This is a genomic window from Neobacillus notoginsengisoli, assembly GCF_003515685.1.
Lineage (GTDB): Bacteria > Bacillota > Bacilli > Bacillales > Cytobacillaceae > Bacillus_D > Bacillus_D notoginsengisoli.
Map to the genome: position 1 here is coordinate 1 of NZ_QWEG01000019.1, position 57,671 is coordinate 57,671.

Here is a 57,671-nt window from a genome sequence, read left to right on the forward strand (position 1 = left end):
GGTTACGTTGTCACAGGGCTTCAACCTTAGGATTTCTCCACCAGTTGCCTGTCAGCTAATGAGCGTCTTGGTACTTACTCAGATTGGACTTTCACCAATTAGCAATTAACGGCTTGCCTGGGCACGCGGCAAAAAAAAGACCGAAATCGTAAAAACGACATCGGGGTCTACTCTTTCTTTTCATGGTGAACCTTTGTTGATTTGCGCTCCAGGCACTTCGCTTTCCGCGGGGCGTCAGTGGAGCCTCCTCGGCGCCATGGCGCCTGTGGGGTCTCCACCTTGCCGCCGCATCCCGCAGGAGTCTTCGTGCCTTCCGCTCCAATCAACTTACTTCCTCGGCTTATTTGTGTAAAAATTAATTCAACCTATATAGCAATCATGTTTAAAACTAGTTCACTTTACTCCTTCATACCACTTTTCATCTTTTCATTAGAATCACCATGCAGATGGATATGCCCCATCCCATACTACTTTTCTAAAGTTCTCCGGATCTGTGTCACCTTCTGTACTAATAATTAAAATTTTCGAATCCTGATTTAGCCTCAAGCTTGTTTTCATTTCATTGAGCATTTTATTTTCAGCCAATAGACTAACCAAGCCCAGACCAACTGCGCCCGATTCACCTGAAATAACCTGCGGGTCACTGCCCAATGGGCTTGCAAGAATTCGCATACCACGTGAGGCAACATAGTCTGGACAAGAAACAAAGACCTCAGCGTAATCCTTTAAAACTTCCCAAGAAGTTGTACTTGGTTCCCCACAGGCTAAGCCAGCCATTACTGTATTCAAATCTCCTGTTACTGCATGAGGGTTCCCATCGCCCACTAGCATAGATTGGTATAAACAATCAGCTTTGTCCGGTTCAACAATCACTGTGATAGGGCGTTCATCTCCGTATTTCCCTACTAGATACCCAAGCATACTGCCGGCAAACGACCCAACTCCAGCTTGTAAAAATACATGCGTCGGCCGCTCAACACCAGCTTCGGCAATCTGCTCCATTGCTTCATCCAAAATTGTTCCATACCCCTGCATAATCCAGGTTGGAATCTTTTCATATCCACTCCAGGCCGTATCCTGTACCAATACCCAGCCATTTTCTTCAGCCTTCTGGCTCGCCAGTCTAACTGTATCATCATAATTAAGATCTGTTATGTAGGCTTCTGCCCCTTCATTTCTTATGTTATTTAATCTAATTTCTGAAGATCCTTTTGGCATATATACGACTGATTTTTGTCCTAGCTGTTCTGCTGCCCAGGCAATTCCTCTCCCATGATTTCCATCAGTAGCTGTGACAAAGGTAATACTCCCGAGTTGCTCTTTTACTTCCTTACTTCTTAGTTTTTCAAAAGAAAGCTCTGAAATATCGAGGTTCAATTGTTCCGCCAAATATTTCCCAACCGCATACGAGCCGCCTAATACCTTAAAAGCATTAAGCCCAAATCTATAAGATTCATCCTTCACCCAAATAGCGCCGACTCTTAATCGTTTAGACAACTCATCTAAGCTATGAAGTGGAGTTACTTTATATTCTGGAAAACTTTTATGAAAACCTCTTACCTTTTCAGCCGATTTCCTATTCATAAATTCTACAGACGCTTTCTCGGCATTTGTTCTTGCAATTTTATTTACTATATATTTAATGTCTGTAACATCCCTCATTTTTCCCATCTCCTAAATAATATTTTTTTATTCTAAAAGTGTAATTATAATCTATAATAATTGAGTATTCAGAAGAATGGTACTACTCTCGAGGAAAAGTATAAATATATCGAAATATTAAATATGCAAATGAAAAAAGCAACTCCCATAAGGGTTAGTTGCTTTCCTTTTAATAATCTCGTCCTAATCAATTTCAAACCATTTCTTTATTTTAAGAGAATTAGTTGTCTTATGGTTAATATAAGGGCTGTGTCGTGATGATAGTGCAACATAATCCTTGATAAAACCGCCAGCACAACCTATTTGAATCCAGTTGTTCATAAAGGATTCAAATGATTTTCCCAGCCTCCAACCGTGAAAATCTTTTTCATTTGTTAAATAGATAACTTCCCCTATATTGTATTTTCGGTCTATTCCAAAGTAATTTCCCATCCCATCCCCGGAAAAAATAAATGAGTTAGACCAAAAGTGAAATTCTTCATTCTCTTCATCAAGGTAATCATGGTCTATCCTAATGTCATTTAAATGGATTAGCTTATCGAGGTTCCATAGCCCTAAATCAAATAGGCCCCCATTTAATATATTCCTGTTCCTATATGGTTCGCCTTGCGTTGAATAGATATTTGGATCATCCAATACACATGTTGAATTTTCTTGTGTATTCCAATAAAAATCACATTGACGCGAATAATCAATTACTACCCTTTTAAAAGACTCTGGGAGTTCAAACCCAATAGTGCTTTCAATCTGCAGCACGTCACTTTCTGATGCAGGTTGATCAATAAATAGATCCCCTATGCCGCCCTTATTTTTAATGGAATTAAGTGTTGAATGTAGAACTTCACTCCAATGAAAATATTCGATAGTTTCTGGTTCGTACCTATTCTGTTCCGGCTCTGTTTTTTTGTTTTTTGGTGTATATACTTCCCCTTCGAACCGGACCCATTGAGGTAGCTCTTTAGGATCAACTGGAATCTCCCTATTAAATTGCATATTAGACTTCAGGAATTCTAATCCTTTTTTTGTTAGAACATATGTATTTTCAATACGACCCTTTAGGACAGAAATATAATCCCTCTTTATAGCCATATTCAGAAAATCCCGAAACTCTGATTCATTAATATTGTATGTTTTGTGTGAAAAAGACTTTTTCTCCATTATTTTTCTTAATACACTAAATAGTAATCTCAATTTTAAACACCTCTTTTTACTTTCCTTTAATCTACATTTTTGAAAATGTTTGTTCTTACTGAGAAGTGTTTACTGTTCGGTTACAATTTCAAGACCAATTTCGCAGCCGCTTCACAGTGTGTTGAGTGTATATGGCAACACAAAAGATGTCTGGTGAGTTTATTTTTTTTCCACGGGGAGTTCAACAGCAATCGGTTGTAATTCCTTAGCTGGGACAAAGCTTGAAAAGTCGAACTGTAAGATTGTATTATTCAGCTTAAAGTTCTTTATTTTCTCTTCCCCTTTTAAATCGAATGTAGATTGAAAATGTGCCATCTTTTTATCAATCGTTTTAACCTTATTCAGACTGATGCTATGATTTTCAGGCGGTACTGGATTCTTAGGATCAATTTCCCCAATATAATCCTTATCCACCAACAGCAACTCATACTGCAAGTTATTTTCAAACAAATCAAGCTGGTGCTTGCTTAATCCCTTTGGTAGCCCGGTGAATTGATAATCGATTATGAGATTATTTCCTTTTTGGGTGATATCATTTACTTGCAGGCTTAAGCCAAGTCGTTTGCTGCTTAATGTAAAAGATTTTTTATCCAATAACTGTTCTGCTTTTGGATCAGCAACATTTATCGTCTGATAAAAAGTAAGTGAAGTTATAGTTGAATTTAGGTGGGTCATATCAGTACGAATCGTTCTATGATATCCATCTTCTAGTTTGGATTCCTCTAATGTTGTTCCATTCCCAAACCTGTATACTTTTCCTTTTTCATCAATTGCTTTAAAGATATGAATATCATCATTCTCATATTTCTGCACCGTCTCATAAATAAGCGAAGAGGATGCTTTTGCGGTAACAATTTCCTTAATACGAATTTTCACCTCATCGTCCGGGTATTCTTGCTCATGATTAATCACAAGCGTACGATTTTTTTCTTGTTTAATTGGAATATTAAATTTCCATTCACCTTTTATCCCGTTTATATTATGAATTGTTATAGGAAGAGTAGAATTCTCTTTAAATGATTTATATGGATATTGTATTTTCCATTGAAAGTTATATCCTTCTTCCACTTTCTGAATGTTATTTGACTTTCCTTGAAGCCAAGGGTCTTGATCGCCTTTATAGTGTTCGAAGTTCACATCAAAGCTTACTTCCCCTTTTTCGTTACCACCCTTTTCTACATCTTTATCTACGAATCCTGTAATGGATACCATACTGCCATCAAAGTAAGCGCTGGTTAGCTTTACAGTGACTCCATTCTTTGTAAGCGATTGGTTTAATTCTGTAACTGCATTCTGGTTAGCTAATTCCATCCCTGTTGAATCATTAAATTGTTGAAAAATCCCGCCTATCAAAGGGGTATTCGCCAATACTTTATTCATTGTAGGATGTACAAATCCCGAAGCAATGGTGATTCCAAGAAGTGCAGCAGCAGTCGCCACACCTGCAAGGACCTTCTTTTTCCTAACCTTTGCGCCATGTTCAGTTTTATTTAGACCTTTATTAATTGCATCAAATACTTTATCTTTTGGTACTGCTATTTGATCAATTGCTGTTCTTATTTGCTTGTTATCCATGGCATTTGTCCTCCTCATTTTCATAGAATTTTTTTAACTCCGCTTTGCCTCTGCTTAAATAAGTTTTGACCGTACCCTCCGGAATTTCCATGACACTGCTTATTGTTTTAATCGTGTAATCGTAATAGTAAAAAAGAATAATGGCTGTACGGTAGTTCTCTTTCAGCTGCTGAATTGCAGTTAGGAGCTGTATAGAATCCTCAATGTTCGGATTTGTATGACCCGGCAGGTTTGAAATAATTTCATCGCTCAAAGGAACGACCTTGCTTTTCCTCTTTAGGACATCCGCTGAACATCGTATGACAATCCTGGTGAGCCACGTCATGAAATACTCCGGGTTTTTCAACGAATGGATAGATTTAAACGCTTGATAGGTTGCCTCCTGCACAACATCCAACGCATCTTCTTCGTTATGTACATATAGATAAGCAGTCCGGTAGACTCTCTCGTAATGCTGTTTAACTAACTTTTCAAAAGCGCTCTTATTGCCTTTGATCGCTTTTTTAACTAACCGCTGGCTCTCATCTTCCATCTTTTTTTTGCCCCCTTTACACATTAGTGGCATCTATACTGAAGAAAAGTTTCAAAAAGTTGTTTTTAAAAGCATAACACGCCAAAAAGTCCTCAGTTCAAAAAAGTAAACAGAAACCTTTTCGGTCCCTGTTTATTTTAAAACCAAATTTGTAGTAAATGGCTTCACAGAAAAAAGACCCCGAAATCGCATAGTATTTCACGAAATCGGGGCCGGACTGGAAAATGTTTAGTTTAACCATCGATTGTTTCTTCTAATTCTTCGTCAATTTACCTTTGGGCTAATACGCAATAATGCGCCATTAGGCTTTGGTAACTCTTCTTCTGTTATCTGATTCATTTTACAAAAATGTTCAAAAAATTGTTGTGCCAGCTCTCGTTCCTCTGGATCACTTTTCAATGAAACGATATCAAGCAAAATTTGAGCCATCCATGAATTGTTAAAATAACGGTATTTACCTGTATTCCATGTCATTCTGTGGGGGGATTTTTCATTAACATAATATTCCCAGAAAAGCATCTGATCCGATTCTTGTTCTGTAAGTTGGAGTCTGTATTTTGAATGAGCAGGAATATTTCCATCTTCACAAAGCTTACCGATAAAATCTTCATTCACCATATAGACACCTAAGATACGTCTGTCTTTTTCAGGCCTCCTGGAATCTAGTGCTGTTAACAGGACAGCGCTATTTTGGTGCAAGCGGATTGGTTTGTTTGGTTTCCCCTTGTTATTACCACTTTTTATTACGCCTGAAAAAACCTTCCACTCTGAAAAAGAACTATTCTGTTCTTCTGTGTCACACCAAAAAACCATTTGTGATTCGGGATGAAGTTTATGATTTTTCATAAGTTTTTCATGTTCCAAGCGAAGTTCCTGTTTTTTTTGTTGTAGTTTTTTTTCCTCTTCCTTCTTTAATTCTTCCTCTTTTCGTTCCATTTCCATTTTTTGTATAATTTTCTCAAGTGAATTAGCAACAATTCTATCATGCAGTTTTAGGTGCTTTCCAAATACATCGGGGAAAACAAACTTTTTATTTTCCGATGCGAAATTTATTTCAATAACAGAATCATTATGTTTAACTATACTACCCGTGCCAAAACGCTTGTGTGTAACTTTCTTATTGATTAGATTCATTCATCTAGTCCTCCTTGTGGAATAAAAACCCGATTACTATTAGATAGTAAATTGATAATTTTATTCAACCAACTTCCAAATAAAGCTCACACAACTGTTTGTTTTTTTCTTGATTTAAAAACGGTTATAAAAAAACGCATCCATCATTCTATCTGCAAAAAAATACAGCAGAATTCGGGAAGCGATTAAAAAAACAATTGTAACACTATTATAACATTTTTTTGTAAATACCGCAAATTTATCATTGACAGCGTATATTGCCATGAGGTAAAATAAAGATTTTGCAAAAAAAACGCCTGTCACTTTCCGAACTTTGTCGATAAAGGATTCGACATATACGGGACTTTTATCTTTACAGACTTATGCCTCTCCTTAACCATTTCGCTGTTAATGTCTCAGCGGTTAGCATCTCTTCTGGCGTGCCTTCAAAGATAATTTGCCCGCCTTGTTTTCCTCCTCCCGGACCCATTTCAATGATCCAGTCGCTCGCGGCTAAAAAGTCCAGATTGTGTTCGATTATGATGACAGAGTTGCCTCTGTTTACAATCTTTTGAAAGACATTCAGAAGTTTTTCATCATCTTCTGCGTGCAATCCTAAGGATGGTTCGTCTATCAAGTAGATTTGCCCCTCCTTTTGTAAATGGCTCGCGAGTTTTAGGCGTTGGATTTCTCCTCCACTTAAAGAACTTGTCGTCTGGCCTAAGGTCAGATACCCCAATCCTACCTCTTTTAACGTATGCACCCTTTTTAGAATTTTTGGCGCTTTAAAATAGTGAATCACTTCATCTATTGTGAGATTTAAAATCTCTACGATATTTTTGTCTTGATAGCGATACGAAAGTGCTTCGTCTGAGTACCTCGTACCTCCACACGCTTCACAAGGAATTGTTACGGGATCTGCAAAAGCTATCTCCGGCGTTAGGACTCCTTTTCCTTTGCAGACAGGACAGGCCCCCAAGGAGTTAAAACTGAACAATCCTGCCGGTTGGCCCGTTGCTTTTGAAAAAATTGCGCGAATATCATCCATGATTCCCATATATGTAGCCATGGTCGAACGGTTGGAGACTCCAATGCCCCCTTGCCCTACTGTAATGGATTCTGGATACTTTTGCGTGAACGCTTCCAATAGTAAGGAGCTTTTGCCTGAACCAGATACTCCGCACACAGAGACTAAAACATTTTTAGGAATATCTACATTCACATTTTTCAAGTTATTGTTACTTGCCCTTCTAATTGTAAAGTAACCTTTTATATCCCTAGGACTTTTGTTTATCTTAAGCTTGTGATTTAAGGCTTTTGCAGTTGGAGAGTTTTTTAGTCCTTCCACTTTCCCTTGATAGACCACTTCCCCTCCATTTACCCCTGCTCCCGGCCCCATTTCTATGATTTCGTCGGCTACTTTCATGACGGATAGATTGTGTTCAATGACAATGACAGTGTTATGTTGCTCCTTTATCCTTTTCAGCATCTGTATTAACAGATCTACTTCTTCGGAATGGAGCCCCGCACTTGGTTCGTCGAAAATGTAGGTAATGTTGTTTAGGCTACTCCCTAAATGACGGGCGATTTTCACCCTTTGGGCTTCACCGCCGGAGAGGGTGCCCATTTTCCTGGACAGGCTCAAATAACTCAGACCCATGTCGACTAATTGTTTTACATATGGGATTGCTTGTCTAGCTATCGACTCTCCCATAGGGTCTTTTATGTTCTCCAGTTCTTCCAGTAATTCCGGAAACTCTAAATAATCGTATTCAGCGATATTCAAACCATTTATTTTACATTCCAAAACCTTTGGGTTTAAGCCTGAACCTTGGCAGGTCGGGCATAGCGAATGTGTAGAAACGGCTAAAACGTCATCCTGGGATACTTCTTTTAGCTTTGATACATCCCGATTGATATATAGGCGTTTAAATCGAGGCAACAACCCATCCCACTCATGAGGCTGAGGCCCATTTTTTGTGTGGAATGGCGCAAAAACTTTTTCACCTTCCGGGGGACCGTATATCAGCAATTCGCGTTTTTCTTCAGGGTAGTCCTTAATCGGCAGATCGGGATCAAATAATCCGCCGGTTATCATCCATCTCCCTTGCCAACCTGCAGGGGATAATGGCTTAAATCTAACAGCATACTCTCGTAGGGATTTATTGAAATCGATGATCTTGTTTAAGTCTGGCGCAATGACCTCCCCAAACCCACCACATTCCGGACATCTGCCAAAGGAACTCTGGCTCGAAAAATCAGTCGCGGAACCTATGGGCGGACTTCCGATTCTCGAAAACAAAAGCCTGATTAATGGATCAATATCCATATAGGTGCCGACTGTTGAACGCGAATTGCCGCCTATCGGTCGTTGCTCTACTACTATAACCGGGCTTAAATTTTGCATAAGGTCGGCATGGGGCCTTTCATACCTTGGCATTTGATTTCTTACATAAGCAGGATAGTTTAACGTCATCTGTCTTCTGCTCTCTGTTGCTAATGTATCAAAAACCACTGAGCTCTTACCTGAGCCCGAAATACCCGTAAAGACGATCATTTTTCCTTTTGGTATGTTTAAATCGATATTTTTTAAATTATTTTCTTTCAGCCCTCTTAAGATGATTTCATCTTTCATTTCGGACATTTTATTCTCCTTTCTATGGGTTTCTACATTTTGCAAAATTGTTCAATGGTACGGCCGGAACTTCAATTTCCGTTTACTTAAAAGATACGAAGAAAGGCAGCCCCATAAGGAGTTGCCCTGTTTTCGGTGAGTTTTTATCATTAAAAATAAAATCGATTTTTTCACACTGTTCCTGCCCCTGAAGCATTCAATTATTGATGTCCTAGGGACAGGAACCTTTCTACTACAAAAGGTCTCTTCTCAAATCCTCTGCGGATTTTGGAGACAGATAACCGGGTGCAACGTCAAAAACAGTCTTTGCACCAGCCTGTCCTTCTTTATTTAAACGATAAGCCGCTCTTGCATATGCCACTAGTACACTAGCTGTAAATTCAGGGTTGCTCTCTAAGTTAAGCGAGAATTCAATAATTTGTTTATTGTCATTCCCTGTTTTTCCGCTTCGAATGACAAAACCACCGTGTGGCAATTTTGAGTGGTTATCTTTTAATTCTTCTGCTGTAATAAAGTGTACTTCTGTCTCATAGTCAGCAAAGTAGTTCGGCATTGTTTTAATTTCATGCTCAATTTTTGCTTGATCATAACCTTCTTCAGCGACCACATAACAGACACGGCGATGTTTTTCACCTGTTGAAAGCTCAGGGTTGACTCCGCTTTTCACCTTTTCAATCGCTTCATCAATCGGAACCGTATACTGAACACCGCCAACTACACCCTCTACGCGACGAACCGCATCTGAATGCCCTTGGCTAAGCCCTTCCCCCCAGAAAGAATAAGTAGCACCATTTGGTAGGATCGCTTCTGTCATTAAGCGATTAATAGAGAACAAACCAGGATCCCAGCCGACTGAGATAATGCTCGTCTTGCCGCTTTCTTTCGCCGCTTCATCAACCGCACTGAAATATTCAGGAATCTTTGCGTGTGTATCATAACTATCGATCGTGTTAAACATTTTTGCAAAATGAGGACCTTGTTCTGGAAGATCTGTTGCAGAACCTCCACACAAAATCATGACATCTATTTTATTTTTATATTCCTCCGCACTTGAGATATGCAAAACCTCTACATTCGGTTCATTGATGGAAAGACTTTCAGGTGCCCTTCTTGTAAAAACAGCCACAAGCTCCATATCTGAACATTGCTTGATTGCTTCAATCGTTCCTCTGCCAAGGTTACCATAGCCTACAATTCCTACTTTAATTTGATTATTCAATACTTTTTCTCCATTTCTATATTTTGTTTATTTTTCATTATAAATTAAAGAAAAGTGCCTGTCACTTCCCGAACTTTGTTGATAAGATCCGGGGATCATACGGGTAGTGACAGGCACACTCTTAAGCATTGCCATACATCAGGCTTCAAATTCTAATTTGCTTAACTCCTGTCCTTGCTATCTTTTTCCCCATTTCGTATTTTCTGCAAAGCTTTCTTCATATCAGCCAGTTCAAGTTTTGATAGCGTATCGGCATCGGCTGAAGCAATATCTTCCATCAAGGAGAGCCTCAATGACTGGGCCTGGATCGCCTCTTCGATAAGATTCGCAGCAAACCTGCCATTCCCCGAGACCTGCCTGCTCTCGAGAGACTCAAGGATATAGGCCTCCGCGTCCCTGGAAAGCCTGTATTGATAAGTTTCTGCATAGTTGATCATAATATCAAGGAGTTCCTCTGTATTGTAATCAGGAAAATGGAAGAATTTTTTAAATCGGGACCTTAACCCAGGGTTAAATTCCAGAAGGGCTTCCATTTGTTTCGGGTATCCTGCAAGGACAATAACGAGATTTTCATTATGCCTCGTCATTTCATCGACTAGTGTTTCAATAGCCTCCTTGCCGAAATCCCCTCCAGATGCGCTAAGCAGTGAATATGCTTCATCAATGAACAGGACCCCTCCGAGTGCATCACGGACTTTCTTTCTCGTTTTCTCGGCTGTTTGGCCGACATAACCGGCGACAAGGTCCGCTCTGCTGGCAATCACCAAATGGCCTCGTTTTAGAAAGCCATTTTCTTTTAAAATTTCCGCATATATTTTTGCTACCGTTGTCTTTCCTGTACCGGGGTTTCCGGTAAATACTGAATGTAGCTGTATGGGGACCGTGGGCATACCGCTGTCCCTTCTCATTTGCTGGAGCTTGACGAAGGCCGCCAAGGTTTTCATTTCACCCTTTAAGGAATGCAACCCGATCAGGTGGTCCAGTTTTTCAAGAGGCCGGTTGCGATTTCCCTGGACTGGCAGCTTGAAATCATTTCCGTCTAGAATAGAGAAACGAAGAATGTCTAACACACTGTCATCTTTCGCTGCTCCCTTTCGAAAAATCGCCTCAAGTACGAGGTTATGAACAGTTCTAGCGTTCCCAAATGTTTCGTCTACCCTTTCACGTTCAAGCCGTTCCTCTAGCGCGCTCTTTGCCGTTCTTGTTAATAGATAGTCATTGTCCTCGGCAATTTTCTCACCAATTGTAACAAGTTCCTTATTTGTATAGTCACGAAGGAAAATGTGGTTGGATTGGGGGAATCGGCTTCGAAGGCCCGGATTCGCATCTAGGAAAATTCTCATTTCTTCTGGATAACCAGCCAGGATAACTGCGAACTTCCCGCCAAATTCCTCTCCGGTCATCAATGAAACGAGTGTATCAATTGCGGCTTGTCCATAATCATTGCCTGTTTGGCCTTCCCGTTTAAGGCTATAGGCTTCATCAATGAACAGGACTCCTCCAACAGCCTTACTGACAATTGCGCGAACATTTTCCTCCGTTTGGCCAACATAGGATCCTACCAGCTGAGATCTATTTGTTTCTATGACCTCTTCCCTTGGCAAAAATCCAAGCTCATGAAAAATTCTTGCCAAAAGCCTGGACAGGGTTGTTTTTCCCGTACCCGGGTTCCCGGTAAGGACAAAATTCAAGCTCAGCTCATCTTTCATCTGGAAGCCCATGTCCTTACGCTTTTTTTGAAACTTAAGGTACTGATAATAATCCTTGACGCGGCCTTTGACCGTTTCAAGGCCGATCATCTGATTTAGTTCATCAATTGGATCCACGGCTGTTTCTTTTTCCCGCTCTGTCAATTCAGCGAATTGGCTGGCCCATTCTTTTTTTATTGCCTCTACCTGATCAAGCCTGGTGGACAATTCATCCATATAGGCCGCTGTGTGAAAAACTCCTGTAATCGATTGTTCGTATTCCTCGGCAGCTTTTAAAAGCTCGCTCGTTGATTTGATTGCATCCAGCAACAAGTTATAAAGTTTTGTCTGTATTGGGTCCACAGCACTCTGATACGAGTTGTCCAGTTGATCAAGCTGATCATCAGCCTGTTCAAGGAAGTTTCGGCAGATCATTATATATTCATCAGCGATTTTCTTCTTTGTCGTCCGATTATCCGTTTCCCTGATAGGCGGAAAATCCAATGAGTCTAAAAATGGCTCTGCCATCTGCAAGGCAGATTTGTCCCGGAATCCCTGTGCGTCACGATTCGCTGGGTCGAGCTCAGCAGCCCGCTTCATCCAGACTATCCCAAGCCGGTCCCTTTCGTCTTTGTGGAAGCGGGATTTCGCAGCCATCACAAGCAGTCGGGCAATTTCTTCGGCGCCAAGTGTCTGGTCATGCTCCATGATATAAGCAAGGATTTCTGCCTCATCATCGATATACCCTCTTTGTTCCAGTTCATTGTTCCATTTTGTTAACTGCTGCATAGTTCCTCACTTCTGTTTACTGTTTTTTACTATCGTATCATATTGGGTACGTTGCTAGGAAAGGGTGTGCTTAAGAGGAAAAAAGACCTATCAGAGTGCCTGTCACTTTCCGGACTTTCTCGTTTCATAGAATGTTCCACAAACATAAAAAATGCATGACAAACAGTGTAGGAACCACTGTTCTCATGCACAAATCAGTTTATATACCTATAAAACTTAACCATGAAACGCACTCGACATGCGTCGTCTGCGGAAACATATCAACCGGCTGGACTTCAATTGTCTTGTACCCGCCATCTTCGAGAATACGTAGGTCTCGGGCCAATGTTCCCGGGTTGCACGATACATAGACTACCTTTTTCGGTTTCATGTTAATAATCGTTTGAAGCAGCGCTTCATCACAGCCTTTTCGGGGCGGGTCGACGACGAGGACGTCGGCCTTGTTTCCCTCTTTATACCACTTTGGAATGACAACTTCCGCTTCTCCTGCTTCGAATTCGGCGTTCATGATTCCGTTCAGCTCGGCATTCCTTTTTGCGTCCTCAATTGCCTGTGGAACGACTTCCACCCCGAATACCAGTCCCGCCTTTTGTGCTAGGAAGAGGGAGATTGTGCCGATGCCGCAGTAAGCGTCAATGACTGTCTCGCCGCCGGTCAGCCCGGTATATTCGAGCGCTTTATCGTACAGCACTTTCGTCTGGTCGGGATTGACCTGGTAAAATGACAATGCCGAAATCGCGAATTTTACGTCGCCGATCGTATCGTAAATAAATTCATTACCCCAAATAACCGTCGTCTCCGGCCCCATGATGACATTCGTCCTCATCGAGTTAACGTTATGGACAATCGATTTCACCTTAGGAAGCCGGACGGTAATTTCCTCAATCAGCTCATTTTTATGAGGAAGCTCAAGAGTCCGGGTAATCAGGACAACCATTAGCTCACCGGTTTCCTTTCCATACCGGGCCATAATATGGCGAAGGACGCCTTTATGGGTTTCCTCGTTATAAGGAGCAATGCCTAGCTCGCTGCATATATCCTTTACAGCTTTAATCGCTTCGTTCACCTCGGGAAGCTGAATCAGACTCTCATCCGTATCAACAATTTCATGGCTTCTTTGCTTGAAAAAGCCAGCGATTAGCTTACCATCCTTCTCGCCGACAGGAACCTGGGCTTTGTTCCGGTAATGCCACGGCTCTTCCATACCGAGAACCGGGTAAACAACGACATCCTCAAGCTTACCGATTCGCGTTAGAACCTGGCGTACCTGGTTTTCCTTGTACTTCAGCTGGCCTTCATATGTCATATGCTCAAGTTGGCAGCCGCCGTATTTATGGCTGTCCTCACGTGGAATTTCAACCCGGTAAGGACTTTTATCGTTCAGTTCGACCAACTTGCCAATCGCATAATTCTTTTGCGTTTTGATGATTTTTATTTTGCCCGTTTCCCCTGGCAGTGCACGTCGAACGAACACCGGAAAGCCATCAATCTTCGCAACACCGGCGCCGTCATGGGTCAGGTCTTCAAAACGGACAGTAATCTCTTCATTTTTTCTGACTGGAATAGATTTTTTCATCTTTAACCTCGCACTTTTGTGATAACAGGATTTTATCATATCCAAAAGGCGATTGCGAAAAGCTGGTATTATGGCTCGTTCGGGTCAATGGTGCCTAAATTAGCAGAGGCCAGCTTTAGCATCTTCCTGACTTGGATGAAAAGATAAATATATAGTGCCAATAAACCAAAAACGAGGAAGAATCCTTCTCCACCTAATTGGTAGGTAACTGTATTTTTTGTCAACAGGGTTGCTCCTATAAAAACAACTGCTCCGATTACTTGGAATACCGTATATAATTTATACGTTTTTTCTGCTGTCTCCTGTAGATTGGCATTCCCTAATTTCCCTGCTTCCTCCCCGATCCCTTTTGCAAGATGAAAGAAAAAGAATATCGAAAGAAAAGCTGTCAGGAAAAGGGTTGTAGACATATAGAGTTTCCCTTCAGCTGCCAATGAATTATTGAGCACCCCATTTAATATCTCAACATATTTCACGATAATCCCCAACGCCGAAAGGACGATTAACAGCAGCGAAGTTTTTTTCGCCATGGTAAAATTTCTGTTCTGAATGTGTCTGAAAATTTGCCCGGCGCCCACATATAGAAGCACATAGCCGATAATATCGGGAAAAATATTCACCGGACCCAAATTAAAATTGAAAAAAATAAAAAAGAAGCCGACAATCATTGTGCCAAAACCCATTGTTATCCCCCTATCTCAAATGTCGGTCCTATTGTATAATAATGGTATTATACTATGATTTCCGGGGAAGGAGGAGCACCGCTGAAAAATAATCTTTTACTGCTTCGCGCGGCGGGGCTGCTTATCACATTATTATTTATTTTTACAGGAATTACTTATTGGGATCAGACATCTCAGGCGGCTGCTATCACTGATCCTAGAAAGTTCGAGGACCCAGACCCGTCAATTGCGGAAAGCGACATGAAGAAATTGGAGATGCTTGGTTTTTCGAGGATTGCGATTACCAATATGACAAAAGAAGAAGCTGCTGAGTTCTTAAAAATCGATGGGAAGGTTGTCGATCAAGTAGAAAGCTATGAGAGAATAGTAAAGGATAACGGCAAGGTTTTATCAAAAAAGAAGTATATGTCCCTCTTGAACTCGTATGCCAAATCCTCAACCCCGCGTGCCACCAGCCTTGAAAAGGTCAACATGAGCCTTTTGCATGAAGGGGACAGGAAGTTTACTGTGATCACGGAACACCACTTCGACTACATTACCGGACCAATTCAGCCAATGGAAATTGAAATCCAGCTGGGGGAGGAGGACACACTTCTTGATCAGAAGGCAAAGCAATGGGTTTGGACCGTTTCCGACTTCAGCCCCGAAAAGCTGCATTGGGGCAGTGAAGAAATATGGGCAACCGGGAAGCCAATGAAAGAGAATGAATTCACCTTTTGGGATTCTTCAAGTCCGGCCCTTTATTATTCTGTTCCCTGGGTTCAGCCGAGTTTCCTTGAGGACGTTGTGGGCCTTCATTTCATGACAGTTATCCGCTTTGAAGTTCCGGATGATTATAACTTTGCCGATGTTTACATGCAGGGAATGGGGCCGTATTTATCCCAGCATCTGCAATACGAAATTAAAAATGGAGAATAAGTTAACGCTTCAGGCGGTAGAGCTACCTGAAGCGTTCTGTTCTTTTAGGGACTATCTTTATTTTTGCAAAAAAGTGCACGGCTCCTGCAAACAATCTACTACAAAAACTTCGCCATTAGAAAAAGGTTATGATAGCCGTCCTCAGTTTTAACCGCTTTTCGCTTGATCCCTTCCATTTCAAAGCCAGCCTTTTTATAAAGGGCAATAGCACCGAAATTGTCAGAGAATACCTCCAGTGAAACTTTTTCAATCGTTTCGTTTTCGGACGCCCATTCAAGCATGGTTTCCAGCAGCGCTTTACCAACTCCGTTATTCCGGTATTCCCGTTTCACACTCATGCCGAACGAGCCTTGATGCCTATTTCGGATTCTATTGCCATTGTGAAAATCCAGGAAACCGATAATTACCTCATCAAGTTCCGCAACCAAAGCAAGCTTATTTGCATCTTCAACAATATTGGTTAGCCATGCCTCCTGCTGGTCTTCGGTTTGAGTAAGTTCCTCTGGGGTTGTGATTAGATGAGGAGAATCAGCAAGAATTTCCTTGGTATACGTAAGAACTTTTTCTGCATCTTCCGGGAGCGCCTCCCTAACGATAAAGCAGCCGCCGTTACTGAAAGTAAACTGTTTCGGTTCTATTATTGCCAAAAGAAATCCCCCTATCGCACTCATATTTGCTTCTATTTTAAAACAAACTGCTGGTGCTTTGGCTAAATTTACAAAGGTATAACGAAATTTTAAGAAAACTCTCGAACTAGTTAGCGTCAAAGTCTCGTGTAAAAACCAGATTGTATGGCGCGCAAAGGGGCGACTCGCGCCAAAGTCTCGTTTAAAATTAGATTGAATGACGTGCAAGGCGGCGATTCGCGCCAAAGTCTCGATTAAAATTAGATTGAATGACGCGCAAGGCGGCAATTCGCGCCAAAGTCTCGTGTAAAAGCAGATTGAATGGCGCGCAAGGCGGCGATTCGCGCCAAAGTCTCGTGTAAAAGAAGATTGAATGGCGCGCAAGACTGCGATTCGCGCCAAAGTCTCGTGTAAAAGCAGATTGAATGACGCGCATGGCTGTGATTCGCGTCAAAGTCTCGTTTAAAAACAGATTGAATGACGCGCAAGACTGCGATTCGCGCCAAAGTCTCGTGTAAAAGCAGATTGAATGACGCGCATGGCTGTGATTCGCGTCAAAGTCTCGTGTAAAAGCAGATTGAATGACGCGCAAGCCTGTGATTCGCGTCAAAGTCTCGTTTAAAAGCAGATTGAATGACGCGCAAGACGGCGATTCGCGTCAAAGTCTCGTTTAAAAACGGATTGAATGGCGCGTAAGACTGCGATTCGCGTCAAAGTCTCGTTTAAAAGAAGATTGAATGGCGCGCATGACGGCGATTCGCGTCAAAGTCTCGTTTAATAGCAGATTGAATGGCGCGCAAGGCGGCGATTTGCGCCAAAGTCTCGTTCCAAATCCGTTTGAATGACGCGCAAGGCTGTGATTCGCGTCAGAGTCTCGCTTAAAAGCAGATTGAATGGCGCGCAAGAATGCGATTCGCGTCAAAGTCTCGTTTAAAAGCAGATTGAATGACGCGCAAGACGGCGATTCGCATCAAAGTCTCGTTTAAAAAAGGATTGAATGGCGCGCAAGGCTGTGATTCGCGTCAAAGTCTCGTTTAAAAACGGATTGAATGGCGCGTAAGACTGCGATTCGCGTCAAAGTCTCGTGTAAAAGCTGATTGAATGGCGCGTAAGGCGGCGATTCGCGCCAAAGTCTCGTGTAAAAACAGATTGAATGACGCGCATGGCTGCGATTCGCGCCAAAGTCTCGTTTAAAAACAGATTGAATGACGCGCAAGACGGCGATTCGCGCCAAAGCAAGCGGATTGGTTGACGCGCAAGGCCCGGTTTGCGATAGAGATTCTGAACAACACACAAAAAAGCGCCCGGACATCCGGACGCCTTCAATCAATACTTTATTCGGCTTTTTCCGCCATCGCGGCAACCTTTTGCTTCACATCTTCAATGTGCTGCATCTTGTTATTCCAGCACTTCTGGCTTAGGTCAACCGGATATTCCTCCGGATTCGCTGTGCGTTTATATTCATCCCAAATTTCGGTCAGATTCTTCTTAAGAAACTTGCGGGATTCTTCGAGATAAGGCACTTCGTACACAAGCTCGCCGTTTACGAAAATATCTTCATGAAGCTCTCTCGCCGTAAAGTTCGATACATACTTGCTAATATACGTATGTGTCGGGTGGAACATCTTGATTCGCTTTTCCTTCTGCGGATTTTCGGTTTCAAGAGTAATATAGTCGCCCTCTGAAAAACCTGTCCGGTTATTGATAATCCGGTACACGCGCTTCAATCCCGGTGTTGTCACCTTTTCCGGGTTAGAGGAAATTTTAATTGTATCCGCCATCTGCCCGTTTTCATCTTCTATAGAAACAATTTTATAGACAGCTCCGAGTGCGGCCTGTTCAAAGGCGGTAATTAGCTTTGTCCCGACGCCCCAGCTGTCGATTCTCGCTTCTTGGGCCTTCAGATGCAAAATCGTATACTCGTCCAAATCGCTTGAAGCAACAATTTTTACATCCTTATAACCGGCATCATCAAGCAGTTTCCGGGCTTCTTTTGACAAATAGGCAAGGTCGCCGCTGTCGAGGCGGATGCCGACGAAATTAATCTTGTCGCCCATCTCCCTTGCAACCTGGATCGCCGCCGGCACGCCCGAACGGAGCGTGTCATACGTATCAACAAGAAAGGTGCAATCCTTATGTGTCTCAGCGTATTTTTTGAAAGCCGTATAGTCATCGCGGTAAGCCTGGACCATTGCATGGGCATGCGTACCGGCAACCGGAATGTGGAACTTCTTGCCGGCACGGACATTGCTCGTCGCATCGAACCCGGCAAGGTATGCGGCACGCGTCCCCCAAATCGCCGCATCGAATTCATGGGCGCGCCTTGTTCCGAATTCCATCGCGACTTCATTTTTGCCAATGACATGCTTGATTCTTGATGCCTTTGTGGCAATGAGTGTTTGGTAATTCACAATGTTCAGCAGGGCTGTTTCCAGAAGCTGCGCCTCGGCAAGGGTTGTATCGACGCGAAGAATTGGCTCGTTTCCGAAAACAAGCTCCCCTTCCTTCATTCCCCTGATTGTTCCGGTGAAGCGGATTCCCTTCAAGTATTCCAGAAAATCATCCGCGTAACCAACTTCATTCCGCAAATAGTCCAGATCTGCCTCTGTAAACCGAAAGCTCTTTACGTATTCAATGATTCGCTCAAGGCCCGCAAAGACAGCATAGCCGTTCCCGAACGGCAGCTTACGGAAGTAAAGCTCAAACACAGCCTTTCTGTTGTGGAGGCCATCCCTCCAATACGTTTCCACCATGTTAATCTGATATAGGTCAGTATGCAGCGCATAGCTGTCATCTTTATAGATGTGTTTCATCCTGTACAAACCCCTTCGTCAAATGTCATGCTATCTAACCTCGGCGCCAAGTGTCCCTTCAAAATGCCCAAGTGCCCACTCATGGCCAGCCTGGTTAAATGACGCGACACCCTCCTTATGGACAACTATTTTAAATCCTTTATTATACGCATCGACCGCGGTGTGGAGGATGCAAATATCCGTGCAAACCCCGACAAGGTGCACTTCCTTAATGCCGCGCTCGCGCAATTTCGTTTCAAGGTCGGTTCCGGCAAAAGCGGAGTATCTGGTTTTATCGGTATAGTATACATTCTCGAGATGCTTATTCGCTTCATACACATTTTGCAATTCCCCATACAAATCACGCCCGCTCGTATCGCGGATATTATGCGGAGGGAACAGTTTCGTTTCCGGATGGTACTCATCGCCTTTGTCGTGGACATCAATCGAGAATACTGTATAATCCCCGTTTTTAATGAACTCCTCGGTCAGATCAGCAATGTACTTCTCCAGGGCTTGTCCAGGTTTCCCACACGTCAGCGCGCCGTCGTCCGCAACGAAATCGTATGTATAATCGATATTAATTAAAGCCTTTTTACCCATTTTGCCACCCCTTTTGCAAAATAAGAATCAACCCCATTGTATCAATTAAAATCAATTCCATCCATTTTTCCTTAAAAATATATCCGAAATAAGCATACCATAGCAGTCTTCTAATGCAATTCCCATCCTGAACATTTCCATAAAAGGAAAAAACCGTTCCCTATTAGGAACGGACTAAATCATCAGCTGTATTTCTTTCCGGGAACCCAGTCGGCCGGAAGGTCTTCAGGGCGCAACTTGTCGATCGGCGCAAAAACCTCAAGGTGCCTGTATAGATTTTCAAACTCCGCCGGCAGGAGCCCGCCGTATTCGCCATCCAGATTCAGTTGCATCGGATCGTTTGAGCGTACCTTTATTCGATTCGCTTTCGTATACACTACATGTTCATCATGGATATGTTCCCCGCGGAGTGCCAGAGTTGCAATGCGGATAAATTCAGCGAGATTGACTTTTTTCAAAATCAGAAGAGTAAACATTCCATCATTCAGCGAAGCATCGGGGGCAATTTTTTCAAAACCGCCAATGGAATTCGTCAGCCCGACAAGAAATAACATTGCATCGCCTTCAAATAGCTTTCCATCATATTCAATGCACATATGGGTCGCCCTGATGGATGGCAGCATTTCCACGCCTTTTAAATAATAGGCTAGCTGTCCAAGCATTGTCTTAAGCTTGCTTGGGACCTCGTAGGTCAGTTCAGTCAGTCGCCCGCCTCCGGCGATATTGATAAAGTACCGCTCATTTATTCTGCCGATATCAACAGGGATCCGGTCACCTTTTATGATAATGTCGACAGCTTCCCCTATATCCTTTGGAAGCTGCAATGCGCGGCCAAAATCGTTGGTTGTGCCCATCGGTATAACACCAAGCTTTGGCCGGTACTCTTGGTTGGCCAGCCCGTTCACAACCTCGTTGATTGTTCCGTCCCCGCCTGCGGCAATAACGACATCATAGCGCCGCTCCACTGCAATTTTCGCAGCCTTGGTCGCATCCCCCTCACCGGTCGTTGCATGGCAGGAGGTTTCATATCCAGCCCGCTCAAGCTTCTCCAGTACCTCAGGCAAGTTCCGCTTGAATATTTCTCTCCCTGAGGTAGGGTTATAAATAATTCTTGCTCTTTTCATTTATATCATCCCTAATTCCAAAATTGCTCTACACGAGAGGATTTGCCAATTAAATCCATTCATCCATCTCTCATCATATCCTAAAACGACCCTATTTCGCAATGGTTGATAAAGGAATCCATAATCTATCTTACCCTTTTGAAAGGCAATTTTGCAAAGAGTACCCTCGGGAACGAAAGGATTTCTATTTATTGAATTTGACCGGAAACCAAAAATAGGATGACCAGTATATTCAACTGGATTGTCCATCGGCCGAGCTGGTCTTTCTCCTTCAGCAGACTGATGAGGCCGTAGCCGCAGCCAAAAATGACAAGCGCCAGCGCAAACCAGTTTGAATAGGGAAGTGGCTTTGTAAAAAAAACAATCATGGATAGAACAGCCGCCAGGCACGACATGTATTTATACATTACCTGTGGCCCTCCCCCTTATAAAAGCCCCCACAGGAACTTTCATCCGCTTTATTCCAACCATATATCTACCACTCCCTTATTTCCCTCGTAACCAGCATTTTTAATTTTAGTTTTCCTAAAAGATTCGTATTATTTTAAGACTTATTATAATAGACGTAAATAAATACAATTCATCTACATTTTCTTCAACTTTTTTTAATTTTGTGATTCAATTCTATAAATATGGCCGCCGATAATATAATAGTAGCAAGTTGGAAACGGCAAAATGGCAATTATTTTTTTTGTAATTGTGATAAAATGGATTCCATAAATCCCTAAAAAAGGAATGATCTTATGTGGGCCATCGCAGCCGCTTATTTCATTGGCTCTATCCCGACTGCGCTAATCATCGGTAAACTATTTTTTGGAGTCGATATTCGTGACCATGGCAGCAATAATCCAGGCGCAACGAATTCACTCCGGGTCATGGGAAAAAAAGCCGCCCTATTCGTCCTCGTCATAGATGCGGGGAAAGGCGCCCTGGCCGCTTCCCTGCCGGCATTCCTTTTTGTCTCTGTTGACCCTCTGTATCTAGGGTTCGCGGCGGTCATTGGACATTGTTTCCCGATCTTTGCCGGTTTCCGGGGCGGGAAAGCCATTGCCACAACCGCTGGCATGCTGCTTATCGCTAATTTACCTTTGTTTTTCGTTGCCTATCTATCCTTTGTCCTTGTAATCTTTTTAACAAAATACGTATTTTTCGGCTCAATATCGGTGGGGCTGTCATTATTGGTTTATTCATTCATCATACCTGAAACGGGGCCAAGCCTTCTCTTCGGGCTATTTACTATTTTCCTTTTTTACCTTCACCGCTCTAATATTCGAAATCTTATCCTGGGGATTGAACCTAAAATTAACGATAAAAATATAAAAAAAGACAGGATCCCTCCAAGCGGCTCCCTGCCTTTTTCCTGAAAATCACTATTCAAAAAGCAGTCCGGAATGGCTGCTTTTTATGATAATGTTATCTTCTGTATAATACTTTCTGAAACAGTCTGCCAGATTCCATTGTCCGTTCTATAGGACTCCACAAGTTCTTTGTAGAAGGCTTTCTGTTTTTCTTCAAACTGAGGATCTTCTTTTGCAGGAAGGGAAGCGCGGCCACGTTCCACCAGCTCCTGGACTTTTTGCGCGCGGGGACCCCAATGGGCATATTCTTTTCCTTCCCCATCAATAAAAATATAAATCGGAATGGCTCTTGATGTCCCGTTTGTCAAATACTGGTCCATCAGTTCTACATTTTCATCACGCAACAAAAAACGAACTTCCATATCAGCCGCATCGGCTATTTTCAAAAGGATTGGGTTGTTCAGCATCGCATCCCCGCACCAATCTTCACTTAGCGCAATGACGCGAAGCTTCTTTCCCTTCAGAGCTTCCAAGCTGGCTATTTGCAGTTCGGACAGATTAAATTGTTCCAACACTTCCAGCATTTCTTCCTTATGTGTTTTCATCCCATCAATATAGTCTTGAACGGACATCCCTTTAGAAAACCAACTGTTTAAATCCATGCAATCCTCTCCCCTTACTCTTTCCCCTTATCTTACCTATCCATTTGATTGTTTACAAATTCACCGTCCACTATTATTGTATTTAATAACTACTATTCACATATTCATTATAGTACCAAAATATTTCATATTGACTAGGAATTTGGTTCTATATTATAACTAGAGTAGAGAGAATATTTTCTATATAAAAAATATTGTTAAAAGTATTTTCTACTATTACAAAGGGGGAAATAGTATGACAGATGGGATGCTTCAACTCATTTCGATCGGGATTTACATGGCCGCCATGCTTTACATCGGTTGGTACTCGTATCGGAAAACCAGCAACCTGACCGATTACATGCTTGGGGGACGCTCTTTGGGCCCTGCGGTTACGGCTTTAAGTGCCGGTGCGGCGGATATGAGCGGTTGGCTGTTAATGGGGCTGCCTGGAGGAATTTATGTCAGTGGCTTAGCGGATGCCTGGATTGCGATTGGTTTGACGACAGGAGCTTATATCAACTGGCTATTGGTCGCTCCGCGCCTGCGTGCCTACACAGAGGTTTCAAACAATTCCATTACGATTCCAAGCTATCTTGAAAACCGCTTTAAGGACGAAACAAAACTTCTTAGAATCATTTCAGGTATCGTTATTCTTATTTTCTTTACTTTCTATGTTTCTTCTGGACTTGTAGCAGGAGCGGTATTCTTTGAGAACTCGTTCGGCACAAGCTACCATGCCGGCCTGTTAATTGTCGGCAGCGTTGTTGTTGCCTACACATTATTTGGCGGATTCCTTGCCGTCAGCTACACAGACTTCATTCAAGGATTGATGATGCTGATTGCCTTGTTGCTCGTTCCTGCGATTGGAATTTTTGCAACAGGCGGCCCTGCTGAAACATTTGAAACAGTCAGGTCCGTTAACCCGGCATTCATGGATCTTCTTAAAGGAACCACTTTCATTGGCATCATCTCCGCGGCGGCATGGGGCCTTGGTTATTTCGGGCAGCCTCACATCATCGTCCGCTTTATGGCGATTACCGATGTAAAAGAAATTAAAAACGCCCGCCGGATCGGTATGGGCTGGATGATCTTCTCACTGATTGGAACAATCTTTGTCGCATTGGTCGGTATTGCTTATTTCAAGCAAAACACAAATGTGACATTGGATAATCCTGAAGCCGTCTTTATCGTACTTGGGCAAATCCTGTTCCACCCGATTTTTGCCGGCTTTATGCTCGCGGCGGTACTTGCCGCTATTATGAGCACGATTTCTTCCCAGTTGATTGTTACATCGAGCGCTCTCGTTGAGGACCTTTACAAAGTTCTTGTCAAAAAGGATGCGACAGACAAGCACCTCGTCTTCCTCGGCAGGATGTCCGTCTTGATAGTTGCCCTGGTTGCAGCTGCTTTAGCGTTCAAGCAGGACAACACGATCCTGAACCTTGTCGCCTATGCGTGGGCCGGATTCGGTGCATCCTTCGGTCCGATTATCCTCATGAGCCTCTTCTGGAGGAAAATGACGAGCTGGGGCGCCATTTCAGGTATGGTCGTCGGAGCCGTAACCGTCATCGTATGGTCAAACTTGAATTTAGGCAAAGTGCTCTTCGGGGAAAAATTGTACGAAATCATCCCAGGCTTTATTCTGAACCTGATCGTCGTCTATATCGTCAGCCTCTTGACCTACAAAAAGAACGACCAAATCGAAAAAGAATTCACCGAAAGCATGCACTTACTCAAAAACCAATAAACCCATCGCCAGGCCCAGTCTAAACGGGGCCTGGCTTTTTGTGAGACAGGGTTTCCAGTGCTTCATTCGAGAGGCGAAGTTTTTAACAACTGAGCCACTTTTCAGCTTAAACACCAATGAAAAAGCAAGTGTGAAAAACTTGCGAATTCACACTTGCTTCTATTCTTCTATAACCTCTAGTCTTTTTGGTTATTCCTTATATCTGGGCTATCACCCTTCTGTTTTGCCACTTCCTCATGTATTTCCGACTCAATAGCCTGAACATGTTCATCATCAAGCTTTTGTTTTGGATGAGGATGGAACCACTGAATTTCCCCCTCGGTCATGAAGGCTTTGTACTCCTCACCGTGTACTTTCAGGGTAAATTGACGGCGTTCGTGGATTCTGTCTTCAAATGCCGGCTTGATTTCTAATTCTTTTATTCCACTGTCGATCGCTGCTCCATACTTTCTCATTAATAAATGGATTTTCGATTCCATGGCTTCCATTTTTTCGTCACCAAGCTTTTGTTTAGGGTGCGGGTGGTGCCATTGAATCTCATTTTCGTGGTAGAACCCTTTATACTCATTATCATTAACTTTAAAAGTAAAAGAGTATCTCTCGTGCAGACGATCCTCGAATGCAGTATCTAATTCAAAATCTTCAATTTCAGGATGTTCTTTGTTATCTTCAGGCATCGGTGAGCCTCCTCCGGTAATTGTTGGTTGCTTTCCCCTTTTAATGGTAGAGCTGACAGGGGAGGTACTGTCCTAAAGTGAATAAATGTTAATATTTCCTTAGAGGACTTGGCGTGGTATTGTTCCACTTTTCACTGATGATTTTGTGACAATTGTTAAAAATGCGTTCAATGAGTTGGGTCGAGTTCCCAAGGACACGAATGCTTAAACCTGGAATTGCGAGCCTTGAAATGCCGAATTTAAAGTTTGATTGTTCCGATTGAATCTTTTCATACAGCTCATCGAGAATATCATTATCAGTATTTTCGCTGACCGCCATCATCGAACCTAAATGGGTATAGCCTTCCATAAAACCCATGCCTGTAATGGCATTCTTTTCTGGAGCTAACTTAATATGATCGAAAACACCAAGCCTGCCGTCCAAGTATATTTCGGTTTTTAATTGAATCGTGTCGTAGCTGAATTTCTCCCCGCTTGGCGACCAGCCAGGCGTGAGAATGTCCGTATATAAGAAAGTCGACCCAGATTCCATACGAACGACATTTTTTTGCTTATAATGAGCATTTTCATAAGCTATCAACGGATCCGGAAGGTATTCCAAATAACTTCCTTTTTTCAGCAAAATCTCTGATTCCTGATAGACATAATCTTTCGGTGTCTTATAAACCTTTGTCGCAGATTGCGTTGTTAACGTCACTCTAGAATTTACATCGGCAGAAACTTTCATTCTATACCGATCGCCGTCCAAGTACCCGCCCCCTGGATTTAATAGATAATAACATACCTGGCCAGAATCGTCATGGTAAATCGGACGCATGACTTTAAATGCCCCTTGGAAATAAACATTCCTTGCAACTGTTCTCCCATTACGGCATTCCAGGTCTAAAGATAATTCGCCTGTCCAATTCGTCATGTTATTCCAATCCTTTTAATAAAGCATGTTTCCTAATCCAGTCAATGACTTCATCAAGGCCTTCCTCATTTTTTAAGTTTGTGAAGACAAATGGTTTATCCCCGCGGAATACCTTCGTGTCCTTCTCCATTACTTCAAGGCTGGCGCCTACATGAGGAGCGAGGTCCGTCTTATTAATGATGAATAAATCAGATTTAATCATACCTTGGCCGCCCTTGCGGGGAATCTTTTCGCCTTGTGCCACATCAATGATATAGATGGAAAAATCAACGAGCTCTGGACTGAACGTCGCGGCGAGATTGTCGCCGCCACTTTCCACAAAGATAATTTCCACATCAGGGTGGCGCTCAATTAGCTCATCAATAGCGGCGAAATTCATCGATGCATCTTCGCGAATGGCTGTATGAGGACAGCCCCCTGTTTCCACTCCAATGATGCGATCATCGGGGAGAACCCCGTTTTCCATTAAAAACTTCGCATCTTCTTTTGTGTAGATATCATTTGTGACAACCGCCATTTTTATTTCATCTTTCAAATGCCGTGTCAATTTCTCCACAAGCATTGTCTTCCCGGCGCCAACAGGGCCTCCAACCCCAATTTTAATTGGTTCCATTGAAACACTTCCTTTACTCATTCTTTATTAAAAATCAAGACATGAAAATACGGACATTGACCCGTTCATGTTTCATTTGAGATAATTCCAAACCTGGTGACACAATTCCAAAATCATCTTCGCTCAGCGTCAGTATTTTTTCAACGGCCTTTGCCAAGTCTGACATAAAATGATGTGTGATCAGTTGGCCTGCTGTTTGGCCTAAGGGAATTGCGCGTACCCCATTTTGTACCAGGCTGGAAATAGTAGAATACAAATAGTAGAGTGCTGTATTTGCTTTTGTTACTCCGAGACCATGAGCGACCATTGTAAAAACAATCGAAGGGTGGCCGAATGCATTTTTCCTCTTCAGTTCTTCTCTGTAATTGGCGAGAATCGGGAAGCCGAATAACGATTCGGCTATTTTAAGCATACGACTCCCGATCATTTGGGTTCCTTCTCTTGTTTCCCTCGGTAAGTTTTGAACGGTTAGCAGGCGGTCCAACTCCCATATTCGCTCAAAATCTTCATTTGACAGGGCCTCATAGACGAGCCTGCAGGCGAGCCCATCTGTATAGATGAGCTGCTCATGCAAATACACCTGCAGCCACTGATAAAACGTTTCTTGGTCCATCACAAGGTTATCCTGAATATAACTTTCCAAACCAAACGAGTGGCTGAAGGCGCCCGTTGGAAAGTTTGAATCGCATAGCTGGAATAACGAAAGGGTGTTTTTATCCATGACTGTGTCCTATATGACGAAATGCCTGCTTTACTTTCCGGTCTTCCCGTTTAAAAGGAATTCCAAGCTCCTGTAGTAGTTCTTCTACTAAGTAGTCATATTGAACAAGCATATCGTTTTCTTCAAACTGCGCAGGCAGATGCCGGTTTCCCAGCTGGTGTGCGATTGTCCCCATTTCGTTCATGTTTCTGGGGCTGATCACGAGAAGGTCATCGGAAAGCACGTCAATGACAATCATATTTTTATCGTCCAAATACAGCACATCGCCGGCTAAAAGATCGCGCGGCTCTTTCAAACGGATTCCCAGTTCATTTCCATGATCTGTTTTTATCCGCTGGATTCTTTTTACCAAGTCGGCACTCTCAAGGTAGACCTTCTCAACATGACGCTTGCTAATTTCTTCTTGATCCATGTCTCCTATATTTCCGACAATCTTTTCAATAATCAATTCCTTCACCTCAGAATAGGAAATAACGCTGTCCCATTGGAACAGTATCAACAGGCTCACATGTCAAAAGCTCTCCATTGACACGCACCTCATATGTTTGTGGATCCACCGTAATTTCGGGTGTTTCTGAATTTAGTTTCATATCTTTCTTAGTTAGCTTCCGAATTCCGCCAACAGGGAGAATAATCTTTTCAAGACCAAGCTTTTCATGAACTCGATCATCATAAGCCGCTTGAGAAATGAACGTAACCGAGCTCTTTGATAAAGCTTTTCCAAACTGCGCATACATTGGACGGTAAATATATGGTTGCGGAGTTGGAATCGAAGCATTTGCATCTCCCATTAATGCTTTTACAGCAAGTCCATTTTTAAGAATCATTTCAGGCTTTACTCCAAAAAACTTCGGAGCCCAAAGGACAAGGTCGGCCATTTTCCCGACTTCAATTGAACCGACATGATCGGAAATTCCATGCGTAATCGCAGGATTAATCGTATATTTTGCAATATAGCGCTTGGCACGGTTGTTATCCGCATATTGAGTATCTCCCTGGAGAAGGCCTCTTTGTTTTTTCATTTTGTCTGCTACTTGCCAAGTGCGCAAGACAACCTCTCCAACACGGCCCATTGCCTGTGAATCAGAGCTGACCATGCTGAATACACCCATATCTTGAAGTATGTCTTCAGCAGCAATTGTTTCTCTCCTAATTCTGGAGTCAGCAAAAGCAATGTCTTCTGGAACAGAAGGATTTAAGTTATGGCAAACCATTACCATATCGAGATGTTCGTCAATTGTGTTTACGGTATAAGGAAGGGTAGGGTTTGTTGATGAAGGAAGAATATTTAAATATCCCGCTGACTTGATAAGGTCGGGAGCGTGTCCGCCGCCTGCACCTTCCGTATGATACATGTGAAGAACTCTGCCTTTCACCGCAGCCATTGTATGCTCCATAAAGCCATTTTCGTTCAATGTATCCGCGTGGAGGGCGACTTGAATATCATATTTGTCAGCTGCACGTAGTGCGTAATCGAGGGCTGAAGCAGTAGCACCCCAATCTTCGTGCACTTTGAGGCCAATCACACCAGCTTTTATCTGTTCGGCTAAAGGTTCGATTGCAGCAGAACTTCCTTTTCCTGTAAAACCAATGTTGATAGGAAGGCCTTCTGCCGCCATTAACATACGGTGAATATTCCATTCACCAGGAGTGACCGTCGTTGCACGTGATCCGGTTGCCGGCCCAGTACCTCCTCCGATTAATGTTGTCGTTCCTGCCGCTAGAGCCAATTGAATTTGATCAGGATTCATAAAGTGAACATGCGTATCAATGGCACCGGCGGTAACAATAAAGCCTTCTCCGGCAATAACCTCTGTTGCAGCCCCAATGACAATATCGACATTATCAGTAATGAGCGGGTTACCGGCTTTTCCAATTGCAGCTATCTTCCCGTCCCTAATCCCAATATCCGCTTTATAAATCCCGGTGTAATCCAGAATCACCGCATTCGTAATAACTGTATCCACTACACCATCTTTTTCGCGGGTAGCAAGTGGATGTTGACCCATACCATCTCGAATGACTTTCCCACCGCCAAAAATCACTTCTTCCCCATACTGGGTATAGTCCTTTTCTATTTGAATAAATAAGTCCGTATCAGCAAGGCGGACAGAGTCACCTGTTGTTGGTCCGAACATTTCAGTATATTGTTTTCTGGACATGTTAAAACTCATGAGTCATCCCTACTTTCTAATGAGCCATCTACTTTATTGTTAAACCCGTACACCCGGCGTTCCCCCGCAAATTTTATTAATTGGATTTCCTTTTCATCGCCAGGTTCAAAGCGAACCGCGGCACCTGCAGGAATGTTTAACCGTTTCCCATAGGCTTCTTCCCTATTAAATTTAAGCGCAGGGTTCACTTCATAGAAATGATAGTGTGAACCGATTTGTATAGGGCGGTCACCAGTGTTGATAACGGAAATAGTAAATACTTCTCGGCCTTCATTACAAATAATATCTTCTTCTCGTAAAATGTATTCACCTGGCAACATTCGCGTTCCCTCCTGTTTATCGTATCGGACTATGGACAGTTACTAACTTTGTCCCATCTGGAAAAGTGGCTTCAACCTGAATATCATTAATCATTTCAGGAATCCCTTCCATAACATCTTCCCGAGATAAAATCGTAGCTCCATACTCCATCAGCTCGGCAACAGTTTTCCCGTCCCTTGCTCCTTCCAATACTTCATAGGTAATAAGGGCTACAGCTTCCGGATGATTTAATTTTAAACCTCTTTCCTTCCGGCGCTTTGCAAGATCGGCAGCAACGACGATCATGAGCTTATCAATTTCCCTTGGCAATAAATGCATTCATTAAACCTCCTTTAATCTTCCAAGTAAAAAACCCCATTATTGGGGAAAGCGGGGCCTTTATTGACAAAGTAAAAAACCATTATCTATAGTGCCCCAAAAAGCACTCAAATAACCGCCACTAGAGCATTTTAGCATAGAAAAAAATCAAGGTGAAACATAACGCAATGAGTGAAGCAAGGGGACGGTTCCATTGCTTCATTCGGGAGGCAAAATAGTTAAGACGACCACTAAGGAATAGAAAAAATGTGAATCTGATAAAAATTTATTCGTCCAAGCCAACAAATTTTGACAAAAATTTTTTCACTCACCAGTTAGCATAAAGGTTGAATATTTACAGTAAGGATATTAGTATTTAATAGTCCTTTTTAATGTACCCCACCCCCGCTTTGCCTTCATGTGTTACTTCTGTTAAAAAACGTGCCACCAAAACCTGTGCAATAGGAATCATCTAGGAGGAAACGATGGAAGAATCAACGTTAAAACGCTTTGGGATCTCAATGGAGGGTCATTTGCTGCGACAGTTTGACCATTTAGTTAAACAAAGAGGGTATGAAAATCGCTCTGAAGCCATTCGTGATCTAGTCCGTGATGCGCTTATCCAACATTCTTGGGAAAAGGATAATCAAATTGTGGCCGGAAGCATCTTACTATTTTATGACCATCACAAAAGAAATTTAGTAGAAGAACTCACCAAAGCCCAACATGATATGCACGATATTATCATGTCCACTACCCATTTCCATCTTGATCATACAAATTGCCTTGAGCTCATTATCGTAAAGGGAAAAGCGAAGGACATCCAGCTGCTCAGTCATAAACTAACTAGCTTAAAAGGTGTGCAGTATGGAAAATTCACAGTCGCTCCAGTAGGAAATATTTAATTCGAAATTTTTAAAAGTTCACTCATGAATGAGGTGGTTTTTTGAAAAGAAAAAAAGTTGGAATCATTGTTTCCGCACTTCTCGTTTTATCATTTGTTCTAGCAGGCTGCAATCAGTCAAACCCGAAAGTAACGAGTACAAAAAATAGTTCAGAGAACGATAAGAAAAAAGATGAGCTCGTCTTGGCCTTTGGATCCGAGCCTGAAACAGGATTTGACCCAACAACAGGTTGGGGCCGTTATGGGTCACCTCTATTCCAAAGTACATTGCTAAAGAGAGATGACAAGCTTACTATTGTGAATGATTTAGCAAAAGGTTATGAAGTGAGTGAAGATGGTATTGTTTGGACAGTATCCATACGAGATGATGTGAAATTCTCAGATGGCAAGCCCCTGACAGCGGAGGATGTCGTTTTTACCTTTGAGACGGCTGGAAAAAGCGGCTCTGTTGTAGATTTGAATGTTTTGGAAAAAATCGAAGCAATCGATGCTTACAAAGTAAAATTCACACTAAAAGAGCCGCAATCCACATTTATCAATACTTTAATCGGCACAGGAATTATTCCAAAACATGCATACGGCGCAAACTATGCTGAAAATCCTATCGGTTCTGGCCCCTTTCAACTCGTTCAGTGGGACAAAGGGCAACAGCTCATCATAAAGGCTAATCCCGATTACTATGGCAAGCAGCCTTATTTCAAAAAAATCACCTTCTTATTTTTAAGCGAAGATGCCTCTTTTGCTGCTGCTCAGGCTGGCGTGACTGATCTTGCTTCTATACCAGCCGCGTTCAGCAAACAGAAAGTCTCTGGTATGAAGCTAGAGTCCATTGAAACAGTCGATAACCGGGGAATTGTTTTCCCATTTGCAAAATCCGGAAAATTCACGAAAGACGGTTATCCAATTGGAAATGATGTGACAGCTGATCCGGCTATTCGCCATGCAATCAATATGGCTGTAGATCGACAGTCACTTGTTGATGGAGTGCTAGAAGGACATGGCACACCAGCCTATACTTCAGTGGATGGACTTCCGTGGTGGAACCCGGATACAGTCATAAAAGACGGTGACGTAGAAGGGGCCCGGAAACTTTTAAAAGAAGCTGGCTGGAAAGATCATAACGGAGATGGAGTTCTTGAAAAAGAATCCCTAAAAGCGGAATTCACTCTCTATTACCCAGCGAACGATGCAATTAGGCAATCACTGGCCATTTCTGTTGCCGATATGATGAAACCGTTAGGCATTCATATTAAATTAGAAGGCGCAAGCTGGGATGTGATAGAAAAGAACATGTATTCCAATGCCGTTCTTCTAGGCTGGGGAAGCCACGACCCTCACGAAATGGTGAATATTTATAGCAGCAAAAACGCTGGAATAGAGTTCTATAACACTGGTTTTTATCAAAATAAAACGGTAGATGGGTACTTTGAAAAGGCTCTTCGCGCTACAAATGAAAAAGATGCAATTGAATACTGGAAAAAAGCACAATGGGATGGAAATACGGGTTTAAGTGCAAGAGGTGACGCACCGTGGGCATGGTTAGTCAATATTAATCACTTGTATTTAGTGAAAGAAGGATTGGATTTCGGAGAACAAAGAATACATGTACATGGTCACGGCTGGCCGGCAACAGATAACATTGCCGAATGGAAGTGGACGGAAGAATAGTGGCTAAAAAACTAGGAAAATTCTTCATTCTAAAAGGATTAAGGATGGTGACACTGCTAATCGCCATCTGCTTTATTTCCTTTCTCTTAATTAAAAATTCTCCGATTGACCCTATTCAAGCTTATATAGGTGCTGATATGTTGAAGGTAGGCCCCGAGCAGCGTGAAATCATCGCAAAACATTGGGGCCTTGATCAGCCTTTAATAATGCAATTCTTTCATTGGGCATCTTCCTTGTTAAGGGGGGATTTAGGCACTTCCATGATGTTTCGCCGCCCCGTGGCTGACATTATTAGTGAACGTTTCTTTCATTCCCTGGCTCTCATGTTAACAGCCTGGACCTTATCCGGAATCATTGGATTTTTCATGGGCGTGATTGCTGCAATGAAAAGGGGTACGTGGATCGATCGTTTGATCAAATGGTACTGCTATACACTAGCCTCAACTCCAACCTTTTGGATGGGGCTTCTCTTTCTTATCGTCTTTGCTGTATGGCTAGGGTGGTTTCCGATTGGAATGGGTGTTCCAGCAGGAGTTCTTGCCGAGAATGTAACATTGTCCGATAAAATCAAGCATCTTATCCTTCCTGCACTCACACTGAGTGTCATTGGGGTTGCAAATATTGCGATGCATACAAGACAGAAACTGATTGATATCCTAGCAAGTGATTATATTTTATTCGCAAAAGCGAGAGGTGAACAAGGCTTCATCTTATTTTGGAGACATGGATTACGGAATGTGGCCTTACCGGCGATTACCTTACAATTTGCGGCTTTTAGTGAATTATTTGGCGGAGCTGTGCTAGCCGAGCAAGTCTTTTCTTATCCAGGCTTGGGACAGGCTACGGTAGAGGCTGGTCTACGAGGGGATGTTCCTCTTTTGTTGGGATTAGTCATATTTAGTACACTATTTGTTTTTGCCGGAAATTTACTGGCTGATTTCATTTACATGATTTTAGATCCGCGGTTGAGAGAGGGGCGCTCAATATGAATTATCGTCTTGTTCAACGATTCTCTCTAAATAAAAGGCAAAGGACATTCCTATCCATTCTGTTTTCCTTTATTTTTTTATTCGTTGTCATTTTAGGAAGCTATCTATTGGATGAAGGAAGAATTGCTACCAATCTTCAAAATAGAAATTCGCCTCCTTCTCTAGCTCATTTGTTTGGCACGGATTGGTTAGGAAGAGATATGTTCACGAGAACAATCATGGGGCTTTCATTAAGTATATGGGTTGGCTTGATTGGAGCAATTGGCAGTGCTTCCATCGCTTTACTCCTGGGTATGGCGGCAGCAACAATGGGAAAAGCAGCGGATGTCATCATTTCATGGCTCATTGATCTTTTCTTAAGTGTGCCTCACCTTGTCACCCTTATCTTGATTGCTTTTACATTAGGAGGCGGATTTAAAGGCATTGTCATTGGACTTGCCTTAACCCATTGGCCAAGCTTAGCTCGCGTTATTCGGGCAGAGGTGCTGCAAGTTCGTTCGGCAGAATTTGTGCAAGTGTCTCGCAACATGGGTAGATCCCAATTGTGGATTGCGATGCATCATATTCTGCCTCATATTTTGCCTCAAGCTTTAATTGGTTTTATGCTCATGTTTCCCCATGTTATTTTACATGAAGCGGCCGTAACATTTTTAGGGTTAGGGATGTCTCCTCATGAACCCGCAATCGGCATTATTCTATCGGAATCGATGAAGTATTTATCTTCAGGTATGTGGTGGCTTGCCTTTTTCCCTGGGCTTTGCCTGCTGTTGATTGTGAGGACATTTGATTTCATTGGAGAAAATTTGACAATGCTTATTGATCCAGTTAGAGCTCATGATTCATAAGCTTACTAACGTTTATTTTTATTCAGCAAAATCTGGGCGCAAAGACGCATTGATTAGTAGAGGGGTTGAGAAATGCCTATTCTTGATGTAGAGAATTTATCAGTTTCTTTCAAACAATACGCAACTGGACTTAAACAAGTCCATCATCAAGTGATATCAAATTTAAGCATTTCGCTGGAGGCGGGTGAAATCCTTGCTGTCGTAGGAGCGAGCGGATCGGGGAAGAGTCTGCTGGCACATGCCATTCTGGGCATCCTTCCGAGCAACGCAAGGACGAGCGGCACCATTAAATATGCGGGTGAAATCCTTACTTCCAAACGGCAAAAGGCATTAAGAGGGAAAGAAATTGCGATTGTTCCGCAATCGGTAAACTTTCTGGATCCGCTTATGCGCGTCGGGAAACAAGTCCGCACGTCTGTCAAAAGCGGGGATGCGGCGGCACTCCAGCGAGAGGTATTCGGGCGTTTTCACTTAAAAAAAGAAGTTGAAACTATGTATCCTTTTCAGCTTTCCGGCGGGATGGCACGGAGAGTGCTTCTCTCGACCGCCATGGTAAGCGGAGCAAAAGTCATTATTGCGGACGAGCCTACCCCAGGCCTCGATCCCGTTGTGATAAAGGAAGCTTTAAATAATATTCGAGAGTTCGCCGACAATGGGTGCGCGGTGTTGTTTATTACACATGATATCGAATCTGCTCTTAAAATTGCGGATAAAATTGCTGTTTTTTATGCAGGCACTACCGTAGAAATTGCTCCGGTAGAAAATTTTAAGGGGCAGGGTGAGGCGCTCAGACATCCTTACACGAAGGCATTGTGGAGAGCGCTGCCTCAAAACGATTTTATCCCGATTCCGGGCTCACAGCCACATCCAACTGAATTGCCAACAGGATGTTTGTTCGCGCCTCGTTGTCCCCTGGCAACTTCTGAATGTCAAGAAGTGCTGCCGGATATGAGGTTTTTGAGAAACGGGATGGTGAGGTGTATCCATGCAAATTGAGGCAAAAGGAATCGGATTCCGGTATGGAAATGGACCGATGCTGTTTCAAGGGGTGGATTTAACCTTACATCCAGGTGAAATCATTGGGATTACCGGACCTAGCGGGCGCGGGAAAACAACCTTTTGCAGGATATTGGCTGGTTTCGAACAGGCTGTAGAGGGAACCGTATTGTTTGATGGAAAGCCATTGAAAAAAAACGGCTATCATCCTGTTCAGTTGATCTTTCAGCATCCAGAAAAAGCAGTGAATCCTCGCTGGAAAATGAGGAAAACGCTTTATGAAGGATGGCAGCCTGATCAAGAACTGCTAGATTTATTAGGCATTAAACAAGAATGGTTAGGGCGCTGGCCGAATGAATTATCCGGCGGAGAGCTGCAGCGATTTTGTGTTGCCCGGGCGTTGGGACCAAACACCCGCTTTCTTATTGCGGATGAAATGACAACAATGCTTGATGCCATTACACAAGCCCAAATATGGCATGCCGTACTGGAAATCGCCAAGAAACGAAACATGGGAATCGTCGTTGTCAGCCATGAAGCAAAGCTGATTGAAAGACTTTGTAATCGAGTGATTCAATTCGGATAAATGCTTAAAACAAAAGCCCAGTTTAAAGCCCATGGATGCTGAAATTTAGCATTCATGGGCTTTATTATTTTTTTGAAAAAACTTTAACCGATCAGCCGTATGAAATAAGCCCGCACCCCTGTTAGCGCCATTGACACTTTAAAAAAGCATCTGATGAAATTCTTCTACTTTGTTTCTCTGCTGCAATTAGCGGGGATATACAAGTAATAGCATACGAAGGACCGTTCCCCCATAGAGGGCATCTTTTCCTGCTCTTTCCTCTGGTGCTCCATGTAATTGAAGGCTCTAATATGGAAGCACCAGAAACGCTCGATGACTGGGATTCGTGCCAAAGTCACGTCGAAAAGCAATTCGTTTGGCGCGTAAGACGGCGATTTGAGCCAAAGTCTCGGTGAAAAGCGGTTCATTTGGCGCGCAAGGCAGCGATTCGAGCCAAAGTCTCGGTGAAAAGCGGTTCATTTGGCGCGCATGGCAGCGATTCGAGCCAAAGTCTCGGTGAAAGGCGGTTTGATTGGCGCGCAAGACGGCGATTCGAGCCAAAGTCTCGGTGAAAGGCGGTTTGATTGGCGCGCAAAGCTGAGATTCGAGCCAAAGTCTCGGTGAAAAGCGGTTTGATTGGCGCGCAAGACGGCGATTCGAGCCAAAGTCTCGGTGAAAGGCGGTTCGTTTGGCGCGCAAGACGGCGATTCGAGCCAAAGTCTCGGTGAAAGGCGGTTTGATTGGCGCGCAAAGCTGAGATTCGCGACAGTGATTTTGCATTATGCGGGTTTGTTGTCGCACATGGCGGTTCTACTAAAATTTAAGCAGCCGTTTTTTTTCAAAAGTTAAGTAATTAAGTTAACAGCAGGTGGTTGATCATATTGAAACGAAAAGTGTCTTTATTTATTATTCTTTTTCTCTCCTTTCCCTCAATTGCTTGGGGGGGTACACCAAATCATTCGACTGATATGGTGATTTCGTTTGATGGTATGCGACATGACTTTTTAGAAGAGTATATGGAACAAGAACAGATGCCCCACTTTAAAGAGGTGGCGGGCAGAGGCAAAACAGCTAACAATATCCGTACCATTTTTCCCTCTTTAACTTCGGCTTCCCATGCCGCAATCGCAACCGGTGCCGCACCGGATGCGACTGGTATGGTAAGCAATGAGCTCCATAAGCCCGATAAAAAGTTGACCGGTAGCAAAAGTGCCTTCTATTCTGGGCTGGATGTTGAACCAATCTGGTCGGTCGCCCGCAATGAAGGAAAGAAAACGGCTACCATCCTTTTTCCAGGTTCTAACCCTAAATACGGTAACAAAGCGGATTATTCGATTTATTATGGGAAGACATTGGCTGAAAGTGACTTCATTTCGCTTGAGTTTAAAAAAATCACGAATGACCGTCATTCAGCTGTTTTCCCTTTAAAAATAAGGAAAGACCATAATCGGAAGGTGTATGTTATAGCAGACAAGCAGGGAAAGTTTACCCTTTCTTTTGATAAAGGCATGCAAGATAAAGAAAAAGTTAGCCTTGATGAGTGGGGATCTCTTTCATATCTAAGCGAAGATGGAGAAATGGCGGGGTTTGCTTTTAAAATTAAAGCGACAAAACCTGATCTTTCCGATGCAAAATTGTATCGGACAGCCGTATCTTCAGGAGTTGTCAAAGGTCCCAAACATTTTAAGGAAGATATCTATAAGCATTTTGGGTATTTTCCAGTTCAAGATGATGATAAGGCTTTGGATAAAAAGTGGATAACAAGAAAAGAGTATGAGGAAATTAGCACAAGGTTTGCACAGTGGACCACTGATGTTTCCCTGTATATAAAAAAGAAGTACAAACCAGATCTACTATTTTTCTATTATCCGCAAATTGATCATGAGTCTCATAAATACCTGCTTTCCGATCCAAGGCAGCCAGGATATACTAGCGAAAAATCCAGACAATATTTAAGCTACATTCGCTGGTCCTACAAATTAGCTGACGAAATGCTTGGCCAGGTTTTAGAAGAAACGAATCAGGAAGATCGTCTCTTCTTAGTGTCTGATCACGGAATGGAGCCCGTTCATTCACGGCTTTCCCCAAACGAAGAGTTGGAGAAAAAAGGGCTCCTCGTAAAATACGACAACGGGAAAATAAATAAGAAAAAATCCAAAGTTTTCGCCGTAGCTAGTGGATCCATATCACACGTTTATATCAATTTAAAAGGCCGGGAAGAAAACGGTATAGTGGATCATGACCAGTATGACCATATCCAAAAAGAAATTGCTGCAATTTTCAATGGAATCGAAGTGAAAGAAAAGAAGATTCCGCTATCCACCTTCTTCTCAATCGCCAAAACCCAACTGAAGGATGAGAATGAAAATCTCCCTGGTTCGTTTAATAGTTTGACAGAAACAGCGAAAATGGCCTTATTCAACAAAAAAATTCGTCCTTATGACAAAGTCATTCTAAATGGCAGCGATAATCGTAATAAAAAGGGGGAAATCGATCATCCGAATGCCGGTGATATCATTCTCGTCGCAAAAAAAGGATATTATATGGCACAAGGTGATGGCAATGAGGTAATGGAACCTAGGGATTTAGGGAATCATGGCGGCAATCCTTCAAGAAAAGAGCTGCGCCCCGTATTTTTGGCCGTTGGAAAAGGGATAAAGAAGGGAACGATCAACGCGAAAATTAGTACGCTGGATATTGCCCCGACCCTGTATAAACTAAACGGCATAGAGCCTCCCGATTTCGTAGAAGGTAAACCTATCGTAGAACTGACAGAAGATGCTTGAGTTTAGAAGAGTGATTGATGAAAAAGTAGAAAAAAGGCAACATGTATCTTACTTCCTCATCATACCCATTAGCGTTTTCTTCTCTTTTCTCAAAATTAACCCCAAGTGTCACATGACCTTGGGGTTAATAAGTTATCAAAATTGTTTACTCCACATTTAAGGAAGTATACATAGATATTCACAGTCATTTGTCCACCAAATAACCTTAGCGTAAAGGTTAGTGATGGCAGTTTTTGATTTAAGGCCCATATACGCCTAAATGCCTTGAACGGAGCACTTTTAGCTCTCCTTAATGATTTCTCGTTCATTTAGAGGCTGAACAGGACGCTGATTATTAGGGAAAATTTGCTGAAATGCTTGAATTTGTTTCTTTGACATTTCAATCGGCTGTTCGAAAACAATCCAGTCCACTTCTTCTGAACAAGGTGGTGTCGTTAATGAACCTTTGTAATTAAAAAACGTTTGATTTGAAGGGAGCAATGTTTGCAAATCAACAGATTCTTTAATGGCGATTTCTTTTTCCGTTTCACTCTTCGGCATTTTATCCCAAATAGCTGCCAATGCTTCATTTGCTTTTCCTTCTTGAATCATTACGCCAAGGACGGCAAGCTTTCCGTTCGCATCCTGGTGTACAAGATGCAGTTCCATATCAAATGTTTGACTATTGAATTCATGCTCGCTAGGTGTATGAAAATGGAATTGAGCAAGTTTGTATTCTTTTCCCTCAACTAGAATGCTGTTGCTTTCGGTTTTTGGATTAGCCTGTATAGTATGACCGGTATTGACGATCGAAAAGTGCGTCGGCTTATATTGGACTTCAATGTTTTCTAGTTTATCAGTTGTTTTCACTTTAGACGATTCAATATTGATTGGTGATTGCTCGTTGCCTCTCGTACAAGCTGAATATGAAGAATCCAATTCCCCCCAATGCTCAGGTCCTGTTTCTTCTTCGTAAGACCATTGAGCAGTGGATGGTTCATTTCCCTTTGTTTCTTCATTTTGTTTTGTCTCAGTTACTTCTTCTTTTTTTGGTTTCGTTGTGTCCTTCTGCTGTTCTGAGCAAGCTCCCAGCAAAAAGCTTAACGACAAAATTAATAATGGATACAAAAAACTCTTTTTCATTTGTGATAAATCCCCTTCTTTCTTATTTTTTCTATCTCACGCACACACAATACAATACTAAAATAATAAAAAAACTCAATACAAAAGGGCTTGAATTCCTCAATACAGTTACTTAGCACTATACGTTACAAGTAAAAACGGGTGGATTTATGATTATTCACTTAGTGCTTAAGGTCTGTTTTTATTTTTGAAGTATATTGTTGTTTCATGTGAAACTGCAAGGTTGCCCACTAAAGAAAACATATAATTCAAAAATTGCGCTTAGCATCTCAGTGAACTTTCATGTTTTTATAAAGTTTATCTTATTTTAGAAATACTAAAGAAAATTCAGGATTTTCTAGGTTCTAAAGGCAGCGGTGCTGATTACTAAACAAAAAAGCGCTCAACCCATTCTTATGAATGAGTTGAGCGCTTCTTCTTTCAAATCGGGATAACAGGATTCGAACCTGCGACCCCTAGCACCCCATGCTAGTGCTCTACCAAGCTGAGCTACATCCCGAAATATAAAATGCATCCTAATCTTTTATTGCATCTGTGTCCCCGACTCAGGAAGCTTAGACAATTTACCGAATTAGGAGGGGGCTAAATTACCCACTCTAATTATAACTTTCTACCTAACTAATTTCCATCTCCGTGATTCCGAAGTTCCGACACCTCACGACAAACTCAAATTCAATCAAACGTTTGATTGAATTTCCCCAAAGAAGGGCCAGGCAAAGCTAAATCTGAAAATACATGCGCAAAAATTGCCGTAAGCTGTCTGCCCTGCTTTTACAAAAATGCGACAATCGTTCAAAATAAACAGCCGGCAGGAACATAACTCCCTGCCGGCTTGATTCTTGATAAATGACCTTAAGGTTATCTTTTCTTAATTTCCTCAGCCAATATTTTATTCACTAGCTGTGGATTCGCCTGGCCTTTTGTCGCCTTCATAATCTGGCCGACAAGGTAGCCGGTTGCTTTGCTTTTGCCACCTTTGAAGTCCTCGATAGACTGAGGATTGGCATCAAGCGTTTCGTTGACGATTTTCAACAGCGCGCCTTCATCGGAAATCTGGACGAGCCCTTTTTCTTTTACAACCTGCTCGGCATCGCCGCCGTTCTCAATCAATTCCTTGAACACAGTCTTGGCGATTTTCGAGGAAATTGTTCCGTTCTCAATCAGCTTAATCATGCCAGTCAGGTTATCCGGTGTAAGCTTCGTATCATGAAGTTCCTTCTGCTCAGCCTTCAAGTAAGCGGAAACCTCACCCATCAGCCAGTTGGAAGCCTGTTTCGCATCCACTCCGGACGCCACGGACGCCTCGAAGAAATCAGCCATTTCTTTCGTCGCTGTCAGGACTTTTGCATCATACTCCGGCAATCCTAGTTCCGAAACATACCTTTCAATCCGCTGATCCGGAAGTTCAGGAATCTCCGCGCGGATTCTTGCCATCCACTCCTCGTCAATGATGACATCGAGCAAATCTGGCTCAGGGAAGTAACGGTAATCGTCCGAACCTTCTTTTACACGCATGAGCAGTGTTTCTCCAGTCGCTTCATCATAGCGGCGGGTTTCTTGTTGGATCTCCCCGCCCGCACTGACAATTTCACGCTGGCGCTTTTCTTCAAATTCAAGCCCTCTGCGGACAAAATTGAACGAGTTCAGGTTTTTTAACTCAGTCTTCGTACCGAACTCTTTCTGACCAACTGGGCGAATTGAGATGTTCGCGTCACAGCGGAGTGAGCCTTCCTCCATTTTGACATCGGAAACGCCTGTATAAAGAATAATCGACTTCAGCTTCTCAAGATACGCATACGCCTCATCAGGAGTACGGATGTCCGGCTCTGAAACAATTTCGACGAGCGGCGAGCCCTGACGGTTATAGTCTACCAATGATGCACCCTTCACGTGGGTGAGCTTCCCGGCATCTTCCTCAAGATGCAGCCTAGTAATGCCGATTCTTTTCTTGTAGCCGTTCACTTCAATGTCAACCCAACCGTTTTCCCCAATCGGTCGATCGAGCTGGGAAATCTGAAATGCTTTCGGGTTGTCCGGATAAAAGTAGTTCTTCCGATCAAAACTCGTGACAGGCGCGATTTCACAGTTCAGCGCCATCGCCGCCTTGATTGCATACTCGACCGCTTGTTTGTTCAGTACCGGCAATACACCGGGATAGGCAAGGTCGATGACAGATGTATTCGCGTTCGGTTCGGCACCGAAGTGGTTCGGGCTGTCGGAAAAAATCTTTGATTCTGTTTTCAATTCAACATGGACTTCAAGCCCAATGACTGTTTCAAAATTCATATTGCATCTCCCTTCCTATAGCGCCGGCCGCTGTTTATGATAATCTGTTGCCTGCTCAAACGCATAGGCGGCTTTATAAATCGACTCCTCGTCAAAATGCCTGCCAATCATTTGGAGGCCGAGTGGCAGTCCGTTATCAAATCCGCATGGCAGAGACAAAGCAGGCACCCCGGCCAGGTTAACTGGAATGGTCAGAATGTCGTTCGCGTACATAGTCAACGGATCATCGACCTTTTCACCGATTTTGAACGCAGGGGTCGGAGCTGTTGGACCTACGATAAGATCATACTTTTCAAATATGTCGTCAAAGTCTTTTTTAATCAGCGTCCGGACCTTTTGCGCCTTTTTATAATACGCATCGTAATAACCGGAGCTAAGTGAGAATGTCCCAAGCATGATCCGGCGCTTTACTTCATCCCCGAAGCCTTCCGCGCGCGTTTTTTTGTACAAGTCAATCAAGTCTTCAGCATTTTCAGACCTGTAGCCGTAGCGGATCCCATCGAAGCGGGCCAGGTTCGTCGATGCTTCAGAGGAAGATAGCAAGTAATAAGCAGACAGAGCGTATTTTGAATGCGGCAATGAAACCTCATCAATGACCGCTCCCTGCTTCTCAAGCACCTCAAGCGCGGCTTTCACGGAATTTCTTGCCGCTTCGCCTACACCCTCACCTAAGTATTCTTTCGGGACACCGATCCGCATGCCTTTTATCTCGCCTGTCAGGCCTTTTGCAAAATCAGGCACTTCTACATTGGCGGAAGTTGAATCCATCGGATCTAGACCGCAAATCGCCTGCAAAAGGTGGGCGTTATCTTCAACGTTTCTCGTAATCGGCCCAATTTGGTCGAGTGAGGACGCAAAGGCTACCAAGCCATAGCGCGATATACGCCCGTATGTAGGCTTCATGCCGACGACGCCGCAATAAGCAGCCGGCTGGCGAATTGAGCCGCCTGTATCGGAGCCAAGCGTGAATATTACTTCCCCAGCAGCGACAGCAGCCGCGGAACCGCCCGAAGAACCGCCAGGTACCCGTTCTAAATTCCACGGATTGCGCGTTACCTGGTAGAATGAAGTCTCGTTGGATGAACCCATCGCGAACTCATCCATGTTCAGCTTCCCAATTGTAATCATCTTTGCCTGGTCCAGCTTGTCTATGACGGTCGCGTTGTAAATGGGATCAAAGTTCTCAAGGATCTTACTCGCACACGTCGTTTTCAGACCCTTTGTGACGATGTTATCCTTTATCCCTATCGGTATTCCCGATAAAATGGTGGCTGGCCCTTTGGACTCAAGCTCTTTCGCTTTCTGGCGGGCGTTCTCCTCATCAAGTGTGAGGAACGCCTTTACGCTGCCATCCACCTCGCCAATCCTTTTAAATGACTCTTCAACAAGATCAAGTGAGGAGACTTCTTTCTTTTGCAAAAGTTTATGTAAATCTTTCAGTGACTGTTCATATAAGCTCACATACGTTCCTCCTATTCGCCTAAAATAGACGGCACACGGAAATAGCCATCTTCGTGGTCAGGTGCATTCTTCAGGACCTCTTCTCGCGGGAGGCCTTTCCCCGCCTTGTCTTCCCTCAGCACATTCGTCATCGGCAATACATGCGAAGTCGGCTCAACGCCTTCCGTGTCCAGTTCATTTAATTGCTCAGCGAACCCAATAAATTCAGCAAGCTGCTGGGCGAATTTTTCAGCCTCATCCGGGCTGATTTCCAATCGCGCCAAGTGCGCAACATGCTGCACCTGTTCAAGTGAAATCCTTGACATTCCTATTCCTCCCGTACAAACCATAATACTATAGATAATAACAGAAAATTCTTGTGGATAGCAATGGAAGGAGGTGTTAACAAGGAGCATAGGTAGAAATTTCCCCCTTGGTGCAACAAAAACAGTTATGAGACCAATAGAAGCAAAATATAAAAACACCCGCCCTAAAGAGGGCGGATGCCTATTACCTTATTTCACAGACTGCTGTTCAAGCAGCGGCTCATACATCATAATTGCATTGTTTTCGGTAATGAACTCCTCTTGGACGAGTTTATGCTGTCGGTTGTAGACTTTGCGCCATAGTTCATTGTGGCGGATGTAGCCGCCCCAGTAAGCCGGCGTGAAGCTGTGTTCCTTTTCGCAGACGCGGTACGAATACAGCTGCGGTTCCTCACAGCGCCATTCCCCAATTAACTGAGAATCAGTCAGACGGACATGGAGCTGGTACGGCACATTTGTCTCGTTTTTAATCTGAAGATCCAAATAGTTGTACGAGCAGGTGGCCCCGCTTCCGAACGGCTGCGTCCGGTTCGAGTCGGGAAATACATCAAAGCTGTGGCGGTGCCTTTCTGTCACGGTCAGCGGCGTATGGAGCGCCATCCAGTAAATAAGGTTGGACAGCTGGCAGAGTCCCCCGCCAACGCCTTTCGTGAATTTTCCATAATGAAGCACCATCCCCTCAACATACCCTTTTGCCTTTGTAGGGTTTCCGATCAGCTTCCAATAAGAGAACGTTTCTCCCGGCTGGATAATGATGCCATCCAGCCGTTTGGTCGCCAGCTTGAGGTTTTTTATTTTATTATATTGATACGACATCTCGACTCCCTGCAATTGGCGCATTAGTGGAGTCTGGTGGCTGAATGCCGAATAAGGCAAAAGAACCCTTTGCCGTGTCTTAGCATATCTCTTTGCGTTTACCAGCCATTCAAAGTACCGTTTCCAAGTGAAAAAAACTTTTCCTGCCTTAATCCTGAGCGGTGAGCGATCCTTTGGCCGTAAAGCAACCGTGTTCATAACAATTGGCTCCTTTTTTGTATGCTATTCCATATCGTAATCGGTTTTGGAAAAAAAAGATAGAGGCAATTTTTATAAAATGAAAAAAAGGGCTCCGGCTACTGCCGGAGTCCCCACTGTTACCTCATTCACTTCCTGAACCAACCAGTCAGCTTCGCAAAAAAACCTTTCTTTTCCGCGGCAGGTCCTTCATCCTCAGCCGCTTCGCTGTCCTCTTTAAGATAAATTTCCTCTCTGTCAACCGCATACTGACAGGCGAGCACAAGGCCGAGTTCCGAATCATGCTCCTTGTTTGTCACAATTGTGTATTCAATATTGTGCTCATTCGCCATCCGAAGATACTTTGAAAATTCCTCGTACGACATATGGCCATTCATGAATAATTGGGCGTCTGGATATTCCTTCATTAGCTGCTCCACTTCAGGAAAGGTGCCAGGTTCGTAAACCTGCATTTTCGTTAGCGCGATTAAGACCCGCTCCCGAAATGTTCCCAGATATCGCCGCCTTTCCTCGGGTCTCAATTCCTTTTGCCCATGGATGCCCTGTTGCAATATTTCATCAACTGATGGTTTTGGCACGTCCATCCCCCGTTCTTTTTAGTATTTATCTATGATTATTCCCCGTTTTATGTGCAAAAGACCCTTTTGTGGGCACGCGACATTGATTTGGAAAAATTAGACTCCGTTGTCGCGCAAGCCCTTGATTCGAGCCGCTCTTTTAAAAAGTATAGTAAACGCACAGAAAAAGCGGCCAGCAATCGCCAACCGCTTTTCTATTTAATAAATATGCACAAACGGTTCATCCTGATCGGCTTTACGGACAATGAGTGACTCTGGTCCGTTGACGGAAGTGATGCTTACAGACACGGCGATGTATTTAGGAAAATGCTCCATGACCAGGCCGGTTACATATTGGGTGAAGCCGATTCCTTCTGCCTTACCGTAAAACTGAATTGGAATCTGGATGTTCAATTCCTTCAGCTGCCCTTCAACATAGTGCGCTTTTCCGACCACACCGTTAAAGTTCGGGAAGTACTTCTCGACGTCTTGCTTGAAGTTATCAAACGCGACTACATCCTCGCGGTATTTCTCCCTGGCTTCTCGCGACGGGAACAGATAGTACTTTTCATTTACCTTCTCCCATTTGTCAATAGTAGCTCCCTGGTTTACCGTTGTATAAGCAAAAAAGCTCCCCGGGACGACAGATTCATTGCTTTCCTGTTCGAACAGGGCGATTGTAATCGGAACATTCCTTAGTTCATCCGTGGCACGGAGACGCTTCAAAACTTCTTGGGCAATCTTTTTCCCTTCGGCCTCAAGGACTCTCCGTTCAATCGGAACCTTATAGACATCTCCGTATTGCACTTTCCTATAATAATGGACCGAATTCAATGCGAGGCCGATCGCGACCCCGGCCAGTTTGACGCTGTCTTTTTCGCCCTTGATCAAGTAATCCTGCTCAAGGATGTGGGCCAAGTAAATTGGGCCTTTTTCATTTCTAGCTTCAATATCACCCGCACCCTCGTCAACAGGATTGAGGCCCACGTTGTCCCCTTCTTCCATCTTTTTTTCCGCAAGTTGTTTTTTCGTTAACTTGCGGCTGAGCCAGGCTTCTACGGTTCCTTTTCTCAGCACTTGCCCTTCACGAAATACATATTTATCGGGATCAAATGTATTTTGGGCAATGCGCATCAGGCCCATCTCAAACTCATTGATATCATAGCGTGTATTCAAGTTATTGACTGTGAGCCCGCGCGCCTCGCTCGGTACGAATGGCAGGACTGTCCGGTAATATTTATTTGAAATTTGGTATTTCGGTATAATCGCCTTTTCCTTAGTTTTATCGGTACGGTCGACGACCTCCTCCTGCTTTTGAAAGTTTGGCGCGCACGCACCAAGCAGAAGGGATAAGGAAAGAAGCGCGACTGTTAGCTTTCTCACGTTTCCTGCACCTCTTATTATTCGATTTCCTCAAGCAGCCTCTCTTCATCCCATATTTCAATGCCAAGCTCCTGGGCTTTCGTAAGCTTAGAGCCAGCATCTTCCCCGGCAATGACGATATCTGTCTTTTTGCTGACACTGCCGGCAACATTCGCGCCGAGAGCCTCAAGCTTTTCTTTTGCTTCATTCCGGGACAGTTTTTCCATTTTGCCAGTCAGGACGACTGTTTTTCCGGCAAAAATAGAATCGGCTGCAGCAGCCGCGGCCCTGCTCGGCCCTTTATACTTCATATTCAGTCCGGCAGCCTTTAATTCCGCAATCAGTTCTTGCACCTCTTCTTGCTCAAAAAAAGTCACAATCGAGCTGGCCATTTTTTCCCCTATTTCATTAATGGACGTCAAATCAGCCTCGGTTGCCGCAGCTAACCTATCCATTGTTTCAAGTTCTTGGGCTAGCGTCCTGGCCGCCTTTTCCCCAACATGGCGGATGCCTAGGCCAAACAATAACCGTTCGAGTGAATTATCTTTGGATCTCTCAATCGCGTTCAGCAAGTTGCTTACGCTCTTCTCACCCATTCGTTCCAGTGCGAGCAGCTCTTCGGCAGTCAGTTTATAAATATCTGCGACATCTTTTACAAGTTTATGGGCAAAAAGCTGGGCAATGACTTTTTCACCAAGGCCGTCGATATTCATCGCATTTCTGGAGACAAAGTGGATCAGGCCTTCACGGATTTGAGCCGGGCATTTCGGATTCAGGCACCTTAAGGCCACTTCACCCTCTAATCGGACTAGGTCACTTTCGCATTCCGGGCAATGGTCAGGCATACTAAAATCCTGCTCGTTTCCTGTCCGCTGATCGGGAAGGACATTGACAACCTCCGGGATAATGTCGCCAGCTTTTTTCACTACAACCTTATCCCCTATCTTTATATCCTTTTCCTTGATGAGATCTTCGTTATGGAGGGAGGCGCGCTGCACGGTTGTACCGGCTACCCTGACAGGCTCAAGAATGGCCGTCGGTGTGACAACCCCCGTCCTTCCAACACTCAATTCAATATCCAAAAGGGTGGTGACAACTTCTTCAGCCGGGAATTTGTAGGCAACCGCCCAGCGCGGGCTTCTTGCTGTTGTCCCAAGCTGCTCCTGCTGCTCAAGTGAATCCACCTTGATGACAATGCCGTCAATATCATAATCAAGATTCGGACGCCGCTCAACCCAGCCATTTACATAGTCAATTACTTCTTCGATCGTTGAACACTTGCGTCTTTCATTATTCGTTTTAAAGCCAAGCCTATCCATATAATCCAGTGCTTCGCTGTGTGAATCAATATCAAGATCGGCTGCATCAGCCATTCCATAAAGGAAAATATCAAGGTTTCTAGAAGCGGCGATGCTTGTATCAAGCTGGCGGAGCGATCCAGCGGCCGCATTCCGCGGATTCGCGAACGGTTCCTCGTCGCGTTCTTCCTTTAATTTATTAAGATTTTCAAAAGACCGCTTCGGCATAAACGCTTCGCCGCGTACTTCCAGGGAGACATTTTCCCTTAGCCTGAGCGGAATCGATTTAATTGTCCGGAGGTTGGCTGTAATATCCTCGCCGGTCGTCCCGTCACCACGCGTTGCCCCGAGTGCGAACCGCCCGTCTTCATACGTTAGCGAAACAGCCAGTCCGTCAATCTTCAACTCACACACATACTCGACGGACTCACCCGCCCCCTGGCGGACCCGCCTGTCGAAATCGCGAAGGTCATCTTCATTAAATGCGTTGCCAAGGCTGAGCATCGGGCTTTTGTGCCTTACTTTCTCGAACATATCAAGTACGGCCCCGCCAACTCTTACTGTCGGGGAATCCGGTGTCCGAAATTGGGGATATTGTTCCTCGAGCTCAATCAATTCGCGCAGAAGCCGGTCATATTCAGCATCCGGGACGGACGGTTTGTCTAGAACATAATATTCGTATCCATATTGATGCAGCAGAGTCTGCAGCTCCTTGGTTTTTGTTTCGGCTGTATGCAGGTCCATCCATCAATCCCTCTTTTCGCAAAAAATACTGTTATACTTTTTTGATCGGGGCGAATTTTGCCAAAAGGCGTTTAATCCCGACCGGGCTTGGAAAAGCAATATCAAGCTCCATTCCTTCGCCTTCTCCCTTTACCCCGACGACTGTTCCAACGCCCCATTTGCCATGTTCGGCTTTATCGCCGGCGTGCCAGCCAATCGACTCGCCTCCTGAGTTCACAGGCCGTATAACAGGCCTTCTCGTAACAGGCTGGCTTGGTGCGCCGAACTGGCGGCTTCCAGCGCTGCCAAACTGTCTGGCGGCGGGTTTTTCTTCTTCAAGAAGATCAGCCGGGATTTCTTTAATAAACCGGGACGGAGGATTCATGTTCGTGCGACCAAACAGCGTGCGCATCTGGGCATTTGTCAAAAACAAATATTGCTCGGCCCTAGTGATGCCGACATATGCCAGGCGCCTCTCTTCCTCCATTTCCCCTTCGTCGACTAATGATCGGTTATGCGGGAAAACTCCCTCCTCCAGGCCGATCAGGAAAACAACCGGGAATTCAAGTCCCTTTGCGGAGTGCAATGTCATTAACGTTACCTTTTCCGTTTTTTCTGGTTCATCATTCATCGAATCGATATCGGCAACAAGTGCTAGATCTGTCAAAAAGGCAACAAGCGTTTTATCCTCGCTTGTTTCTTCAAAGCTTTTCGTAACAGAAAGCAATTCCTCCAGGTTTTCCATCCTGCTCTGTGCTTCGAGCGATTTTTCAGACCGCAGCATATCCATATAACCGGATTTGTCCAATAGATCCTCAACAATTTCCGTAACGGACAGGAATTCCTGCATCCTCGTATAATTATCAATCAAATCGCGGAACCCGGCGGCCGCTTTCGCCGCTTTTGGGCTAAGCCCGATCAGTTCGACAGATTCAAGCGCCTGATAAAGGGTCAAATCATGCATATTGGCGAAATCCGTAATCTTATCAACCGATGTCTGGCCAATCGCCCGCTTCGGCACGTTAATGACCCTAAGGAGGCTGATATCATCGTCCGGATTGGAAATGAGCCTTAAATAAGCAAGAATATCCTTAATCTCTTTCCTGTCATAGAACTTGGTGCCGCCGACAATCTGGTAATCAATAACCGACTTCAGCAAAACTTCCTCCATGACACGCGATTGCGCGTTCGTCCGGTATAGAATGGCGATATCGTTGGCGCAGTAATCGCCCGAATGGATTAATTCCTTGATTTTTCCGGCAATAAACTGTGCTTCACCTTGCTCGCTGTCCGCTCTATAATAGACGAGTTTATTGCCCTCAGGGTTCTCAGTCCAAAGATTTTTCGGCTTCCGGTTCGCATTTTTCGCAATGACTTCGTTAGCCGCCAACAGAATCCTTTTCGTTGACCGGTAGTTTTGCTCAAGCAAAATAACCTTTGCGTTCGGATAATCCTTTTCAAAAGACAGGATATTCGCAATGTCGGCGCCGCGCCATTTGTAAATCGACTGGTCGGAGTCCCCGACAACGCACAGATTCCTGAATCTGGCGGCGAGCATTTTGACAAGCATGTACTGCGCCCGGTTCGTGTCCTGGTACTCATCGACATGAATATACTGAAACTTGCGCTGATAGTATTCAAGTACGTCTGGAACTTGTTTGAAGAGATTGATCGTTATCATAATCAAGTCATCAAAATCGAGGGCCTGGTTTCTGCGGAGCCTTTTTTGGTATTCCTTGTAGACATCGGCAACCTTCTGTTCAAAATAGCTCCCGGCCGTTTTCTCAAACTCCTCCGGGCTGATCAGCTCGTTCTTGGCAGAAGAAATTGAGCCAAGGATCATCCGGGGGTCGAATTGTTTCGGATCCATATTCCTGTCTTTCAGGATACCCTTAATGACCGATTGCTGATCGGTCGTGTCGAGGATGGTAAAGTTCCGGTTAAAGCCAATCCGGTCGATATCCCTGCGCAAAATCCGGACGCACATCGAGTGGAACGTCGATATCCAGACTTGCTCGGCCACACCGCCCATCATTTTTCCAATCCTGTCCTTCATCTCGCGGGCGGCTTTATTCGTAAAGGTAATCGCGAGGATATTATACGGGTTCACTTCTTTTTCAAGCATGAGGTAGCCGATTCTGTGTGTCAGCACCCTCGTCTTGCCGCTTCCTGCCCCTGCCATGATCAGAAGCGGGCCGTCCGTTGCTTTGACTGCGGCTTGCTGTTCAGGGTTCAGTCCGCCCAGCAGTTTATCTTTTAAGTATTGCATCTTCTCCACCACCATATACAAACATATGTTCCGTTTCTATTTTAAGCTCTTTCGCCAACATTTGCAGCTAGTTTTTTGTTTTTACTGCTTTTACAGTTTCAAGCGCTTTGCGAAGGTTTTCGTAGATGATGTTTCCGACTACGATGACGTCGGCATGGCTGGCCATTTCTTCTGCCTGTTCCTTCGAGGCAATCCCGCCTCCGTAGAACAGGACGGCTTGATCGAGGCCATTTTTAGCAGCGGCCACGATTTCCGGATTGCCATAGGTGCCGCTATATTCAAGATAGAAGATCGGCATTCCGAACATTTTCTCGGCCATCATCGCGTAGGCCCGTACATCTTCTGCTGACAGATCTGTTTCAGCCTCAGTCAGATGCGCTGCTTTACAATCTTTATTGAGAATGACATACGCCTCCATCGCGAATTCATCCCAGTCCATAATGTCCCCGTACTCCTTAACCGCTTCAAAATGAAGTCCATTGATCCATTTCGGATCGCGGCTGTTCAGGATGGACGGCACAAAGTAAAGATCAAAGCCTGGCGTCACCGACTCTAAATTAGAAACCTCAAGGACACACGGAACCGTAAAGCGGCGGATTCTCGCCATCAGGTCAAGAACCTTTTCCAGTGTCACTCCGTCGGTACCCCCGACAATAACTGCATCCGTCCCGGATTCACAGATTGCCTCCAAATCAGAATCAGTTATTTCTTTGGCGGGATCCAGCTTGAACACATGGCGCCACTCACGAAAATCGTACATACCAAAAATCCTCCATTCACTATTCCATTCCTACATTATAGCATTAGGGAAAACGATACAAAAACAAAACAGGGAAAAGTCCTTTAGAAAAACCAGCCAATCAAAAATACGTATTGCCTAATAAAAGAAAAATAGCCGAAGCAGTGCCCCGGCTATTTTCTATCATTCCTCTGTATTCGTCACAACCGGATCTTTCAGCCGGTCCAGAACCATTTCATAGGCATCGTTTCCGTAATTCAAGCAACGCTTCACTCTGGAAATCGTCGCTGTGCTGGCACCGGTTTCGCCTTCTATCTTATGATACGTTTTGCCCTCGCGGAGCATCCTGGCAACCTCCAGCCGCTGGGATAGCGACTGTATTTCATTTACCGTGCACAAATCATCGAAAAAACGATAGCACTCCTCAAGGTCTTTTAATGTAAGGATTGCCTCAAATAGCTGGTCAAGCCCTTTCCCTCTCAGCTTATTTATTTGCATCATATCCTACCCCTTTTCAGTTCAGCATTTTATAAATTCTCTTCAAATGAGACAACGCTCGCCAGGCCTGGATTAGACGGAACAATATTCACCCACGTTTTGCCGCGGACGAGACGAGCTTCATTTCCATCAACAATCGGAACTATCCGTCCATGATCATTCAGCCAGTCCACTTCGGCCACTTTTCCTTTTTGCAAAAGAAAGCCCTTGCCCCCGCTCTTCAAATCAATATCACGGAGTCCGCCGGGGCCGGCAGCTTTATGGTCCATCTCCGCTATAAAAATATTATCAAGCAGGACAGGCTCTCCTGAATCAAGGTCGCTCGTCAGCTCGCCATTCGAATATCGTTTATATTTGCCAAGTTCAGAATCATATCGGTAAACCGAGGTGAATGTGTCATTCGAGAAATAGGAAACTTCGACTGCTAAAGCTTCAGGCCCCTCAAGGCTTGCTTCTTCTTCCTTTGTAAGAAATTTGAAGCTTTCCGGAGTCTGGCTCATATCAAACCCGTTCATTTTCGAGCCTTTTACCATGTTTTCGTAGGCAATATACGAATTGTGCGGCGCCTGCCTAAAATCTGCCCGCTTAAACAGCGTCCCGTCATAGGCCATCCCGTTCAGATGGTCGATCACTCCGCTATTCAGCATTTCCTTTGCTTCCACACTATAACCATGGGCAATAAAAATGCTGTCCAAGCCTTTGGCAAGGTTGATATAATAATCCCTTGCACTCCGGATTGGACCGACAGTCTCAGGCTTTTCACTTTGAAAAATCGCCAGGAATCTCGTAACATCCCCTTCGGCAAGCAGTTCATAGACGATATCTGCTTTGTTGAGCCCTGATTGTGGCCGAGCCTTCGGATGATTATTGACCATGACTGCAAAAGCCCTTCCGCCTGTTGGTGTTTGGGAAGCAATTCCTGTCAGAGGAAACGCAAAAGGCAGTTCGGCCTGTTTCTTTGCGGCAGCTGCTTTCTTGCCGCTGTTTTCAGTTGCGGATTTCCCAGCGCCTTTGTCACTGCATGCTGATAAAAGCAGCAGTACTGCCGCCATAGCGAGAGCCCATTTTCTCATCCTCACACCCCGTTTGAACATTTATCTCTTTATTTTGTTCTATCTCTTTACTTTACTATTTTAACGCATTATTGACGGAAAGAGTATCATTTTATTCATCACGTCATACATTCCCTGCTGCGTAATCCGGATATATGGCAAATGAGTTGACGAAAAGAACAGCAGGCTATAGACGGGGTCGGAGTAAGCATAGCCCCGTTCGCGCAACACTTCATACAATTTTTCTTCGGCTTTCATCAATTCTTCCAGGGGCAGTTCCGTCATGAGCCCGCCAAGCTGGAGCGGTATTTCACAGATCGCCTTCTCTCTCTCAGAAACTACGATTCCCCCGCCAATTTCTTTCATCCTATTAAAAGAGTGGAGGATGTCAGCTTTGCTTTTGCCAATCAGGATAATATCCCCCGTATTGGAAAATGAACTCGCCATTCCCTGCAGCTTGTTCGCAAACCCTTTCAGGATAGTATTAATCCGCCACTTTCCGTTTCGGTCAATGAGCATAAAGAAACACTCATCATGGCTGTCCGACAGCTGATTCCTGGATACTTCAATTGAGACGGAGTAGGGCTTCGTAATGACGGCATTCTCCATTTGGATACCGAATGGCATCGAGAATTGCAAGTCGCCCTCCGTCAGCTCCCAGTCGAGGTCGAGCGGTTCTAGGCCATAGTCATCCCAATTCAATTCAGGGAAGGAATCGATGAACTCACCATCGCGTTTTACCCACTTGCCTTTTGCCAGGACAGATACCGGGCACGGCTCTTCCATACTTGAAAGGATATTAAGATTGGCAACCCTGCCTGTAGCGATTTTGCCATGGATATGTGCAAAATTGTAGTACTTTGCCGGATTGATCGTCGCCATATTATATGCATCTATGACAGGGATGCCTTTTTCAATCGCGATCCGGATCATTTGGTCAATGACCCCGTCTTTGTAGAAACCGGAAGAAGAGCCGTCGGTTGTAAACATCAGCTGATCGTAAGCTGTGATGCCCAACCGATTCATATCATCCAAGAGGCGCGGCAAATCAGGCCGGATGGATGAGTGCCTGAGTGAGACGGTATATCCCTGCATAAGGCGATCATATACTTCCTCACCCGTCATCGCCTCGTGGTCGCAATCGGCACCTAGCAACATCATTTTTGCCAATGTTTTTTCCGAAGCACCTGGGAAATGCCCTTCAATCTGCTTTCTCATCCTTTTTGCTTCCTGAATCCAATGAAGCATCATATCATCGCCAGCCAGCAGCTTCGGCCAACCCGTCAATTCACCGCCCTGAAGAACTGCATCATGCTCGAGCCATGATTTAATCTGGCTGTGGGAAAAAACCTCTTCCTCATTAAGGATTTCCGTCTGCGGGTCGAACCTGCACCACCAAAACATGGTTGCCGGGATGCTCCGCAAATCCTTCATAAGCAAAAAAGCACGTTTTTTATTCAAATGCAAAACGAGCGACATATTATCATTAATAATGGTTGTCGTCCCCCGGCCGGCTGCATAGGCCGCAAAGGAATGAGGATTATATAACTGGAAAGGATGTGCGTGAGGTTCGATGTAGCCTGGAACAATAAATTGGCCGCTGCAGTCTATTGTGTTGCAGTTCACAAGATTTGGCGGCAACTTTTCCCCTACATACACAATCCTGTCATCATAAATCCATATATTTGCCTTCATCCAGCTGCGGAACGTCTGGTTCAGGTATGTAGCATTTTTCAAAAGAATGGTGGGAGAAAGCCTTCCGTCCAAAACATCAACATGTTCGCGCAAATGCTTGTTTTTCCACCTATAGCGCTGTTCCATTGTTCTTCACACTCCCGAAAGGAATCTATATAAAATAGTTTTCTGAAATTTCAATATTAAGAAAGCCCTTTCATTTTATCTTACCATATTCTTTTCATTGTTGATGTAGTGAATTTCAAAATGGTTTGATAAATTTGTGAATGAATGAGCAAATAGAGAAAACACTTTAAATCTGCATAAAAAAGCATCCATCCGTGTTAAGGATGAATGCTTTGTTTTGCTTAAAGGTCAAGCCTTTTAAAGATTGTATCCACATGCTGGAGATGGTAGCTGTAATCAAAGCAGTCATCGAGTTCTTCCGTTGAAAGATGCTTTGTAATGCGCTCGTCCTGATCAAGCAGGCTCCGGAATGGGACTTGCTGTTCCCAAGCCTCCATGGCTCTAGGCTGCACCGTATCATATGCTTCCTCGCGTGAAAGCCCCTTCTCAATTAATGCAAGCAAAACCCTCTGTGAGTAAATCAGACCGAGTGTCCTGTCCATATTGCGCTTCATATTTTCAGGGTAAACAGTCAGGTTTTTAATAATGTTGCCAAACCGATTGAGCATGTAGTTCAGAAGAATGGTCGCATCCGGCAGGATAATCCGTTCCGCGGACGAGTGCGAAATATCTCGCTCATGCCAAAGCGGCACATTTTCGTAAGCTGTCAGCATATGGCCCCGGATCACCCTTGAAAGGCCCGTCATATTCTCTGAACCAATTGGATTCCGTTTATGCGGCATGGCCGAAGAGCCTTTTTGCCCTTTTGCAAAAAATTCCTCTACCTCGCGCGTTTCACTTTTTTGCAGGCCACGCACCTCAACAGCGAACTTCTCAATCGATGAAGCGACCAGCGCAATCACGGACAAATAATGGGCATGCCGATCCCTTTGAAGCGTCTGGGTCGAGATAGGCGCAGCTTCAAGGCCAAGCTTTTCACATACATATTTCTCAACAAACGGGTCAATATTCGCGTATGTACCAACAGCTCCGGAAATCTTCCCTGCCTCCACACCTCTTGCAGCCTCATTAAAGCGGGCCAGATTACGTTTCATTTCCTCATACCAAAGGGCAAGCTTCAGGCCGAATGTAGTCGGTTCCGCATGGACGCCATGTGTCCTGCCCATCATGACCGTATATTTGTGCTCCTGGGCTTTTTCTTTCAAAATAGCAATGAAGCGTTCAATGTCAGCCCTAATAATTTCGTTAGCCTGCTTCAGCAAATAAGAAAGTGCCGTATCGACAACATCTGTAGAGGTCAGTCCGTAATGGACCCATTTCTTCTCTTCCCCTAACGATTCTGATACCGCCCTTGTAAAGGCCACCACATCGTGCCTTGTCTCTTCTTCAATTTCTTTGATTCGTTCTACATCAAACCGCGCATTTTCCCGTATCTTCTGCACATCATCGCGAGGAATATCACCTAGTTCCGCCCATGCCTCACATGCAAGGATTTCTACTTCAAGCCAAGCGTTAAAACGGTTTTTTTCCTCCCAAACACTTGCCATTTCCGGTCTTGTATAGCGATCGATCATTGCACTTCCCCCGTTACAATAGATTTATATTAAGTATGTATACGTGCCTTGTTCCAGGCAAAGTCACCTTCATCTTAACAGCCGTTCATATGGGCTGTCAAACAAATACACGAACAATATAAAAATTAACTATAAAATCGTTCGTGTATTGTCCGTTATTCAGTCGCTTTTGCTTCAAAAATGATTTGCCGTCCAGCCGGAACAATCTCTTTCCCTTCTTCTTTAAATATAGGCTTTTCAATTCTGCGGATAGGAGTGTAACCTTTTTTCTTCATTCTTTCCAGACATTCGTCGATTGTCTCATTTTCCATAACTTCGAACCTCATCTTTTTTTCCATGATCATTCCCCTTTCGACATATTAAATATAAAACAAACTAAGGATTTGTACTTTGCAGATAAGATGACAATCTCCCTGCGGGATACCAGTTGTACCTATGAGCCTGGTAGTCGCAGATGAGCGCTTTATCCCGCTTTAACAGTCCGCCAACATTAAAGTGCTTGTTATAGGAGGACTTAGTGACCGAACGGCTGCTGACGGACGGGCTTTCGGGCTCCAAAGGTATTTTTACAACGTTCGATAATTATGTTCATTTTATATAGTATAACCAAAAACAAGGATGTGCCGGGGTTTATCATCTGCACATCCTTGTTTATTTATTTATTCTCAGCTTTCGGATATTTTCTAATTAAAAATCCTTGCTGTGGCGACCACTCCGCATAATAAATATCCTTAATATTTCCGGCACCTTCTTTTTTTAGTTCCTC

At 43.8% G+C, this 57,671-nt stretch carries 53 protein-coding genes and 1 tRNA gene (1 of these 54 running past the window's edge); 11 read left to right on the forward strand and 43 right to left on the reverse strand.

Annotated features, from left to right (window positions below):
* Positions 1-167: 167 nt before the first annotated feature.
* The 11 genes from D1B31_RS24670 to D1B31_RS21185 all read right to left on the reverse strand — a co-directional run bounded on the left by D1B31_RS24670 (position 168) and on the right by D1B31_RS21185 (position 14,663).
* Complete coding sequence (locus D1B31_RS24670) at positions 168-326, reverse strand: hypothetical protein (protein ID WP_192894811.1); 159 nt, start codon at positions 324-326, stop codon at positions 168-170.
* Positions 327-435: 109 nt separating this feature from the next.
* Positions 436-1,662 carry a diaminopropionate ammonia-lyase gene (gene dpaL, locus D1B31_RS21135; RefSeq protein WP_192894812.1) on the reverse strand — a complete coding sequence of 409 codons (1,227 nt, stop codon included), beginning with the start codon at positions 1,660-1,662 and terminating at the stop codon, positions 436-438.
* Between the two features lie 183 nt (positions 1,663-1,845).
* Complete coding sequence (locus D1B31_RS21140; RefSeq protein ID WP_118924205.1) at positions 1,846-2,853, reverse strand: SMI1/KNR4 family protein; 1,008 nt, start codon at positions 2,851-2,853, stop codon at positions 1,846-1,848.
* Between the two features lie 159 nt (positions 2,854-3,012).
* Entirely contained in the window at positions 3,013-4,428 is a 1,416-nt protein-coding gene (locus D1B31_RS21145) for a DUF4179 domain-containing protein (protein WP_158587645.1), read from the reverse strand.
* The gene (locus D1B31_RS21150; protein ID WP_118924209.1) at positions 4,421-4,960 is read right to left on the reverse strand and encodes a sigma-70 family RNA polymerase sigma factor; all 540 of its coding nucleotides are present in this window, start codon (positions 4,958-4,960) and stop codon (positions 4,421-4,423) included. Before D1B31_RS21150 ends, D1B31_RS21145 begins: the two co-directional genes overlap by 8 nt.
* A gap of 264 nt (positions 4,961-5,224) precedes the next feature.
* A complete protein-coding gene (locus D1B31_RS21155) occupies positions 5,225-6,094 on the reverse strand; it encodes a malate synthase (protein WP_118924211.1) in 870 nt (289 codons plus the stop codon).
* A 352-nt stretch (positions 6,095-6,446) separates the two neighbouring features.
* Positions 6,447-8,717 (reverse strand): ATP-binding cassette domain-containing protein, encoded by a 2,271-nt coding sequence (locus tag D1B31_RS21165; RefSeq protein ID WP_118924215.1) that lies wholly within the window; start codon positions 8,715-8,717, stop codon positions 6,447-6,449.
* A 223-nt stretch (positions 8,718-8,940) separates the two neighbouring features.
* Positions 8,941-9,927, reverse strand: coding sequence for a diaminopimelate dehydrogenase (locus D1B31_RS21170; RefSeq protein WP_118924217.1), 987 nt, complete (start codon positions 9,925-9,927; stop codon positions 8,941-8,943).
* Between the two features lie 161 nt (positions 9,928-10,088).
* Positions 10,089-12,404 carry an AAA family ATPase gene (locus D1B31_RS21175; RefSeq protein ID WP_118924219.1) on the reverse strand — a complete coding sequence of 772 codons (2,316 nt, stop codon included), beginning with the start codon at positions 12,402-12,404 and terminating at the stop codon, positions 10,089-10,091.
* Between the two features lie 199 nt (positions 12,405-12,603).
* Positions 12,604-13,980, reverse strand: a complete 1,377-nt coding sequence (gene rlmD / locus D1B31_RS21180) for a 23S rRNA (uracil(1939)-C(5))-methyltransferase RlmD (protein WP_118924221.1) — start codon at positions 13,978-13,980, stop codon at positions 12,604-12,606.
* Between the two features lie 68 nt (positions 13,981-14,048).
* Positions 14,049-14,663, reverse strand: coding sequence for a hypothetical protein (locus tag D1B31_RS21185; protein ID WP_118924223.1), 615 nt, complete (start codon positions 14,661-14,663; stop codon positions 14,049-14,051).
* Between the two features lie 54 nt (positions 14,664-14,717).
* Here D1B31_RS21185 and D1B31_RS21190 point away from each other — a divergent pair, with 54 nt between their 5' ends.
* Complete coding sequence (locus tag D1B31_RS21190; RefSeq protein WP_118924225.1) at positions 14,718-15,581, forward strand: hypothetical protein; 864 nt, start codon at positions 14,718-14,720, stop codon at positions 15,579-15,581.
* A gap of 98 nt (positions 15,582-15,679) precedes the next feature.
* Here D1B31_RS21190 and D1B31_RS21195 read toward each other — a convergent pair whose 3' ends face one another.
* The 6 genes from D1B31_RS21195 to D1B31_RS21215 all read right to left on the reverse strand — a co-directional run bounded on the left by D1B31_RS21195 (position 15,680) and on the right by D1B31_RS21215 (position 21,133).
* Positions 15,680-16,228 (reverse strand): GNAT family N-acetyltransferase, encoded by a 549-nt coding sequence (locus tag D1B31_RS21195; RefSeq protein WP_118924227.1) that lies wholly within the window; start codon positions 16,226-16,228, stop codon positions 15,680-15,682.
* Between the two features lie 961 nt (positions 16,229-17,189).
* Positions 17,190-17,570, reverse strand: coding sequence for a hypothetical protein (locus tag D1B31_RS23925; protein WP_142922614.1), 381 nt, complete (start codon positions 17,568-17,570; stop codon positions 17,190-17,192).
* Positions 17,542-19,020: a nicotinate phosphoribosyltransferase gene (locus tag D1B31_RS21200; protein WP_118924229.1), complete on the reverse strand. Its 1,479-nt coding sequence runs from the start codon at positions 19,018-19,020 to the stop codon at positions 17,542-17,544. Before D1B31_RS21200 ends, D1B31_RS23925 begins: the two co-directional genes overlap by 29 nt.
* Before the next feature lie 30 nt (positions 19,021-19,050).
* Positions 19,051-19,602 carry a cysteine hydrolase family protein gene (locus tag D1B31_RS21205; RefSeq protein WP_118924231.1) on the reverse strand — a complete coding sequence of 184 codons (552 nt, stop codon included), beginning with the start codon at positions 19,600-19,602 and terminating at the stop codon, positions 19,051-19,053.
* A gap of 182 nt (positions 19,603-19,784) precedes the next feature.
* Entirely contained in the window at positions 19,785-20,726 is a 942-nt protein-coding gene (locus tag D1B31_RS21210) for a diacylglycerol kinase (RefSeq protein WP_118924233.1), read from the reverse strand.
* A 188-nt stretch (positions 20,727-20,914) separates the two neighbouring features.
* A complete protein-coding gene (locus D1B31_RS21215; RefSeq protein WP_118924235.1) occupies positions 20,915-21,133 on the reverse strand; it encodes a hypothetical protein in 219 nt (72 codons plus the stop codon).
* Positions 21,134-21,469: 336 nt separating this feature from the next.
* Here D1B31_RS21215 and plsY point away from each other — a divergent pair, with 336 nt between their 5' ends.
* Positions 21,470-22,090, forward strand: coding sequence for a glycerol-3-phosphate 1-O-acyltransferase PlsY (gene plsY, locus D1B31_RS21220; RefSeq protein WP_118924237.1), 621 nt, complete (start codon positions 21,470-21,472; stop codon positions 22,088-22,090).
* A gap of 38 nt (positions 22,091-22,128) precedes the next feature.
* On the opposite strand, the gene D1B31_RS21225 is transcribed toward plsY, so the two are convergent.
* The gene (locus D1B31_RS21225; protein ID WP_118924239.1) at positions 22,129-22,686 is read right to left on the reverse strand and encodes a thioredoxin family protein; all 558 of its coding nucleotides are present in this window, start codon (positions 22,684-22,686) and stop codon (positions 22,129-22,131) included.
* 235 nt (positions 22,687-22,921) lie between these two features.
* On the opposite strand from D1B31_RS21225, the gene putP reads away from it, so the two are divergent.
* Entirely contained in the window at positions 22,922-24,415 is a 1,494-nt protein-coding gene (gene putP, locus D1B31_RS21230; protein WP_118924241.1) for a sodium/proline symporter PutP, read from the forward strand.
* A gap of 176 nt (positions 24,416-24,591) precedes the next feature.
* Here putP and D1B31_RS21235 read toward each other — a convergent pair whose 3' ends face one another.
* The 8 genes from D1B31_RS21235 to D1B31_RS21270 all read right to left on the reverse strand — a co-directional run bounded on the left by D1B31_RS21235 (position 24,592) and on the right by D1B31_RS21270 (position 30,152).
* A complete protein-coding gene (locus D1B31_RS21235; RefSeq protein ID WP_118924243.1) occupies positions 24,592-25,092 on the reverse strand; it encodes a hypothetical protein in 501 nt (166 codons plus the stop codon).
* Between the two features lie 88 nt (positions 25,093-25,180).
* Positions 25,181-26,005, reverse strand: a complete 825-nt coding sequence (locus tag D1B31_RS21240; RefSeq protein ID WP_118924245.1) for an urease accessory protein UreD — start codon at positions 26,003-26,005, stop codon at positions 25,181-25,183.
* Between the two features lies 1 nt (position 26,006).
* Positions 26,007-26,618, reverse strand: coding sequence for an urease accessory protein UreG (gene ureG, locus D1B31_RS21245; protein ID WP_118924247.1), 612 nt, complete (start codon positions 26,616-26,618; stop codon positions 26,007-26,009).
* A 34-nt stretch (positions 26,619-26,652) separates the two neighbouring features.
* Positions 26,653-27,339, reverse strand: a complete 687-nt coding sequence (locus D1B31_RS21250; protein ID WP_118924250.1) for an urease accessory protein UreF — start codon at positions 27,337-27,339, stop codon at positions 26,653-26,655.
* Complete coding sequence (gene ureE / locus D1B31_RS21255) at positions 27,332-27,787, reverse strand: urease accessory protein UreE (RefSeq protein WP_118924252.1); 456 nt, start codon at positions 27,785-27,787, stop codon at positions 27,332-27,334. Before ureE ends, D1B31_RS21250 begins: the two co-directional genes overlap by 8 nt.
* Positions 27,788-27,797: 10 nt before the next feature.
* Complete coding sequence (gene ureC, locus D1B31_RS21260; protein WP_118924254.1) at positions 27,798-29,513, reverse strand: urease subunit alpha; 1,716 nt, start codon at positions 29,511-29,513, stop codon at positions 27,798-27,800.
* The gene (locus tag D1B31_RS21265) at positions 29,510-29,833 is read right to left on the reverse strand and encodes an urease subunit beta (RefSeq protein WP_118924256.1); all 324 of its coding nucleotides are present in this window, start codon (positions 29,831-29,833) and stop codon (positions 29,510-29,512) included. Before D1B31_RS21265 ends, ureC begins: the two co-directional genes overlap by 4 nt.
* A 16-nt stretch (positions 29,834-29,849) precedes the next feature.
* Positions 29,850-30,152, reverse strand: coding sequence for an urease subunit gamma (locus D1B31_RS21270; RefSeq protein WP_118924258.1), 303 nt, complete (start codon positions 30,150-30,152; stop codon positions 29,850-29,852).
* 464 nt (positions 30,153-30,616) lie between these two features.
* On the opposite strand from D1B31_RS21270, the gene nikR reads away from it, so the two are divergent.
* The 8 genes from nikR to D1B31_RS21310 all read left to right on the forward strand — a co-directional run bounded on the left by nikR (position 30,617) and on the right by D1B31_RS21310 (position 38,884).
* Entirely contained in the window at positions 30,617-31,036 is a 420-nt protein-coding gene (nikR, locus tag D1B31_RS21275) for a nickel-responsive transcriptional regulator NikR (RefSeq protein WP_118924260.1), read from the forward strand.
* A gap of 41 nt (positions 31,037-31,077) precedes the next feature.
* Positions 31,078-32,703: an ABC transporter substrate-binding protein gene (locus D1B31_RS21280; protein WP_118924262.1), complete on the forward strand. Its 1,626-nt coding sequence runs from the start codon at positions 31,078-31,080 to the stop codon at positions 32,701-32,703.
* 44 nt (positions 32,704-32,747) lie between these two features.
* Positions 32,748-33,692: an ABC transporter permease gene (locus tag D1B31_RS21285; protein WP_118924304.1), complete on the forward strand. Its 945-nt coding sequence runs from the start codon at positions 32,748-32,750 to the stop codon at positions 33,690-33,692.
* Complete coding sequence (locus D1B31_RS21290) at positions 33,689-34,537, forward strand: ABC transporter permease (RefSeq protein WP_118924264.1); 849 nt, start codon at positions 33,689-33,691, stop codon at positions 34,535-34,537. The genes D1B31_RS21285 and D1B31_RS21290 overlap by 4 nt, the downstream gene beginning before the upstream one ends.
* Before the next feature lie 72 nt (positions 34,538-34,609).
* The gene (locus D1B31_RS21295) at positions 34,610-35,533 is read left to right on the forward strand and encodes an ABC transporter ATP-binding protein (RefSeq protein WP_118924266.1); all 924 of its coding nucleotides are present in this window, start codon (positions 34,610-34,612) and stop codon (positions 35,531-35,533) included.
* A complete protein-coding gene (locus D1B31_RS21300; protein ID WP_118924268.1) occupies positions 35,523-36,119 on the forward strand; it encodes an ABC transporter ATP-binding protein in 597 nt (198 codons plus the stop codon). The genes D1B31_RS21295 and D1B31_RS21300 overlap by 11 nt, the downstream gene beginning before the upstream one ends.
* Before the next feature lie 615 nt (positions 36,120-36,734).
* On the forward strand, positions 36,735-36,947 hold the full coding sequence (locus D1B31_RS24495; protein ID WP_118924270.1) for a hypothetical protein: 213 nt from the start codon (positions 36,735-36,737) through the stop codon (positions 36,945-36,947).
* A gap of 32 nt (positions 36,948-36,979) precedes the next feature.
* On the forward strand, positions 36,980-38,884 hold the full coding sequence (locus D1B31_RS21310; protein WP_118924272.1) for an alkaline phosphatase family protein: 1,905 nt from the start codon (positions 36,980-36,982) through the stop codon (positions 38,882-38,884).
* A 279-nt stretch (positions 38,885-39,163) separates the two neighbouring features.
* On the opposite strand, the gene D1B31_RS21315 is transcribed toward D1B31_RS21310, so the two are convergent.
* The 17 genes from D1B31_RS21315 to D1B31_RS21395 all read right to left on the reverse strand — a co-directional run.
* On the reverse strand, positions 39,164-40,006 hold the full coding sequence (locus tag D1B31_RS21315) for a carbonic anhydrase (protein WP_118924274.1): 843 nt from the start codon (positions 40,004-40,006) through the stop codon (positions 39,164-39,166).
* Between the two features lie 425 nt (positions 40,007-40,431).
* Positions 40,432-40,505: transfer RNA gene (locus D1B31_RS21320), tRNA-Pro, on the reverse strand.
* A 359-nt stretch (positions 40,506-40,864) separates the two neighbouring features.
* Positions 40,865-42,292, reverse strand: coding sequence for an Asp-tRNA(Asn)/Glu-tRNA(Gln) amidotransferase subunit GatB (gatB, locus tag D1B31_RS21325; protein WP_118924276.1), 1,428 nt, complete (start codon positions 42,290-42,292; stop codon positions 40,865-40,867).
* Positions 42,293-42,307: 15 nt separating this feature from the next.
* Entirely contained in the window at positions 42,308-43,753 is a 1,446-nt protein-coding gene (gatA, locus tag D1B31_RS21330; protein ID WP_118924278.1) for an Asp-tRNA(Asn)/Glu-tRNA(Gln) amidotransferase subunit GatA, read from the reverse strand.
* Between the two features lie 11 nt (positions 43,754-43,764).
* Positions 43,765-44,058, reverse strand: coding sequence for an Asp-tRNA(Asn)/Glu-tRNA(Gln) amidotransferase subunit GatC (gatC, locus tag D1B31_RS21335; RefSeq protein ID WP_118924280.1), 294 nt, complete (start codon positions 44,056-44,058; stop codon positions 43,765-43,767).
* Between the two features lie 189 nt (positions 44,059-44,247).
* The gene (locus tag D1B31_RS21340; RefSeq protein WP_118924282.1) at positions 44,248-45,072 is read right to left on the reverse strand and encodes a VanW family protein; all 825 of its coding nucleotides are present in this window, start codon (positions 45,070-45,072) and stop codon (positions 44,248-44,250) included.
* Positions 45,073-45,200: 128 nt separating this feature from the next.
* Positions 45,201-45,650 (reverse strand): YueI family protein, encoded by a 450-nt coding sequence (locus D1B31_RS21345; RefSeq protein ID WP_240035378.1) that lies wholly within the window; start codon positions 45,648-45,650, stop codon positions 45,201-45,203.
* 198 nt (positions 45,651-45,848) lie between these two features.
* Positions 45,849-47,012 carry a CamS family sex pheromone protein gene (locus tag D1B31_RS21350; RefSeq protein WP_118924286.1) on the reverse strand — a complete coding sequence of 388 codons (1,164 nt, stop codon included), beginning with the start codon at positions 47,010-47,012 and terminating at the stop codon, positions 45,849-45,851.
* Positions 47,013-47,029: 17 nt separating this feature from the next.
* A complete protein-coding gene (gene ligA / locus D1B31_RS21355) occupies positions 47,030-49,033 on the reverse strand; it encodes an NAD-dependent DNA ligase LigA (RefSeq protein ID WP_118924288.1) in 2,004 nt (667 codons plus the stop codon).
* A 31-nt stretch (positions 49,034-49,064) separates the two neighbouring features.
* Entirely contained in the window at positions 49,065-51,281 is a 2,217-nt protein-coding gene (gene pcrA, locus D1B31_RS21360; protein WP_118924290.1) for a DNA helicase PcrA, read from the reverse strand.
* Positions 51,282-51,348: 67 nt separating this feature from the next.
* The gene (pcrB, locus tag D1B31_RS21365; protein WP_118924292.1) at positions 51,349-52,041 is read right to left on the reverse strand and encodes a heptaprenylglyceryl phosphate synthase; all 693 of its coding nucleotides are present in this window, start codon (positions 52,039-52,041) and stop codon (positions 51,349-51,351) included.
* 162 nt (positions 52,042-52,203) lie between these two features.
* A complete protein-coding gene (locus D1B31_RS21370) occupies positions 52,204-52,518 on the reverse strand; it encodes a YerC/YecD family TrpR-related protein (RefSeq protein ID WP_118924294.1) in 315 nt (104 codons plus the stop codon).
* Positions 52,519-52,547: 29 nt separating this feature from the next.
* Positions 52,548-53,591, reverse strand: coding sequence for a DUF3048 domain-containing protein (locus tag D1B31_RS21375; RefSeq protein ID WP_118924296.1), 1,044 nt, complete (start codon positions 53,589-53,591; stop codon positions 52,548-52,550).
* Between the two features lie 60 nt (positions 53,592-53,651).
* Complete coding sequence (locus D1B31_RS21380) at positions 53,652-55,391, reverse strand: adenine deaminase C-terminal domain-containing protein (RefSeq protein WP_118924298.1); 1,740 nt, start codon at positions 55,389-55,391, stop codon at positions 53,652-53,654.
* A 221-nt stretch (positions 55,392-55,612) separates the two neighbouring features.
* Positions 55,613-56,905, reverse strand: a complete 1,293-nt coding sequence (purB, locus tag D1B31_RS21385) for an adenylosuccinate lyase (protein ID WP_118924300.1) — start codon at positions 56,903-56,905, stop codon at positions 55,613-55,615.
* Positions 56,906-57,060: 155 nt separating this feature from the next.
* Positions 57,061-57,243 (reverse strand): NETI motif-containing protein, encoded by a 183-nt coding sequence (locus D1B31_RS21390; protein ID WP_118924302.1) that lies wholly within the window; start codon positions 57,241-57,243, stop codon positions 57,061-57,063.
* A 317-nt stretch (positions 57,244-57,560) separates the two neighbouring features.
* Positions 57,561-57,671: the final stretch of a DUF421 domain-containing protein gene (locus D1B31_RS21395; protein ID WP_240035379.1), read on the reverse strand. The gene runs 582 nt beyond the window's last position; only the last 111 of its 693 coding nucleotides appear in the window; its start codon lies off the right edge, out of view; the stop codon is at positions 57,561-57,563.

Bases quoted from the DNA above. Each gene is read 5' to 3' on its own strand.
- D1B31_RS21290 (WP_118924264.1), top strand. From the start codon at position 33,689: ATGAATTATCGTCTTGTTCAACGATTCTCTCTAAATAAAAGGCAAAGG.
- ureC (WP_118924254.1), bottom strand. From the start codon at position 29,513: ATGAGTTTTAACATGTCCAGAAAACAATATACTGAAATGTTCGGACCA.
- D1B31_RS21175 (WP_118924219.1), bottom strand. From the start codon at position 12,404: ATGCAGCAGTTAACAAAATGGAACAATGAACTGGAACAAAGAGGGTAT.
- D1B31_RS21205 (WP_118924231.1), bottom strand. From the start codon at position 19,602: ATGGGTAAAAAGGCTTTAATTAATATCGATTATACATACGATTTCGTT.
- D1B31_RS21285 (WP_118924304.1), top strand. From the start codon at position 32,748: ATGGTGACACTGCTAATCGCCATCTGCTTTATTTCCTTTCTCTTAATT.
- D1B31_RS21295 (WP_118924266.1), top strand. From the start codon at position 34,610: ATGCCTATTCTTGATGTAGAGAATTTATCAGTTTCTTTCAAACAATAC.
- D1B31_RS21250 (WP_118924250.1), bottom strand. From the start codon at position 27,339: ATGGATAAAAACACCCTTTCGTTATTCCAGCTATGCGATTCAAACTTT.
- nikR (WP_118924260.1), top strand. From the start codon at position 30,617: ATGGAAGAATCAACGTTAAAACGCTTTGGGATCTCAATGGAGGGTCAT.
- D1B31_RS21150 (WP_118924209.1), bottom strand. From the start codon at position 4,960: ATGGAAGATGAGAGCCAGCGGTTAGTTAAAAAAGCGATCAAAGGCAAT.
- D1B31_RS21145 (WP_158587645.1), bottom strand. From the start codon at position 4,428: ATGGATAACAAGCAAATAAGAACAGCAATTGATCAAATAGCAGTACCA.
- D1B31_RS21200 (WP_118924229.1), bottom strand. From the start codon at position 19,020: ATGAAACACATCTATAAAGATGACAGCTATGCGCTGCATACTGACCTA.
- D1B31_RS21235 (WP_118924243.1), bottom strand. From the start codon at position 25,092: ATGCCTGAAGATAACAAAGAACATCCTGAAATTGAAGATTTTGAATTA.
- plsY (WP_118924237.1), top strand. From the start codon at position 21,470: ATGTGGGCCATCGCAGCCGCTTATTTCATTGGCTCTATCCCGACTGCG.
- gatB (WP_118924276.1), bottom strand. From the start codon at position 42,292: ATGAATTTTGAAACAGTCATTGGGCTTGAAGTCCATGTTGAATTGAAA.
- D1B31_RS21165 (WP_118924215.1), bottom strand. From the start codon at position 8,717: ATGTCCGAAATGAAAGATGAAATCATCTTAAGAGGGCTGAAAGAAAAT.
- dpaL (WP_192894812.1), bottom strand. From the start codon at position 1,662: ATGAGGGATGTTACAGACATTAAATATATAGTAAATAAAATTGCAAGA.
- D1B31_RS21240 (WP_118924245.1), bottom strand. From the start codon at position 26,005: ATGACGAATTGGACAGGCGAATTATCTTTAGACCTGGAATGCCGTAAT.
- D1B31_RS21210 (WP_118924233.1), bottom strand. From the start codon at position 20,726: ATGAAAAGAGCAAGAATTATTTATAACCCTACCTCAGGGAGAGAAATA.
- D1B31_RS21185 (WP_118924223.1), bottom strand. From the start codon at position 14,663: ATGGGTTTTGGCACAATGATTGTCGGCTTCTTTTTTATTTTTTTCAAT.
- D1B31_RS21390 (WP_118924302.1), bottom strand. From the start codon at position 57,243: ATGGAAAAAAAGATGAGGTTCGAAGTTATGGAAAATGAGACAATCGAC.
- D1B31_RS21340 (WP_118924282.1), bottom strand. From the start codon at position 45,072: ATGAACACGGTTGCTTTACGGCCAAAGGATCGCTCACCGCTCAGGATT.
- D1B31_RS21155 (WP_118924211.1), bottom strand. From the start codon at position 6,094: ATGAATCTAATCAATAAGAAAGTTACACACAAGCGTTTTGGCACGGGT.
- D1B31_RS21215 (WP_118924235.1), bottom strand. From the start codon at position 21,133: ATGTATAAATACATGTCGTGCCTGGCGGCTGTTCTATCCATGATTGTT.
- D1B31_RS21265 (WP_118924256.1), bottom strand. From the start codon at position 29,833: ATGTTGCCAGGTGAATACATTTTACGAGAAGAAGATATTATTTGTAAT.
- pcrB (WP_118924292.1), bottom strand. From the start codon at position 52,041: ATGTACGATTTTCGTGAGTGGCGCCATGTGTTCAAGCTGGATCCCGCC.
- D1B31_RS21270 (WP_118924258.1), bottom strand. From the start codon at position 30,152: ATGCATTTATTGCCAAGGGAAATTGATAAGCTCATGATCGTCGTTGCT.
- ureG (WP_118924247.1), bottom strand. From the start codon at position 26,618: ATGGAACCAATTAAAATTGGGGTTGGAGGCCCTGTTGGCGCCGGGAAG.
- D1B31_RS21300 (WP_118924268.1), top strand. From the start codon at position 35,523: ATGCAAATTGAGGCAAAAGGAATCGGATTCCGGTATGGAAATGGACCG.
- ligA (WP_118924288.1), bottom strand. From the start codon at position 49,033: ATGGACCTGCATACAGCCGAAACAAAAACCAAGGAGCTGCAGACTCTG.
- D1B31_RS21375 (WP_118924296.1), bottom strand. From the start codon at position 53,591: ATGAGAAAATGGGCTCTCGCTATGGCGGCAGTACTGCTGCTTTTATCA.
- gatC (WP_118924280.1), bottom strand. From the start codon at position 44,058: ATGTCAAGGATTTCACTTGAACAGGTGCAGCATGTTGCGCACTTGGCG.
- pcrA (WP_118924290.1), bottom strand. From the start codon at position 51,281: ATGCAATACTTAAAAGATAAACTGCTGGGCGGACTGAACCCTGAACAG.
- putP (WP_118924241.1), top strand. From the start codon at position 22,922: ATGACAGATGGGATGCTTCAACTCATTTCGATCGGGATTTACATGGCC.
- D1B31_RS21380 (WP_118924298.1), bottom strand. From the start codon at position 55,391: ATGGAACAGCGCTATAGGTGGAAAAACAAGCATTTGCGCGAACATGTT.
- D1B31_RS21315 (WP_118924274.1), bottom strand. From the start codon at position 40,006: ATGAAAAAGAGTTTTTTGTATCCATTATTAATTTTGTCGTTAAGCTTT.
- D1B31_RS21190 (WP_118924225.1), top strand. From the start codon at position 14,718: ATGATTTCCGGGGAAGGAGGAGCACCGCTGAAAAATAATCTTTTACTG.
- purB (WP_118924300.1), bottom strand. From the start codon at position 56,905: ATGATCGATCGCTATACAAGACCGGAAATGGCAAGTGTTTGGGAGGAA.
- D1B31_RS21370 (WP_118924294.1), bottom strand. From the start codon at position 52,518: ATGCAAATAAATAAGCTGAGAGGGAAAGGGCTTGACCAGCTATTTGAG.
- rlmD (WP_118924221.1), bottom strand. From the start codon at position 13,980: ATGAAAAAATCTATTCCAGTCAGAAAAAATGAAGAGATTACTGTCCGT.
- D1B31_RS21225 (WP_118924239.1), bottom strand. From the start codon at position 22,686: ATGGATTTAAACAGTTGGTTTTCTAAAGGGATGTCCGTTCAAGACTAT.